This is a genomic window from Nocardia aurea (genome assembly GCF_003123685.1).
Classification (GTDB): Bacteria; Actinomycetota; Actinomycetes; order Mycobacteriales; family Mycobacteriaceae; genus Nocardia; species Nocardia aurea.
Window position 1 is genome coordinate 1 of sequence record NZ_QCYJ01000160.1, and the last position, 57,671, is coordinate 57,671.

The 57,671-nt window shown below is 65.1% G+C and carries 47 protein-coding genes and 2 pseudogenes (1 of these 49 running past the window's edge); 20 read left to right on the forward strand and 29 right to left on the reverse strand.

The features are described 5' to 3' along the window. Positions 1 to 94: 94 nt before the first annotated feature. Positions 95 to 379, forward strand: a pseudogene (locus DAT37_RS46570) (AAA family ATPase); the annotation flags it as partial. 310 nt (positions 380 to 689) lie between these two features. Next, a pseudogene (locus DAT37_RS46575) lies at positions 690 to 980 on the forward strand (DUF4143 domain-containing protein); the annotation flags it as partial. 327 nt (positions 981 to 1,307) lie between these two features. Here the strand turns inward: DAT37_RS46575 and DAT37_RS38900 are convergent. The 5 genes from DAT37_RS38900 to DAT37_RS38920 form a co-directional block, all read right to left on the reverse strand. After that, the gene (locus DAT37_RS38900) at positions 1,308 to 1,544 is read right to left on the reverse strand and encodes a hypothetical protein (RefSeq protein WP_109529963.1); all 237 of its coding nucleotides are present in this window, start codon (positions 1,542 to 1,544) and stop codon (positions 1,308 to 1,310) included. 163 nt (positions 1,545 to 1,707) lie between these two features. Beyond that, positions 1,708 to 1,860: a hypothetical protein gene (locus DAT37_RS44535; protein WP_157978898.1), complete on the reverse strand. Its 153-nt coding sequence runs from the start codon at positions 1,858 to 1,860 to the stop codon at positions 1,708 to 1,710. 71 nt (positions 1,861 to 1,931) lie between these two features. Then, complete coding sequence (locus DAT37_RS38910; RefSeq protein ID WP_109529965.1) at positions 1,932 to 3,173, reverse strand: McrC family protein; 1,242 nt, start codon at positions 3,171 to 3,173, stop codon at positions 1,932 to 1,934. Further along, the gene (locus DAT37_RS38915; protein WP_198654662.1) at positions 3,166 to 5,031 is read right to left on the reverse strand and encodes an McrB family protein; all 1,866 of its coding nucleotides are present in this window, start codon (positions 5,029 to 5,031) and stop codon (positions 3,166 to 3,168) included. The genes DAT37_RS38910 and DAT37_RS38915 overlap by 8 nt, the downstream gene beginning before the upstream one ends. Positions 5,032 to 5,262: 231 nt before the next feature. Continuing rightward, on the reverse strand, positions 5,263 to 5,529 hold the full coding sequence (locus tag DAT37_RS38920) for a hypothetical protein (protein WP_109529967.1): 267 nt from the start codon (positions 5,527 to 5,529) through the stop codon (positions 5,263 to 5,265). Between the two features lie 311 nt (positions 5,530 to 5,840). Here DAT37_RS38920 and DAT37_RS45905 point away from each other — a divergent pair, with 311 nt between their 5' ends. Together DAT37_RS45905 and DAT37_RS45910 are read left to right on the forward strand one after the other, a co-directional pair. After that, on the forward strand, positions 5,841 to 6,164 hold the full coding sequence (locus DAT37_RS45905) for a hypothetical protein (protein WP_232840271.1): 324 nt from the start codon (positions 5,841 to 5,843) through the stop codon (positions 6,162 to 6,164). 107 nt (positions 6,165 to 6,271) lie between these two features. Beyond that, positions 6,272 to 6,553, forward strand: coding sequence for a 3'-5' exonuclease (locus DAT37_RS45910; RefSeq protein ID WP_232840272.1), 282 nt, complete (start codon positions 6,272 to 6,274; stop codon positions 6,551 to 6,553). Between the two features lie 210 nt (positions 6,554 to 6,763). Here the strand turns inward: DAT37_RS45910 and DAT37_RS38930 are convergent, their stop codons facing one another. The 9 genes from DAT37_RS38930 to DAT37_RS46580 all read right to left on the reverse strand — a co-directional run bounded on the left by DAT37_RS38930 (position 6,764) and on the right by DAT37_RS46580 (position 21,154). Beyond that, on the reverse strand, positions 6,764 to 12,115 hold the full coding sequence (locus tag DAT37_RS38930; RefSeq protein WP_109529968.1) for a DEAD/DEAH box helicase: 5,352 nt from the start codon (positions 12,113 to 12,115) through the stop codon (positions 6,764 to 6,766). Positions 12,116 to 12,117: 2 nt separating this feature from the next. Then, positions 12,118 to 13,161, reverse strand: a complete 1,044-nt coding sequence (locus DAT37_RS44540) for a hypothetical protein (protein ID WP_157978899.1) — start codon at positions 13,159 to 13,161, stop codon at positions 12,118 to 12,120. Next, positions 13,158 to 15,245 (reverse strand): hypothetical protein, encoded by a 2,088-nt coding sequence (locus DAT37_RS38935; protein ID WP_157978900.1) that lies wholly within the window; start codon positions 15,243 to 15,245, stop codon positions 13,158 to 13,160. The genes DAT37_RS44540 and DAT37_RS38935 overlap by 4 nt, the downstream gene beginning before the upstream one ends. Further along, entirely contained in the window at positions 15,242 to 16,783 is a 1,542-nt protein-coding gene (locus DAT37_RS44545) for a competence protein CoiA family protein (RefSeq protein WP_198654663.1), read from the reverse strand. Before DAT37_RS44545 ends, DAT37_RS38935 begins: the two co-directional genes overlap by 4 nt. A gap of 968 nt (positions 16,784 to 17,751) precedes the next feature. Then, on the reverse strand, positions 17,752 to 18,336 hold the full coding sequence (locus DAT37_RS38940) for a hypothetical protein (RefSeq protein WP_157978902.1): 585 nt from the start codon (positions 18,334 to 18,336) through the stop codon (positions 17,752 to 17,754). Next, positions 18,333 to 18,980, reverse strand: a complete 648-nt coding sequence (locus tag DAT37_RS38945) for a hypothetical protein (protein ID WP_109529971.1) — start codon at positions 18,978 to 18,980, stop codon at positions 18,333 to 18,335. The genes DAT37_RS38940 and DAT37_RS38945 overlap by 4 nt, the downstream gene beginning before the upstream one ends. A 20-nt stretch (positions 18,981 to 19,000) precedes the next feature. Beyond that, positions 19,001 to 20,263 (reverse strand): hypothetical protein, encoded by a 1,263-nt coding sequence (locus DAT37_RS38950; protein WP_109529972.1) that lies wholly within the window; start codon positions 20,261 to 20,263, stop codon positions 19,001 to 19,003. Then, complete coding sequence (locus DAT37_RS38955; RefSeq protein ID WP_157978903.1) at positions 20,260 to 20,607, reverse strand: hypothetical protein; 348 nt, start codon at positions 20,605 to 20,607, stop codon at positions 20,260 to 20,262. The genes DAT37_RS38950 and DAT37_RS38955 overlap by 4 nt, the downstream gene beginning before the upstream one ends. Before the next feature lie 205 nt (positions 20,608 to 20,812). Beyond that, positions 20,813 to 21,154, reverse strand: a complete 342-nt coding sequence (locus DAT37_RS46580) for a hypothetical protein (RefSeq protein ID WP_157978904.1) — start codon at positions 21,152 to 21,154, stop codon at positions 20,813 to 20,815. 304 nt (positions 21,155 to 21,458) lie between these two features. On the opposite strand from DAT37_RS46580, the gene DAT37_RS38965 reads away from it, so the two are divergent. The 3 genes from DAT37_RS38965 to DAT37_RS38975 all read left to right on the forward strand — a co-directional run bounded on the left by DAT37_RS38965 (position 21,459) and on the right by DAT37_RS38975 (position 25,657). Then, a complete protein-coding gene (locus tag DAT37_RS38965) occupies positions 21,459 to 21,644 on the forward strand; it encodes a hypothetical protein (RefSeq protein WP_109529975.1) in 186 nt (61 codons plus the stop codon). Positions 21,645 to 21,813: 169 nt separating this feature from the next. Beyond that, entirely contained in the window at positions 21,814 to 22,470 is a 657-nt protein-coding gene (locus DAT37_RS38970) for a hypothetical protein (RefSeq protein ID WP_157978905.1), read from the forward strand. Between the two features lie 277 nt (positions 22,471 to 22,747). After that, positions 22,748 to 25,657: a type 1 periplasmic-binding domain-containing protein gene (locus DAT37_RS38975; RefSeq protein WP_198654664.1), complete on the forward strand. Its 2,910-nt coding sequence runs from the start codon at positions 22,748 to 22,750 to the stop codon at positions 25,655 to 25,657. A 434-nt stretch (positions 25,658 to 26,091) separates the two neighbouring features. On the opposite strand, the gene DAT37_RS45115 is transcribed toward DAT37_RS38975, so the two are convergent. Continuing rightward, positions 26,092 to 26,268: a hypothetical protein gene (locus DAT37_RS45115; protein WP_198654665.1), complete on the reverse strand. Its 177-nt coding sequence runs from the start codon at positions 26,266 to 26,268 to the stop codon at positions 26,092 to 26,094. A 272-nt stretch (positions 26,269 to 26,540) separates the two neighbouring features. On the opposite strand from DAT37_RS45115, the gene DAT37_RS38980 reads away from it, so the two are divergent. Both DAT37_RS38980 and argH read left to right on the forward strand, forming a co-directional pair. Then, entirely contained in the window at positions 26,541 to 27,743 is a 1,203-nt protein-coding gene (locus DAT37_RS38980) for an argininosuccinate synthase (protein WP_109529977.1), read from the forward strand. 1,192 nt (positions 27,744 to 28,935) lie between these two features. Beyond that, positions 28,936 to 30,372, forward strand: a complete 1,437-nt coding sequence (argH, locus tag DAT37_RS38995; RefSeq protein WP_109529980.1) for an argininosuccinate lyase — start codon at positions 28,936 to 28,938, stop codon at positions 30,370 to 30,372. 31 nt (positions 30,373 to 30,403) lie between these two features. Here the strand turns inward: argH and DAT37_RS39000 are convergent, their stop codons facing one another. Then, on the reverse strand, positions 30,404 to 31,102 hold the full coding sequence (locus tag DAT37_RS39000) for a hypothetical protein (protein WP_109529981.1): 699 nt from the start codon (positions 31,100 to 31,102) through the stop codon (positions 30,404 to 30,406). 78 nt (positions 31,103 to 31,180) lie between these two features. On the opposite strand from DAT37_RS39000, the gene DAT37_RS39005 reads away from it, so the two are divergent. Further along, a complete protein-coding gene (locus DAT37_RS39005) occupies positions 31,181 to 31,504 on the forward strand; it encodes a DMT family transporter (protein WP_109529982.1) in 324 nt (107 codons plus the stop codon). Between the two features lies 1 nt (position 31,505). Here the strand turns inward: DAT37_RS39005 and DAT37_RS39010 are convergent, their stop codons facing one another. Both DAT37_RS39010 and DAT37_RS39015 read right to left on the reverse strand, forming a co-directional pair. Next, positions 31,506 to 32,492 carry an alpha/beta hydrolase gene (locus tag DAT37_RS39010; protein WP_232840274.1) on the reverse strand — a complete coding sequence of 329 codons (987 nt, stop codon included), beginning with the start codon at positions 32,490 to 32,492 and terminating at the stop codon, positions 31,506 to 31,508. 75 nt (positions 32,493 to 32,567) lie between these two features. Further along, complete coding sequence (locus tag DAT37_RS39015; protein ID WP_232840275.1) at positions 32,568 to 33,383, reverse strand: TetR/AcrR family transcriptional regulator; 816 nt, start codon at positions 33,381 to 33,383, stop codon at positions 32,568 to 32,570. A gap of 128 nt (positions 33,384 to 33,511) precedes the next feature. On the opposite strand from DAT37_RS39015, the gene DAT37_RS39020 reads away from it, so the two are divergent. Then, a complete protein-coding gene (locus DAT37_RS39020; RefSeq protein WP_109529984.1) occupies positions 33,512 to 34,336 on the forward strand; it encodes an SDR family oxidoreductase in 825 nt (274 codons plus the stop codon). A 37-nt stretch (positions 34,337 to 34,373) separates the two neighbouring features. Then, positions 34,374 to 34,826: a pyridoxamine 5'-phosphate oxidase family protein gene (locus DAT37_RS39025; RefSeq protein WP_109529985.1), complete on the forward strand. Its 453-nt coding sequence runs from the start codon at positions 34,374 to 34,376 to the stop codon at positions 34,824 to 34,826. A gap of 11 nt (positions 34,827 to 34,837) precedes the next feature. Here the strand turns inward: DAT37_RS39025 and DAT37_RS39030 are convergent, their stop codons facing one another. Then, positions 34,838 to 36,013, reverse strand: a complete 1,176-nt coding sequence (locus DAT37_RS39030) for a serine hydrolase domain-containing protein (RefSeq protein WP_109529986.1) — start codon at positions 36,011 to 36,013, stop codon at positions 34,838 to 34,840. A 146-nt stretch (positions 36,014 to 36,159) separates the two neighbouring features. Between DAT37_RS39030 and DAT37_RS39035 the strand changes: the two genes are divergently transcribed. From DAT37_RS39035 to DAT37_RS39045, 3 genes are all read left to right on the forward strand, one after another. Next, entirely contained in the window at positions 36,160 to 36,885 is a 726-nt protein-coding gene (locus tag DAT37_RS39035; protein WP_109529987.1) for a GntR family transcriptional regulator, read from the forward strand. Between the two features lie 84 nt (positions 36,886 to 36,969). Beyond that, positions 36,970 to 38,517 (forward strand): NCS1 family nucleobase:cation symporter-1, encoded by a 1,548-nt coding sequence (locus DAT37_RS39040; RefSeq protein ID WP_109530012.1) that lies wholly within the window; start codon positions 36,970 to 36,972, stop codon positions 38,515 to 38,517. Further along, positions 38,517 to 39,248 carry an aspartate/glutamate racemase family protein gene (locus tag DAT37_RS39045; protein ID WP_109529988.1) on the forward strand — a complete coding sequence of 244 codons (732 nt, stop codon included), beginning with the start codon at positions 38,517 to 38,519 and terminating at the stop codon, positions 39,246 to 39,248. The genes DAT37_RS39040 and DAT37_RS39045 overlap by 1 nt, the downstream gene beginning before the upstream one ends. A gap of 3 nt (positions 39,249 to 39,251) precedes the next feature. Here DAT37_RS39045 and DAT37_RS39050 read toward each other — a convergent pair whose 3' ends face one another. The 6 genes from DAT37_RS39050 to DAT37_RS39075 all read right to left on the reverse strand — a co-directional run bounded on the left by DAT37_RS39050 (position 39,252) and on the right by DAT37_RS39075 (position 44,938). Then, a complete protein-coding gene (locus tag DAT37_RS39050) occupies positions 39,252 to 39,602 on the reverse strand; it encodes a hypothetical protein (RefSeq protein WP_109530013.1) in 351 nt (116 codons plus the stop codon). 270 nt (positions 39,603 to 39,872) lie between these two features. Next, positions 39,873 to 40,421, reverse strand: coding sequence for a GrpB family protein (locus DAT37_RS39055; protein WP_109529989.1), 549 nt, complete (start codon positions 40,419 to 40,421; stop codon positions 39,873 to 39,875). A gap of 99 nt (positions 40,422 to 40,520) precedes the next feature. Further along, positions 40,521 to 41,090: an isopentenyl-diphosphate Delta-isomerase gene (gene idi, locus DAT37_RS39060; RefSeq protein ID WP_198654666.1), complete on the reverse strand. Its 570-nt coding sequence runs from the start codon at positions 41,088 to 41,090 to the stop codon at positions 40,521 to 40,523. Then, the gene (locus tag DAT37_RS39065; RefSeq protein WP_109529990.1) at positions 41,087 to 41,959 is read right to left on the reverse strand and encodes a geranyl diphosphate 2-C-methyltransferase; all 873 of its coding nucleotides are present in this window, start codon (positions 41,957 to 41,959) and stop codon (positions 41,087 to 41,089) included. Before DAT37_RS39065 ends, idi begins: the two co-directional genes overlap by 4 nt. A 29-nt stretch (positions 41,960 to 41,988) precedes the next feature. After that, complete coding sequence (locus DAT37_RS46165; protein ID WP_109529991.1) at positions 41,989 to 43,524, reverse strand: family 2 encapsulin nanocompartment cargo protein terpene cyclase; 1,536 nt, start codon at positions 43,522 to 43,524, stop codon at positions 41,989 to 41,991. A 13-nt stretch (positions 43,525 to 43,537) separates the two neighbouring features. After that, positions 43,538 to 44,938: a family 2B encapsulin nanocompartment shell protein gene (locus DAT37_RS39075; RefSeq protein ID WP_109529992.1), complete on the reverse strand. Its 1,401-nt coding sequence runs from the start codon at positions 44,936 to 44,938 to the stop codon at positions 43,538 to 43,540. A gap of 310 nt (positions 44,939 to 45,248) precedes the next feature. On the opposite strand from DAT37_RS39075, the gene DAT37_RS39080 reads away from it, so the two are divergent. After that, complete coding sequence (locus tag DAT37_RS39080) at positions 45,249 to 46,037, forward strand: bestrophin-like domain (protein WP_109529993.1); 789 nt, start codon at positions 45,249 to 45,251, stop codon at positions 46,035 to 46,037. A gap of 4 nt (positions 46,038 to 46,041) precedes the next feature. Here DAT37_RS39080 and DAT37_RS39085 read toward each other — a convergent pair whose 3' ends face one another. Then, positions 46,042 to 48,492: a glycoside hydrolase family 3 protein gene (locus tag DAT37_RS39085; RefSeq protein WP_109529994.1), complete on the reverse strand. Its 2,451-nt coding sequence runs from the start codon at positions 48,490 to 48,492 to the stop codon at positions 46,042 to 46,044. A 287-nt stretch (positions 48,493 to 48,779) separates the two neighbouring features. Here DAT37_RS39085 and DAT37_RS39090 point away from each other — a divergent pair, with 287 nt between their 5' ends. Continuing rightward, the gene (locus DAT37_RS39090; protein WP_109529995.1) at positions 48,780 to 49,670 is read left to right on the forward strand and encodes an SGNH/GDSL hydrolase family protein; all 891 of its coding nucleotides are present in this window, start codon (positions 48,780 to 48,782) and stop codon (positions 49,668 to 49,670) included. A 1-nt stretch (position 49,671) separates the two neighbouring features. Here the strand turns inward: DAT37_RS39090 and DAT37_RS39095 are convergent, their stop codons facing one another. After that, positions 49,672 to 50,280 (reverse strand): TetR/AcrR family transcriptional regulator, encoded by a 609-nt coding sequence (locus tag DAT37_RS39095; RefSeq protein ID WP_232840277.1) that lies wholly within the window; start codon positions 50,278 to 50,280, stop codon positions 49,672 to 49,674. Between the two features lie 74 nt (positions 50,281 to 50,354). On the opposite strand from DAT37_RS39095, the gene DAT37_RS39100 reads away from it, so the two are divergent. Both DAT37_RS39100 and DAT37_RS39105 read left to right on the forward strand, forming a co-directional pair. Further along, complete coding sequence (locus tag DAT37_RS39100) at positions 50,355 to 53,324, forward strand: AMP-binding protein (protein WP_109529996.1); 2,970 nt, start codon at positions 50,355 to 50,357, stop codon at positions 53,322 to 53,324. 92 nt (positions 53,325 to 53,416) lie between these two features. Further along, positions 53,417 to 54,016, forward strand: a complete 600-nt coding sequence (locus DAT37_RS39105; protein ID WP_109529997.1) for a class I SAM-dependent methyltransferase — start codon at positions 53,417 to 53,419, stop codon at positions 54,014 to 54,016. Between the two features lie 4 nt (positions 54,017 to 54,020). On the opposite strand, the gene rffA is transcribed toward DAT37_RS39105, so the two are convergent. Both rffA and DAT37_RS39115 read right to left on the reverse strand, forming a co-directional pair. Then, complete coding sequence (rffA, locus tag DAT37_RS39110) at positions 54,021 to 55,160, reverse strand: dTDP-4-amino-4,6-dideoxygalactose transaminase (protein ID WP_109529998.1); 1,140 nt, start codon at positions 55,158 to 55,160, stop codon at positions 54,021 to 54,023. Next, complete coding sequence (locus DAT37_RS39115; protein ID WP_109529999.1) at positions 55,150 to 56,295, reverse strand: glycosyltransferase family 2 protein; 1,146 nt, start codon at positions 56,293 to 56,295, stop codon at positions 55,150 to 55,152. The genes rffA and DAT37_RS39115 overlap by 11 nt, the downstream gene beginning before the upstream one ends. A gap of 290 nt (positions 56,296 to 56,585) precedes the next feature. On the opposite strand from DAT37_RS39115, the gene DAT37_RS39120 reads away from it, so the two are divergent. Continuing rightward, positions 56,586 to 57,671, forward strand: partial view of a hypothetical protein gene (locus tag DAT37_RS39120; RefSeq protein ID WP_109530016.1) — the start only. It continues 1,116 nt past the right edge of the window; 1,086 of the gene's 2,202 nt are visible here — the first part of the coding sequence; its start codon is at positions 56,586 to 56,588; the stop codon falls past the right edge of the window.

The following is a 57,671-nucleotide window of genomic DNA, read 5'->3' on the forward strand; positions in this document are numbered from 1 at the left end:
AGATTCGACAAACTCGCCGTCCGCTACCTCGCCACGATCCACATCGCGGCCATCAACCAGTGGCTACGCTGACCGACTTTCAAAACACGACCTAGTGCTTGTCAACGGCGCCCGCCAAGGCGGGAAGAGCACCCTCGTCCGCCTTGTCGCCAAGGGCCGCGCGGCCGAGTGGCGCGATCTCGACTCCGCTCTGACCCGCCGATCCGCAGTCGGGGACCCCGACGGTTTCGTCGACCATCCGCAATTGATGGTCATCGACGAAATCCAACGAGTTCCCGACTTGCTGCTGTCGATCAAGTCGCAGGTCGATGCCGACCCTCGGCCAGGGCGCTATCTGTTGACGGGGTCCGCGCGGATTCTGGGTCTGCGGTCACTACCGGACACTCTCGTGGGGCGGATGGAAACGGTCGAACTGTGGCCGTTCTCCCAGGGAGAGATCGATTGCGCACCGGACAGATTCATCGACACGGGTCTTCGAGGTCGGCGAACAGTTCCGCCACAATTCCGGCGTCATCCGAGCCGACTATTCCGAACGCGTCGTTCGAGGCGGTTTTCCGGAGGCGGTAGCGCGCACCAACGACCGCCGCCGCCGGGCCTTCTTCAGTTCCTACGTCGGCGACCTGATCGCGCGAGACGTAGTCCAGCTCGCCGACATCGAGCGGACCGCCGAGATGCGTGCGCTGGTCCAGATGCTCGCCGCCCGGTCGGGCGGTCTGCTGAACTACTCCACACTGGGCAACGATCTCGGGCTGGGAGCATCGACGGCGCAGCGCTATGTGGCGCTGTTGGAGGAGGTCTTTCTGGTGAAACGGATACCGGCATGGTCCCGGAACATCAGCAACCGTGCCTCCCGCACCGCGAAACTGGCATTCGTCGATTCCGGTGTGGCCGCCCACCAAGTGGGCGCCGATGCCCGCAACCTGTTGCGTCCCACCGGACTCTTCGGACCACTGTTGGAGGGTTTCGTGCAGACGGAACTCGCCCGTCAGTTGACCTGGTCGGAGGAAGAAGTCGAGCTGTTCCACTACCGCACCGAGACCAGATCGAGGTGGATGCCGTATTGGAGAATCGCCGAGGCGAAGTCGTCGGTATCGAAGTCAAAGCGGCTTCGACCGTTCGTGCCGACGACTTCCGAGGGCTACGACACCTCGCGAACGTCTCGGCGACGATGTCCGAGTGGGTATCGTGCTGCATACCGGGCAGCAAACTCTCCCTTTCGGCCCGAAGATGATCGCAGTCCCGGTGAGCGCCCTGTGGGAAACCGGGAGTCGTGCGCAGCGCGGCTGAGGCCCCGTGGCAGCGGACTGTCACGCGCATTCGTCACAGATCGCGGTAGCGGGAAGTGCCAGGTAGTGAATCGGGCACAGGGGCGGGGGTTCGCCGCGCCGCACGCATTCGCGAACGACCTCCGCCAGCACCTTGCCGATCCAATTCCGCATCTGCATGCGAGTACGGATGCCAGTGACATCCTGAACGGTCTCGGCGAGTTCGCCGTAGGTGACGAAGTCGTTGTCATGCCCGCGCAGCGACGACCTCGGCGTCAACGTTTGCGGCCCGCGCCTGTCGAGTGAGCTTGGGGATCCGCTCGGGTCGGTGCTGACGTATTGAGCTCGGCCACCAGCTCATCGGGGCACGGCTCGTACAGATCACCCCACCAGAGGCGAGCCTTGTTGTCCCACAAGCGATATCCGCCGGGCGCGCCCCGCACTACATACCGCCGTCGAGCCATGCCGGAATCCTACGGTGTGCGCGGCCCCTGGGCGCGGTGCGCAACAGCAGGGCGACCCAACTGCGGTAGGGCTGCCACTGCTGCACGAGGTCGGCGGCTGTGCGCGCTCTGATCGTGGCGGCTGCGGACATCTGTTCCGGTTTCAGATGATGGTGGGCGAGGTCAGGCCAGAAGAACTGCTCACCGAACCGGCGATCGCTCGTCAGTGCGGTGACCAGAGCATCGACCGCAACCAGGCCGCCGCCTCGGCGGGGGCGGAGTCGGCACCCACACCGAGCACGCGGATCTCGCCGAGTGCTCGCCCCGGGCCGTTGATCCGGAGGATACGATGGGAATGTTCGTCCGGCCGTGGATAGACGATGGCAGCCACAGGCGCAGACGTCGGCGCGTGCCCGGCGATATAGGTCAGTATCTGGTGTACGTCCGCGGCCGAGACCGCTTTCAGCTGATATGCCTTGTATTTCGCGTCGATCGGCATGATGGCGCTGTCTGCCCCGCCCAGCCGGACGAGCACATCGGGCCGAAAGCGTGAGGCGGAAAAGAGATCGCCGTGAACGGTGATGGCTTCACTTCCACTCGGCGGCAGAACGATGCCCGATGGCGGACAAGCATGCTCACACAGTCGACGCACGGCCTTCTCCCACAGGCGAGGTAGATCGAGCAGTAGCGTGCCTGCCTCGAACCCGGTATCGGCGAGCAGATCCGAGACCCCGCCGCCGCGCAGCACCAACGCGGCCCATGTGTGAGCGGCCCGGTATCGCCGGTTTAGGTGCGTATATCGCGCTCGTTCGTGAGCACGAAGGGCCTTCGACGGTGGTCCGGAGAAAGGGAACTCCGCTGCCACGGACCGGATCGTGCGGGCCAACTGCGAGTCGGTGACTGTGGCGGCTGCCGCGCGCAGTGCGTGCCCACAGAGCTGGTTCTCCCAGATGTCGAGATCGCGGTCGAAAGTGCGCATGTGTAGCCGGTCGAGCTGTCCGAAGCGCTGTGTGGCCTGCGCCATGACGTCGAGCCGACCACGCAACACCGGCCCCACATGCTCAGTGCGCACATAGTCGCGGCGCAGACCGTCCCGCAGCAGTGCGCGGCATTCCGCGAGCAGTGCGGCAGCCACCAGATCCACGAATCCATCTGTGGCTGTAGTCCATTCACGGACCGTGGATTCGTGCGGCACGGGAGTGTGCAGGGCGTAGGACAACCACTGGATCAACGAACGACCGGTGAACGCGGTCTTCGGCGTGACGGTCACGCGGACGTGGTCGAGTGTGAGCACTCCGACGATAGCCTCGGGACGGAATCGCCACCCGGTACGGGTGGGCGAGAGCGTGCAATGCCGGTGATTCTGCAACAACGTGAGACGGCGGATGTCGCTGTCGGTCAGCTGGTCGTAATCCAGTGTCACCGAGTCGTATTCGGCGACGACCAGCCGTATCGTGTCAATCACCGCCGCCCGCAGTGTATTCGGCCGCCAATTGGGCGGGCAGGTCGGCAGCGGCGATGTGGGCCGGACGTCCGGTCTTGTGGTCGACGAGGGTGCCCAGGATCTGCCCGAGCAGGTCGGCACGGCCGACACAATAATCCACCAGCAGCGGCACGATGTCGTGATAAAAGGCCGACCAGAGCTCGTCCTCGGTGGCGACCGGCTCGTCCTCGCGCAGCAGGTAGGCGTGGCCGATGCGATGGTCGGAGTCCAGGACGCGGTCGATACGGTCGTTCATCGACGTCAGTAGCATAGCCAGGTCTAACGGTCCGATCTGCCCCGACACGGCTTCCGGATCGGGATCCACCGACAGGAATGCGAATCGGCGACGGATCGCAGCGTCGAGGTGGCTGACGCTGCGATCAGCGGTGTTCATCGTGCCGATGATCCGGATATTCGGTGGCACCGCGAAACGGCGGGCGCTGATCGGAAGGGTGAGTGGAAGTCCGCGTTTGTCTGCTTCGAGCAGGGTCACCAGTTCACCGAAGATTCGTGGCAGATCACCCCGATTGATCTCGTCGACGATCAGGAGGAACGTGGAGTCCGGTGCCTGGCCGGCCGCCGCGCACAGCGAGTGGAACACGCCGTCGGTCAGTTCCAGCCGCAGCCCCTGGCCACCGGCGTCCTGGGCGGGCTTGAACCCCTCGACGAAATCCTCATATCCGTAGGACGGGTGGAAGGTGACCAGCCGTACCCGTCCCGAATCGATCAGTTCCGCGATCGCCGCATTGCGAGGCAGGCCCTCGGTCACCGACCGCGAGTTCATCGCCAAAGCGATATCGAGGGCCAGTCGGGTCTTTCCGGTCCCAGGCGGACCGTGCAGGATCAGTTGCGGTTTGTGTTCGAGGACTGCGATCGCGAGGGCCACCTCTTCGGGCAGCGTCGGCTCCGGGCGGATCGCAGGTCCGGGCGTGCGATCGGCTGTCAGGGAGGCGAACAGCGTGCGGGGAACTTTGGCGAACGTACTGCGCCACGCTCCCTTGACCTCTGGCAGTTCCTGCGCGAAATCGGTGTTCCAATCGACGGAGACCAGATGCTTACCCTCGGGCCGGGCATCATCGAACCGGTAACCGTCGGTGACCGTGCCGATCGCCAGCACCTTGCGCATCCCTCGATTGGCGACGATCCGGTCGCCGGGTTCGAGGTCGCGGAACATTAGCAGCTTGCTCGCCTTGTCCCCGTTCATTCCGGGGCGCTCGGTGTAGATCTGATCCATCACCTCCTTGAGTTCGGCATCGCTGGTGAACTGGCCGAGATCTCCGACCTCGTCCCAGCCCACAGCGATATAGCCACCCGCCAAGCACTCCGGCCAGAATTTCGCATCCTCACCCGGAGCGATCTTCCAGATGGCATGGTCGCGTTCGCGGGGATCGTAATTCGCGTACAGGAACCGCATGACCTCGTGCGGATCCCAGGTCGACAACTCCGCATCGAGCGCGACCAGCTCACGCAGTTGACGGTTGGCACGCCAGGCTGCGACGTTCTTCTCCGGAGTGCCGCCCAACGCGGTGATGAAGGCACGAAGATGTGGTGAGGAGAAGATCGGCAAGAAGTGCTCGGGGAAGTAGGTGGCCAGTGACTTGGTCACCAGTGCTGGACCGGAACGCAGAACATCGAGGTCGTCCAGTTCGTCGAATGCTCCACGTTCGGCTGCGGCGAACGCGGCGATGAACTGGCCGCGCAACTTCCGCCAGGCTTCCTCGACGGGGAGATCCAATAGCGCCTGAGCACGTTTCCACTCACCCGACCGATGCCTGTAGAGCATGTGCTTATTTGCACTGCCACCGCTGATGCTGCCGAGCGGCCGTGTACCGAACTCCATGAGGCGGCAGTAGGTTCCCGTCGCGCCGAGGCCAAGGGCATAGCGTTCGACAGGTAGTGTCGGCCACTCGCTCAATGGGAACAGCTCGAGGACGCTTTTGCGCAGGTCGGATGCTTCGGATACTTCGGCGGTGAGGGCGGAACGGTCGAATGCGGCGATCGCATCATGGAGATCGATGGTCAAGGCGTCCTCGTGGGTGTCAGGGTTGATTGTCGTTGAGTGCTGAGGGTTTCACTGTGTCCGTCGCATGCGATCCAGGTCGTTGGTCAGCTTCCGGGTCATATTGTGCTGTTGCCCATGCCGTTCGGCGACCTCGTCGACTAATTCCCGAAGGGTGGCGATGGCGTCATCCACCTGGCCCATACCCTCCAGCAGCAGACAGATGCGATGGCGTAGCTCCAGAATGCGGCTGTCGAACGGGCCGAAGACTCGGGCTTGGTCGACGACGAGATCCTGGAGTTCGGCCAGTCCCAATTGCGCTTCGCCTGCGAATACCAAACAGTCCGCTTCCTTCTGGCGTAGGTCGAATACGGTTTCGGCGTCACGGCCGTCGCGAACTACTCAGCAAGCCGAGCAGTGCCGTGTCATTTGAGGGAAATACTACGATCTTTTCATTGAACACCGGTCCAGTCGGCACCATCACAGGCATCACGGTCTTGCTCACCCGCGTGATTGCGATGACCGGGTCCAGGTTGAGAGTAGCCTCCACCAGTTTGGGGCCCGTTCCGCGTATTGCCACCAACGGTCCCTCCGAACCTTGCGATTGTTGTTGTCCCGCTCTGGTTTTACCTCGTTCAGGACCTTGTCGATTGCTCAGAGCCTCGGTCGCCGTCGGGAACGACGATCTGTTCCTCGCGGGAGATACCCAGCAGCGCATCTACGACAATCGAGTCACACTGCGCGAACTCGGCATCATCGTCACCGGCCGCTCGACCCGGCTGATCGTGAACTATCGAACCACCGCCGAGATCCTGGCGTGGAGTCTGGGCTTACTGCGCGGAGAACCGATCGACGACATGGACGGCGGTCTGGACGCGATCGCCGATGCCGATCCGATGTTCACGGGCTGCCTCCGACGACCAAAGGATTCGGTACTCAGGACTCGGAGATACGGCACATTCGTGAGACCGTGACGGGCTGGATCGCGCGAGGAGTCGCCGCGCACGAAATCGGGATCGCCACCCGAGCGAAGGCACTCGGCGAGAAGATCCGCAACGACTTGGCGGCGGCTGGAGTGCCGGTGGTCGACCTCGCCTCGACGGCACACGACGAGGGCGTGAATGTGGGAACGATGCATCGTATGAAGGGACTCAAGTTCCGGTGTCTGATCGTCGCGGGCGTCGGAGAACACAGTGTGCCCGCACGCGCGGCGGTCACGCCGATCACCGATGACAAGCACGCGCATGCCCTGGATATGCAGCGCGAGCGGTGCCTGTTGTTCGTCGCATGCACTCGCGCGCGGGAGGAACTACTCGTCAGCTGGAATGGGATGGTCAGCCCGTTTGTGGAACCTATGGTCTGACATGATCGGCTCCAGAGAAAGGGCTGGAACAGCGCCGAGAGTCTCGAGTTCGGCGCTGCCAACGTTCACTTGCACCGATCGTTGGAGATTCGATTCACCAGTCGGTCTCGATACGGTTCGGGCTCGGATCTCACCCTGTAGATGTCATTTCGCCGACCGTTGACCCGGACTCCTCCGCCGCCATGCGGTGGAGGAGTCCCACGTTGTGGATCACGCTAATGGCACCCCGGTGACCATATGACGATGTACTGCAGGTAGATCGCGCACGAGTGCGAAGTCCGGAATCGCTACAGCTCGCTCGCCAGGGCGGGATGCCAGGCGGAGTGAATCTTCGGCACAGGCATGGTCGAGCAGAGCAGGGTATGCACCGGCAACAATCCTGAGGCTGTTGTTGGACACCGATAGGGGCCGAAATTTATCGACCTCGGGATCTACCGTGTATCCTTCCAATTCGAAATACCGCCGCAGTGGGGCGAGTAGTTCCTTCTGTTGGCCTATCGTAGGAAGCTCCGGAACTCTTCCTTCTATCGAATATTCGAATAGTGAGAGTGCGAGATGCCGGTCGAGACGGCCGTGCAAGAAGCGATTCCGATAGTGGCGAAGGCACCGGGTGCAGGATCGGGCGCAATCGGCGGGGCAGTCGGCGAGCACCGATCGGACCTGCTGAATCACTTTCCCGATTTCACGGCCCGCGTCGGCGGAATATCCGGCGCCTCCCGACGCGGTGTCGTAGAGGAATATCTCGGAAATTCGTGTCCCCGGTTCGGGAGAGGTTCGATGCGAGTAGCCTGCGCTGATCTCGTTCGGGTCGATGTTCAGATGGATGGTCGAGCCCAATGCAAAAGCTTCTGCGAGGGTGAGAAGTGCATCGTTCACCCACGGGTGCGTCGGTTCGAGTGAAATGGGCGGTTCGGCAGCCATCTCCAGCAGGAGGGTATCGGTGCGGAAGCGATGAGAAAGGAATACCTGCCTCCGTATATTCCCATTGCAGGTCCGGTTGAGACCTCGGTGTGCCGGGATCAAGAACGGAACCAGATGCTGTCCACCTGGTGGGATGGCCGAGTTGGGCCACGCTGCGCCGCAAACCTCGCAGACGCCGAATCCCTCGTTGTCATCGCCGCGATTCACGACAATCAGTTCGATATCGTGTTCGAAGCAGGTGCGCAGATGGTTGCCGAGGCCGACTTGCCATTGAAGTTTCGAGCGGTCCACGAACTCCGGCATCTGTGCACTGCCGGCATTCGTGTAGATCTGAGTCTCATTACTCTCGTCAACCGACGATGCATCCTCTGGGTAGAAACCATCAGGTGACAAGAGATCCCGGGGAATTAGATCTGCCCGGCAGACCGGGCAAGTGCCGGGCGAATCGGAACGGGGCCCTTTGTCATCGAGTCGAACATAGGGGCATCGAGTGCATCCGACATACTGCTCGAGGTGATCTGCGAAGTGCGGCACTGCCGGTCGCCAGCGGTACTTCTTATCCACTGGAGGGAAGTAGATACCGCCACTGCGGTATGTGCGCTTGTTTACGACGATCGTTCGTCCGGGGGCATATTCGCTCACGGCCTGGATCTTGGCCAATTGTGGACGTTCCTCGGTGATTATCTTACCCTTCTCGTCGCGAGCCTCTATGTAGAAGGAGCACACATCGGTTGGAAATGCATATTTTGGTAACAGGCCTGCATCGAACAGTACGTCGAGAAGATTTATTCGGGTACCACCCTCCTGTGGGATGATTCTCTCCGAATTCCCGACTTTCTCCAGCAATTTTAGAAACTCGTTTGCCGTATCCGTCGTGTACGCGGCAAGTCCGATCGCTCGAGCCGGTCCGAGTAGGTTTTCGGGAAGCCAATTGGTGAGCTGCACGACTGCTGGGGAATCCTGGACGCCGAAGGTATTTTCGGTCCAACTTCTGAATGCCTTGAATGAAAGTGTGGAGTCTTCACTCCTGAAGAAGTCGAGGGCCGAACCCAGAGCCGACATGACATCTCCGGATTTTATGCCCCCATCTTCGGGGTCGATGGTTTCGTGGAAGAACGTCTGCAGCAAGTAGGAGTGTATATGTCGGCGCGCGAGCTTCTGGTTGTCATCTTTGATTCGAAGTGCCGATATCGGGCCACTGATCATTGCGTGAGGATTCTCAAAATAGTAGCTATCGTGTGGCGCTCCGTCCGAGTAGGTGAGAACTGTCGAGACGGCGCTACCTCTTCGCCCGGCCCGGCCCGCGCGCTGCTGATAGTTCTCGCGCATCGGCGGCACCGTGCGCAATGCGACCGCGGTGAGCCCTCCAATGTCGATCCCGACTTCCATTGTCGTGGTGCAGCTCAGGACATCCACCACGGGTGTGCCGTCACCGAGATCGACGTTCTGGAATCGAAGCTCGAACTTCTCCGTCGTAGCGAACGCTACGGATTCGTCGCGTTGGGAAAGCTGGGCCGTGTGCTCTTCTGCGTTGATATGCATCGGAACTCGTCCGCTGAGCACTTCGAGCAAGGGTGCACGCAGGTGATCCTTGGACATCCATGCAGAGCGATGATCGGGATCGCACATCTCAAGCTTGACAGATTTACAGTCATGGTTGATGCACTTGCCGAGAAGGCTCGTCGGAGCAATATGTCCACATTCCGAGCAGCGAACCCAGGTCCTATCGAGTGCGAGATGGATTTGGTATCGGCTCGGGTGCAGCACATCTGTCGATGCGCTATCTGTCCCGGTTACTTGGGAGAGGACGGCGAAAAGCTGCTCACGCAGTACATCGATAGGCTGCTCGCATCGTGTGCCGATTTCATCGAAGAACCTTTTGAATGCATCTGATCTTTGCACTCCCTTGTAGAAAGGCAGCGTGTTTCGACGCAGTGTATTCGGCAATGCTGGATCGAAGGCGCCGTGCTCTATCATTTGTAATGTCCAGGCAGATGCGATCTCATCCACGGATGCCTCGGAAAGGTCAATTCCTTTCTCTGTGAGCTTCTTCAGCAGCAGTCGCCTGGGCTTCGATGACGGCGAAAGTTGCACGGCATGGGCTTCGATGAGGGACTTTGTCGGATGGCACAGCTGTCGAAACACTGCGCTTCGAAAATTGAGCGGAGAATTGGGTTGCCACTCGAACTCGAAAGCTGTCAAGAGGTCGGCGTCATAAGTGTTCGCGAATTCGACAACATCATTCTTCAGTCGGATCTGGTCATCTCCGTCGAAGAAGGAGAGATCGTGTTTGCAGCAGACAGCAACGAATCCGGCGTAGAGCTGGTCCAAGGTCGGTGACTTGCCACTCGCCTCTGCGAGTGCCTGGACAGCTAGCACGAGCGCCTCGCGCATGGTTGAATCCTCGACATCGCGTGGCATGTCTCGCGCAAGACGGGCGGCCTTCTGGCGACCGTCCGAGAACACCAAGATTTTTCGCCCGCCGTTGGGATTTTGTGGTTTCCGCGGCAGAGTGGCAGTTTGAGTCGTGAACTGATGACGGATCAGGCTGGCGAAGGCTGATTCACCTGTCGTGGCCAGACTGGCCAGCGTCGAATACTTCGAACGCTCTGCTGCTTTCAAGCATCGTACGCACCGAGCAAAATGGTCGGAGATACTCTTTTTGCTCGGTATTGACCGGAATAGCACACGTGTGCCCGCAGTTGGCGTACCTGCCACACGACCTGTCTGTACATCCAGGAAGACCGGAGCCACTCGATTGTAGATCGCGGGGTGCGGGTCGCCGAGGTACAATTTCACCTCTTTGAGGTGTTTTTCCCGGGAGATCCGCCCACCTGGCTCATGCCACAGAAAGGCGGACTCTTCGGTCGAGGCGTAGCCGCGAACATACACTGCACCGCATTCTTCGTGCGAGAGGATCTCGTATACGCGGCTACCGCAATAGCATTGGACTCGAGGACTTTCGTAGATCTGTCCGACGATCCGCTCGGCACGGGTGCCTTCAACAGCTGTGCAGTTCTGATCGATGCAGGCGAATATTGCTGGTGCGGCACGGTACATCATGTGGATTCGGGACGGAAGAACCGGTTGCTGATCGCGGCCCGCCTGTGGACGACGTGCAAATGATCCGAGCATCAGCAGACCGTCGATGGCCGACTCCTGGGCGGCATCGTCAGCGCAGTCGAAGATTGCAGCGGCGAGCTCCCGCAGCTCGATGGCGTGACCAGAGCACTTCTGGATGACCATGTTTGCCGGACCGAAACCGGCGAGCGCCGCGCCAACGGACTGTCTCGACATTTGGAGCGTCGCGTCCGCTGGGATCTGCACTACAGAACTGAACTCACCGAGAGCCGCTCTCACCTCCTCCGCTGATTCTGCAAGAGACAGCGATGCACCGTCGACTGTGGCCAGCATCGCCGCTTCGCGTGGCGTAGCTTTCGCACTTCCGGTGACTTTCTCGACGCTGCCGCGGATAACGGTGTACTCCCGCGTCGGTGCCTCAGCTGTCAGTGCACGTGCGAATTCGATCGCGCCGGCATCACCGTCATCCGCTTCGAGGCTTGCGCTTGTGAGAATGCAGCGAATTCGGTCGCGGTCGATGCCGAGACGTGCACCGAGGCGTCGAATCAAAAGACCTACTTCGGCTCCTGTCGCGCCTCTGTACATGTGAGCTTCATCGAGAACGAGGAGGAGCTGGTTCTTCTCGTCGGCCTGGAGCCATGCCCGGGTCTGGTCGAAGATCGGACGTTCGATCGGGCGAAGCAGCATGTACTCCAACATCGAGTAGTTAGTCACCAGAATATCCGGCGCGGTGAGCTGCATTTCGTGGCGGGTGAGCAGCTCCCGATCATCGAGACCCGTCGTGTACTGACCTATACCTGACTTCGCGAATCGGGTCAGGTCCTTCGCCGGCCAGCGGCCACGATCTCTGAGGTCGTTGACGAGTGAGCCCCCTCGACCGTCGAGATCTGTGTAGTACCGCACCAGATCTGCGAGTCGGCGTTTGTCGCGATCCGAGGTGCGTGTGTTCGGATAGGGAGTCCGCCCTGTGTACATGCCGAAGTACGGATGCCTGCCATTGCCACTACGTTCTCGAAAGTACCGCGCAACCCGCTCGTCGCCGAAAAGTCTACGTAGGCGCGATGTCTGGTCACTCACGAGTGCATTCAGGGGATAGAGAAGCAATGCCCGAACCGCGTGTTGCTGGAAGCTCGGTCGCTCGGCCTCACACGCGAGCATGCCGAGGATCGAGTAGAGAAAGGATTCCGTCTTTCCAGAACCGGTACCTGTCGCGACGATGAGATCAGAAGGTTTGTCTGGGTGGAAGAAATTTTCGAGTGCCTGGGTTTGGTGCAGGTACGGAGGGTGGATGCCAACGTTCGGAGTGAATTCGTGCAGTGTTGAGAGAACTTCGCGAACCGGAGTCGGGATGCCGAGTTCGTTGAACTGGGGTCCGTACATGTATGACGGAGTGATCTCGACGTGGGGGGTTTGGGCAATGACACCGGGACGCTCGAGAAACCTCCTACGGCGTTCTGCCAGGTCGGCGTCGTCGATCGGAGAGTCGGCCTCTATCGACCGGAGGAAGCTCTCGCGAATTTGACGCGCGACCTGCGTGGCACCGATATCTGATTCAATCATTGCTACTTCCTCACCATGTGGATACCTAAGTCATCGACGATCTGTCGCACCTGCTCTCGGTACGTCGTAGCCATGAATCTGTACTGGTACTTCTTTGCTGGGACTCGCTTCGTGAGTGCAGTCAATGCGCGGATCTCAGGTGCTGGAACAGGGTTGTGGAGTGTGAGCTCCACACCCGGGCGCCCATAATCGATCCACGTTCCCGTCGTGGGATTTCCGGCATCCATGTCGCATCCGTACATCAATCGGTGTGCATCCCGGCGGTCTATCTCACATGTTCCTCGAATATTTCCGGCTTCGAGCACCGCGAGTCCGTAGATTCGCCAATGATTCAACACAGTCTGCCGATATAGATATGTGCCGGTTGTTTCCCGGCTCGCGTGATGCCAGCGATCTGACTGGAAGCATCCGGGCTGTGCAGTCCGGGGCAGGTAGAACTCGATCGAACTAGTCACTATCCCCTCAGAAGCGGTGATGTTGGTCGAACGGATAAACTGCTGAGTCCAAGTTTGGAGGTCTGTATCGGGGCGGCGTGACCATAGATCGAGGTCTACGATTGGCAAGCCCAAGCGGTCGCTGATTTCGCCCCTAGGAATTTGGCGCGAAATACCCGAGTATGTAATTGCACTAGCTGTCTGCTGGTTCAGTAGTCGGCGAGGGATACCGCTGGCAAAAAGATAAGGGGAATCGTTATCGATCTCGACGAATACGCCAACGACACTCACCCAGTAGCCATTCCCCAGCTCGGCGAGGTCGCCGATGGAATTCAGATCTTTCAATTGCTCCCGAAGTATTTTGCGGCGATCGGTGTCGGAAAGATCTGAATTTACTTGGTTGATCGATCTGTCCATCGATACCGTGCGATCCAGGAGCGTCCGAATGTAGACAGGCTTTTCGGCTTGGGTCGAAGCCCACGCAACGGCGCGGAGAATTTCGTAGCGGCGCTCATCTAGGTCGAAGTCTGATTTCAGTGCCAGGCTTTTCGCCAACTCGTATTCTGCTCCAGCGCGATCGATGACTTCGAGTGTCAGGTGACGTCCAGTCATGCCAGGCGCATCCGGAAGCGCTTGGCGAGATGGTGAAACGCGACCGCTTCTTCCTCTGTCAGGGACATATTCTTGGCCATGCTGGCTACGAATATCTCGTACTCTGCGTCATCGAGAGAAGTTGCTCCGACCGGAAGAAGTATGCATTCGGCGAGCGATCGATGGATCTGCTCCTCGTCTTGGAGTGGACGGAGTGCACCTGCAAATCGTCGCGCAACAGTCTCTATGTCGTGCGAGAACGGCCAGGTCTGCCCGATGTTGTCCAACAGGTGATCCACAATCTCGAGGTCTGCCAGCCCGGTCGGCTTCACAAATCTAACGGACGAGAATTCTTGTCCAACAGGCCACGTGAGAACCCTCGGTACATCCACTGCGATTGCGTATCCCCACAGGTCGGGGCTTATGCGTGCCGAGGTGATGCCTGTCGCTATCGTGCCGGCAAGCCTGAGATTCGAGTGCGGCTGCAGTGCAGCGAACTCGGTATCGTCCCAGCGGTTTTGTAGCCACGGGACGAGATAGGATTCCGTAGGTGCTTGGTTCATACCTTCAAGGAGAACCATGACGTCACCGGCGGCGGCCTCCGTATTGGCGGCCTCGAGGATCCCATGGTGGTGTCGGAATGTCTCAGGTTTTGCCGAGTGCAGCCCCAGAAGGTCTACGGGGTGGAGAAAGTCGTGTGCGACTGGAATGCGGACGATCCGACCGCTGAACATCAGCGTAGCGATCGCTGACAGTGCAGCCGGACCGCCGTTGCCCAGGGTGATCGGTAAGAGTTGCGTACTGAGGGCCGCGAACAGACGTTCCGCGGCACGGGCAGGCATCCCCGAGGACTTCACGGCTGTGATCAGGTGCTTCTTGATCACGCGCTCTTCCGCGGGATGTGATTCGGCAGCCGGCCGGAGATCGACGGAAGTGGGTGCAGGTGAGCGGCGCGACTGACCTGGAGTCCTTTCCATGGTCAGGGCCTGCGCGATGATCGATGATGCGAGACGTTCGCGTGTGCCGCTCACCAGCTCTTCCACGGCAATCGCGACATCGCCCCGCAGTTCCTCATTCCGGGCATTCACGGCTTCCTGTGCTGTGACGAGCTGGTGCTGTGCCCCAGCGATGCGGGCATTGAGCTGGTGAAGTTCAGATTGTGCGGCATGCACATCTTTCCGGAGGCGGGCCAGTACGTCGGCTTCGCGCGCGACCCTAATTTCGATCTCATCGAGCTCAGCGCGCTCAGCGCTGGCCCTCGCTTCCGCGATCGCTCGGTCCATCCGGGCCGCCACATCTGGTAGTCCCGTCAGGGTAGTTGCAATCTGCGATGCGAGGCGGACTTGAGTATCGGCATCGTCACAGGCTTGTAGCGCTCGCTCAAGGCGTTGAGTATCGAGCGAGCCGCCGTCCGTGTCGGGTCTGCCGCCAATCCAATCGCGCAAATTCGTGAGGGTTCGCCTCGCTATTTGAAGGTCCGACATATCCGAATCGAGGCTTGCAAGTGTTGACACCGCCAGGGTCGCGACATCATTCAAGACCTCCTCGACCGGGCGGCAGTCGACGTAGTCGATAACCGGCAGGTTGTCGATGCGGTCGGCAACCAGGTAGCCGTCGAAATAGGTCATGACCAGGTCATTTGATCGGCGCACCTCCAGCTTTGCCATCGATCGGGCGCACAGCTTTCGCTTGGCAACCTGAAGTGGCCCCAGAAGTTGACTGCCTTCGCACAGGACAAAAATTTCGGTAGTACTACTTGCCCATTGGGGGAAGGAAATCTCATCGAGCGCGTTGGCAATACGGTGAGCCGGACCTGAGGTACTTCGATCGATCACCACATTGGCTTGCCGAACCGACTTGAGGTTGAATCTTTGTGGTTGATTTGCTGACACCGGGGGCGCTTCAACGAGTTCGGCAACTATAGGCGCATTTTGGGTTGCCTGAAAATTGACAGGAATTTTCAGTGGAAGGCTTGACTCGAATGCCTCGGGCTCAGTATGCTCCCATATATTTCCCGTGAGAAAGTGTTGCGGCTCCATGCGCTTGTTCGTGCGGTTTTTGACTGTAAGTTTGCCGAGGATATGTGTGCCGGTTGCGATATTCATCGCTGAATTCTCCAATTTTTGGTCGAGTTCCGCCTGTCGCCCAATTTCCAATGGTGTCTAAATCGTGTATCATCGCCTCGGAGGGCCATGTAGGCGAAACTCCATCTTGAGCGATACGGTTCATTGCCAAGAACTTCTCGGACGCGTGGTATTTCGGAATCTAGGGCTGCAATGCCTGTCCTTGGTGTTTTCTGGTCTCCTCGTACGTTCGGAGATAGTTGTCGAGCGTTTTTGATCCGTATGGCTCCGAAGCTGCCTGCATCAACTTCAAGAAAGCTTGCGCTCGAATCGATTTGGTGGAGCCAATCATTGAGAGCTTCCTCGGTTGCATTAGGTAGACGCTGAGTTGTCTTCGTGGGGTACTGAATGGTAGCCGTGAATCGAATTGATATTTCAGTATCAACCGACAGCCTTGGTGTCCCGATGCTTTCTACTTCGACAGCTGTGTAAGGCTTCAGCTTCCGTCCGTCGAGGGCGATGCCCCAAAGTTCTCGTGTACTGAACGGAAGGTGCGATGCTGTTGAATCTTCTCTGGTTATGTGCATTTGGTCACCCGAGCGGGTGCGCAGAATGGCATGCTGCCAACTTCCCGATAGGCGCACGAAGCTGGCGGGGGTGTCGAGTTTGAGTGGCCTGAATTCTAAGTCGGACTGCGCAACTATCGCCGCAGCTGAGAGGGAAGGCTCGATGATTGCACAATCGTCATTTCGGATGCGGTGTGTATGGTCGTCTCGGTAGTCGATCGGTGGAGTCAGGACTATCGATGGACCGCGATTTTCGGCAAGTGTGGTGCCATATTTCTTCAGCCATCGCTGGTATCTGGGATTGGTGGAGGGTGGGGCAAAGAAGTGCCAAGCGGCGTATCCGTCCTGACTGTTGAGTCTGTCGGCTATGACCCAGGTTGGTGGAGGCATGCGCTCCTGGGCAACCAGGATTGCGGATCTGCCGAGGTACAGCGGTCGGCTTTCGTCGCAGAGGACGTAGTCGCCGCCGCGGTCTTGGCCGAAGATTCCGCCCAGTTCCGGGATTTTCTGTACGCTGTTGTTCCAGCGAGAAACATCCCATCGCGGCCATTTTCCTTCTGTGAATGACCGGATAATTTGATCGGCGGGATTCACGGCGATGGTAGATTTTCCGGCACCGGGCCATAATTCTAGGCCATTGATCCGTTGAATAGGTCCATTGCTGGGCTGTAGTGCAATTGTGAGACTTCTCAGCTCCTTGGGATTAGTTGTAGCCATCTCCTTGGCTTGGAGCTCCGGTAATTTGAAATAGAGAGTCCATTTGTTATCGGCTAGGGTAAGGCGGAGCGTGAAACGCTGGTCTCGCGGGAAATGCGACTGAGATGAGATGCCGACACCGGGGTGATAGTCCGGGCATCTCAGTGATGTGTCCTTGTGTCGAAAATATGCTGCATTAATGTCGCCTTGTGCGAGTATTACTTCGGTCCAACAGGTCGGGCATTCGAACGGATGGTGCCTGACTGCATCATCCGCATCGACCAGCGATTCGCTGTGCCAGTCCATTGCGCGCTTCATCGGCCGCCCTTCCGTTCGATTTTGGACTATCAGTTCCAGTTGCTGACGGTGAATGCTCTTTGTAATATTCCGCTGGAAATCAGTGCCGGATATCTATCACTGCTGCGCTGCGCGGAGTGTGATCGCCGCTGTCTCGCCGTAGTTTTCGCGGTGCTGTGCGATCGACAAGCGGTGGTGGGGCTTCGCTTCAGTAGAGAATGGAAGGTCCGGTGCGTGGTGTCACCGCACCCTGGCCAGCTCCCATGATGTGACATCGTCGACTGGCGACGGCCTGGTCGGGCTGTCCGCTCCTCCTGTGGGATCGGGGGCGGGCAAATAAGTGGTTGGAGACAGTGAGCACCTAATCGCCGTCTTGCGAGGCAGGGCTTCTAGCCACAGATGGAAATCATGGTCTTCTGCGACCCTCTCGGCGAGGTTCGCCAGGCGCATCTCCTCGCGGGGCACGACCTCGGATCCGGGCGCGGCACTGAGATCGGCGCGAGGGTGAGCAAGGGTCATCTATGGTGCTCCTGGTTCAGGGAAGTCGAACGAATCAACTTAGTACCGCTGGCGGGCTTCATGTAACATTTTCGCCTGTTCGTCCGTCAGAGCCTCGTGCGAGGCGTCCTTCGCGGTGATGACTGCGCGCTCGTCTTCTTCCTCTATTTGCTGCCGTACCAGCTCTTGCAACTGCTCGGGTGTGGGCATCCGGATTGGCGGCGCCGGCCTTGCGTCCGAGTGCGTTGACTCCCGGCTGATTAGCCGAATCGGCGGCCGACCAGCTATCGAGTACGAAGCCCGAGTACTATCTCACCTGCTCCGAACAACTGGCCGGAGACAGATAGCCCGGTGCGCACGAGACCCGGGGAGATTCAATCACCGTTGTGCGCAAGCCTGTGGGCGCCGCGTCGGCGAGTTGGGCGACAGCGAGGCCATCGACCGGCTGTCCTGAGCGGGATGAATTTAGCTCGCCCCCGACGAGTCGGCGGTCAATCGCTTGAATGTCGACCCGCACCGGGGACACGCGGACCACCGGCGTCCTCACGGAAGGTGAAGCGCGGTGGCTTGTAGACGCGGGATACGTACGCGTAGCGCATATCTCGCCCACCCGGACGCGACACGATCCCGTACCTCGCCGGATCGCCGGCGAACCAGATCTCGCGGGTGGCGTGGTCGACCAGCTTTCCCCGGTCCCACGCCCACGTACTGAGCAGGAGCGTGCCCGCTGTCTCACCCTGCGGGCCGAGCAGGTCGACCCACTCGTAGCGGCCACCGGACAGATACCGGATACGCCACACCGTCCACGGATTTCGCAGGGCCTTGCGGCGGCGTCGATTGATCCAGACGAAACATCCGCCGAACATCGTCCCGAAGATGAAGTACTGCGATGCGACCAGAGCGGCGGCATCGGCGTAATTGTTGATCAATACGACGGTCAGTGGTCCGGTGGCCAGCGCGGTGAGCAGCAACGGCCACCGAATCCACCAGTTGCGGCGCAGCGCTTGTCTGGTCGGCGGGAACTGCCGGGCCGGTCCGGGCGGCGGTGCGATGTCCATCATGGGTGGCCGGTTCACAGTGTGAGACTCGAGGTCGTTGAAGAGGCAACGAATTCGAGGGTCGCCGCCAGTCCGAACAGCATGGGGGCGAATTCCGGCCCTCGGTCGACTTCGGCGGTGGTCACCTCGATCACCGCCACGGTGGTGCCGTCCGGCGAAGCGATCACCGCCTCCATCTGGTGGGTGCGCGCCGCGTCGTCGGATTTCGGCAGCGCGGGCAGGTCAGGAGCGGGGTAGTGGCCGATGCCCTCGCTGAACAGTAGGGGCCGCTCGCCGACATCGACACCTTCTACCCGCCAAGAGATCTCGTCGCGGGTTTTGCGCTGCGCGATGTCGGCCAGGGTGAGGCGAGGATTGCGGGGCGCGCCGGCATCGAGACACGAGATCGTCAGCCAGGACACCACCGGATGCCCGTCGGCGCTTCTGTGCGTGCCGATGCCGCAGTACACGGCATTGCGCTTGGCGAGTGCTTCCAGCATGAATTCGAGTGTGCCGAGGGTTTTCGGCACACTGGCGCGCAGCTCGCCCGCGGTGCGGCGCGACAGCAGTGGTTCGGCGGCCGAGATCGCGGTGGCGATATCGGTCAGCGGGAGTTCGTGATAGCCGGGCGGGATCTCCACTGCCACGGCGTAGCGCGGCGGACGCGCCGGATTGTCGGTCATCGCTCGGTATCCTCGATCATTCAGTCCCCGAAGATGCTTCCCAGAGCCAGACCGGCCACCGATCCGACCGCACCCTCGGTCCGCTTCAGTACCGTGAGCGCCACAGCGGGATCGGCCACGCTGTGCGCGCCCTCGACGCCGGTGAATTGCAGCAGCCGATTGACCCCGTTGGTGACACCGGTATTGGCCATGATGTCCGTCACGCCGCCGACGTTGTGGTCGGTCATGAACTTGTTGACCAGCCCGGGATTGTGGGCTGCCTCCGACCACGCGCGGGCCATGCCCTCGAAACGGCCGACATCGCCCGCCGCGTCGCCGAGCATCGCCACTTTGCCGACCTTGCCGAGTGCGCCGACGCCGGGAATCAGCCCGAGCGCGTCACCCGAGAGTTGCATTCCGGCGCTGAGCTTCTCACTCAGACTGCCGTGCAACAGATCGTCGCGCAGTTCGTCGTCGGTGAGGCTCAGTCCGAGTGCTCCGACCCCGGCCACCAGGGAGACGCCGAGGGCGATGGCGCTGATCGGGGGCGGGGTGATCACCGCCAGCAGACCCGCGATGGCCGCGGTGGTGGAGAGGATGTTGTGGAGGAGTTCGCGATGCTCGTCGATCCAGTCGCCGAGCGCGTTCACCGCGTCGACGATCTTGTCCCAGAGGCTCTCGTCGGGCTTGCTCGGCGCGTTCTCGGCGGCTTCCACGAGAGCGGCGGCGATCCGAGCGGCCAGGGCGTTGTGCACGGCCTCGAGATCGGTCGCGCGCCGGATGATCGCGTCCAGGGTGGTCTGGCAATTCGACACCGCCGTCACCGCCGCGTTCACCCGCGCGATCGCCGCGTCCAGACGGGACTGGGCCGCGCTCAACTCGGCGGCATCGGAGAACTGCGTATTGGCCAGGGCGAGGTCGGGATGCGCGCGCGCCTGTGTGAGTGTGGTGTTCGCGGTGGCGAGTTCGGCACGCGCCGCGGCCGCCTCCTGTTCGAGCCCCTTCGCGGTGCTCTGGAAATCGACCAGGTTCGTATGCCATTCGGTGACGAGATCGACGGCGGATTCCAGCGACTTCTGGGCCAACCGCAGGTCGGTGGACAGTGTGGCGTCGAAATTCGCCCGGAAGGCGTCGCCCGCATCGCCTTTCCACACGTCGCCGCTGTCGAGCAGGCGGTCGAGCAGTGTCTTGGTCTCCGTCACGCCTTGGCGTGCCGCGTCGATACGCAGGCGGAGGTTCGCTACCTCGGCCGTACTGCCGCGCACCGGGTTGAACCCCAGGTTGGGGTAGGGGTTGGCGCTCACCGCTGCACCCCCACGGCATTGTCGGCGGCGGTACCCTGCGCGTCGACCACCTGGGCGGCCTGATTCACCGCGTTCGCGAACGCGGAGTCTGCGGACACGTAGGCGTCATGGCATTTCGAGACGCCCTCGGCGGTGGTGGTCGCGGCGTCGATGATCCGTTCGATGCCGAATTTCCAGCTGCGCTGGAAACTTTCGGCGGCGTCGTTCAGGCCGGTGGTGCCGATATCGCCGTCGCCCGCGTTCTCCAGGGCCTTCATCGCATCGCCGAGTACCTGTTCGGAATTCTTCAGCGACCGCACCGTGCTCGCGAGCACGTCGATATCCACATGAAAGTATCCGGCCATGTCTCCCTCCCCGATCTCTCAGCACCATATAGCCGGTCCGGGAGTCCGGCAAACCTCCCGCTCGGCACCGTCCTTCGGGGCCGGTGCGAATTCCCGGCGCCTGTCACACGATGGTCGACAGCGCGGTCGAGTCGGTGTCGCGCTGCGGTACCAGGTCGGCGACACCGGATTCGGTCGCCACCACCGTTATCCGCTACCCGAGTAGTCAGGCACGTAGGAGCGTGACCTGTCGCCCGGTGGGGGAGGTGGCTTCGTCGAACCGGGTCCGTTCGGTGATCGGGGTGGCGGTGGTGCGGCGGTCGAAGATCACCAGTATCCCGGTGGTCAGGCCCATTCGATCGAGGTAACCGTCGAGTTGGGCCAGTCCTTCCTCCAGCGGGTCCTTGCGTCCGTCGCGCCAGACTTTCAGTTCCAACGATTCGCGCTGTTCGGCGCGGCGACCGTCGGAGTCGGTATACCGCTGCCGGACCAGCAGGTCGCCGTCGCGCCCGCTGCGAGGACCGCATCCGCGCAGCCAAAGGCACCGGCTGCGCAACCTCCCGTGCAAGTCTTTCGACGCTAACCGGATCTGGCGCGCGATCGTCGCGCTCGCCCTCGATCTGACCGCCTGGCGGCAAACGATCGGCATGCACGACCATCCAGCCAGCCGCTGGTAACCGAAAATGCCGCGTCTGCAACTGTTCTCGATCCCAGCCAGAATCGTCCGCCACGCCCGCCGCGTCCACCTACGTCTGTCACGAAATCACCGCCGCACCAGCCTTATGCTGACAGCACTGAACCGCCTACACCCGTGCGGTCGAACGTATCGTGTGTTCCGGTCGAACCTTAGGCATGGGATGTCGGCGGTTCGAATGAGCGAGAGGTACCCGATTCCTTTGTGGAAGAGACTTTCCGAAGCCCAGTACGACAGCGGTATCGCCGCGCAACCGACCCTGAGGGAGACCTACGCCGGCGAGGTGACCCGTTCGGACTTCGTGCGGGAGGGGCTGGCCGCCCATCGACTGTCCTCGGCCAATGATCAACGAGTGCGCCAGTGACTCCAGTCGTTGCTCGACGGGGTGTTATCGGTGTCGAGGATTACGCGATGGAACCTCCGCTGCCCCAGGCCGACAACCTCTCCGATGACCCGCTGAGAGCCGAGGTCGACCAGGCGCTGATCGCGCTCAGCGGTTGTAGTCGCCCGTGACGTCCGGAAGGGGACCTCTCATGACTATTCACCGTCCCGGTGTGCTGGAGGATCTGCCCGCGGCCGAGACACTCTGGGCACGTTGGGCATTGCTCGCGGCCGTCGACGCGCACGCGGCCGACGAGTCGAAGGCCGGTCACCGCACCGGTATCTGGCTCGACGCCGAGGGGCTGCATCTCGACGACTGCGGTTGCACGTGGTGGACCATGTCTCGGATGGGGGACGGCCGTTTCGTGCTCTACGGCGAGGACGAAGCGAGCGGCGTGAAGTTCCACCAGCCGAGGATCGATATGGTCGCGGGCGCGCCGGACTGGCTCCCGTTCGAGGAACTGCGTGACCGGTTGGAGGGGCACGAGCTGGGTTGCGTCTACTGGTACGACAGCGGCGTCTGGGCTCGCGCCTCCTATCCGGATGATCTCCGCGACGACGGTCTGGACTGCGGGATGAGCCGCTTCGTGGATCGGGCGAGCGTGCTCGGCGAGTTGCGTCTCTACCTGATCGAGGGCGACCACGCGCCGAGCGCACACCACGTGCTGTCCGATGCCGAGGCGTATCGGCTGGATGTCCGCGTACTGCTGGATTCCCTGCGCGCCGTCAGGCCGACGGACGAGCCGACGGATCCCGACGCTGTGGCCCGGGTACTCGCCGCGGCGGGCGTAGCCACCCCGACCACGTGAGAAGGCGGTGGCGGAATCGTGCGCGGCCCCGTCCTGCATGGTCGGACGGCCGTGGTCCCCGGAGCGGCGTGGCCGTTTGCCGGTGCCGTCGAACCGCACGGCGGCGACAACGCCCGGGGATGATCCGCTGCCTGCGGCGCGATGATTTCGGTGCGGCATACAGGCGTCCGTGAATTCGATCTGATGCCCGGTTCCGCACCGCGCGGTACAGTCGCCCGTTAACGCGGACGCAATTCCATACGCGGCCGTAGTTCTGAGCAAGTGGGGGAGGCCGTCGGTGCCAGAGGCCAACGATATCGGCAAACTGCTCGAATTCGTTCGAGCGCTCAATGTTCCGGATTCGCGCCCGCGGGTGTTTCGCACGCTGATCCGTCGCCGACGGCCGTTGCCGCGTCCTCTCGTCGGCCTGGTCGACGTGCCGCCGTCGAGCGCGCTGCTGGTCGAGATCTACCGCTGGCTCGGTGAATCCGGCGGGCGGCGGGCAAGTCCGCGTGCGCGAGTGGATCTTTCGGCGGCGGGGTTGCCGCCGGACGCGTTGGCTCCGGATCCCAACGCGACCGGACAGGAGATCGAGGGGCATTGCCTGCCGATCCTGCAGCGATTGGTCGAGGGGTTCTCCACCGACGACACCGCGATGGGGCCGATCAGGTTCCCGCGCTACCGCACGGCGGATTGGTTGACCCGACAGCGGGTGACCAGTGACGAGACCGAAGCGGCGGTGGAACTGCGTGCCCGGTTGCCGAGGTTGCTGCGCAGCGGTTCGCCCGCACGGTCGGCGGACGGCGCGAGTGAGGCGGCGGCGGGGGATGTGCTGTCGCGCACGGTGTTCGCGGTGCTGGCGCTGTGGCCGGTGCTGCGGCTGTGGTTGTGGATCAGTGGCGGCCGTATCCCCGGCATGTCGAAGGTGACCCGTTGGTTCATGCGCCAGCGCTATCTCGCACCCGAACTGTCGGACAGTTTCCTGGGTTTCGCGACCCGGCTCACGGCGTCGGGGCGTAGCGACGAGAACGACGAGCAGATCGCCAAACTGCTCGTGCACGCCTTCCTCGAGGATTTGCGCGACGCGTACCGTCGTCCGCTCTGGCGGCCGTCCGGCTGGCGGCGCACCGCCTATCCGGTGGCGCTGCTCGGGCCGGTCGCGCCCGACAGCGCGGGCGCGCGACTTCTCACGCGTATCAACGACATCCGCAACGAGACCGGCTTGTTCGATCCGCTGGTGGTGCTGGCCTGTCTGGAGTCGGCACCGGCCCGGCCGCAAGCCCGTGACCTCGGCCGGATCGGTGATCTGACGAATCTCGACACCCTGGAGAGCCTGGTCGACCGGCCGTCCTCGGATGTGCAACCGGATCCGCTCCAGCGCTGGCTGCGCAATATCGACCACATGCGCACCAATCGGCTGCCCCACGCCTGGTCGCTGCCGCTGCGGGTGCGACTACCCGACCCGCTGAACGGGACCGTGCGTGACCCGCGCTACGCCCACCTCGCGGTGCCGCCGTCGCCGCCACCCGCCGCGCGCCGCGGGGTCGTGACGATGTCGGTTCTGCTGCCGGTCCTTCTGCTGGTGGCCGCCACACTCGTGGTCGTGCCCGCCCTGCGCGGGGTGCCGTGCACGCATTGGCCGTGGACGTCGGGCGTCTCGGTGGAAATGCACGAGGGGGAATGCGTCGGCTACAGCGACAACGCCCGTCAGGTGTTCACCGACGACCCCTATCTGAAAGCGATTCAGCGGGAAGTCTTCCGGCTGAACGGCGAGGCCGAGAGCGCGCGCAGGACCAATCCGCGCAGGCCGCTGATGACGCTGGTCTATTTCGCCGGTCTCAGTTATTCCGACGCCAATGTGCGCTACCCGTCGGCGCAGGTCGAAGAATTGGCGGGGATCGCGGTGCAGCAGCGGCTGGCGCTGAAGAAACGTTCCGAATCCGAGCCGCTGATGCACGTGGTGATCGCCAACGGCGGTACGGAGATGCGGCACGCGCCCCGCGTGGTGGACAAACACCTGCGCGGGCTCTTCGCCCACGACGCGAGTGTGCTCGGCGTCGTCGGGATGGATCGCAGCAGTACCGCGACACGCACGGCCATTACCCGTCTCGGTGATCTCGGCGTGCCGGTGGTCGCGACGACGCTGACAGCGAACGACCTCGCCAATGCCTCGCCCCTCTATTTCCAGGCCACGCCGAGTAACGCCGAACACGCCGAACTCATCGTCGATTACGTCGAGGGCGCGCGATATCCGCGCTCGTCCGACAAGGCGGGGCAGCCCCGCTTCCGGAAAGTGATCCTGTACTACCCGCAGGTTCCCACCGACCTCTACGTGACCACCCTGGTCGACAGCCTGACCGACAAGCTCGCACGGCGAAATATCGAGATCGAACGGCGCACCTGGACCACACAGCACGAACTCAACCGATTCCCCGCGTTCTGCACACCCCAGTTCGATCGGGAGACCCTGCTGTTCTACGCGGGGCGCAACGACGACTTCCCGGCCTTCGCGGGCTCGGTCGCCAACGGCTGCCTCAGCGGTGAGAGTCCCGCGATCCTCGGCAACGACACCCTCACCCGGGTGATCGCCGATCCCGAGGTGAGCAAGGGTCTGCCGCCGGGTCTGACCGTGCGGTATGTCGCCAAGGCCGCACCGGCGATCCTCGGTGGTCGCGCCTGCCTCGAGGGCAGAGCCGAAGTGGGCACCGCGAAGGTGCCCGCCGTCTATGCGGCCCTGTGCGACACGGTGCCCGAACTCATCGCGGACCTGCGCGGATATTCCGACGTCCGGTGGACGGACAGGCCGTCCTGGGTCGGGGATCGCCTCGGACTCGGCTACGACGCCTCGGGTCTCTTCCTCAACACCGTGCGCGTCGCCGAGACCGGCGATCGTCTGCCCAGCCGTTCGGCGGTCGCCATGCAATTGCGGGACACCGCGGTTCAGGGTGTCACCGGGTACATCGACTTCACTTCCGGGCGTGTCGCGAAGACCTCGTCCCTGGCTGTGCTGGTCACCGAAGCGGGCGGCGAGGTTCCCCACCGATGCCTGGTGATGTTCCCGATCACGCCCGGTGAGAAGGGCGCCCCGGGCGGCGATGGGTGCCCGGCCGGAACCGGAAAGACCGCGGCCACCGACACCGGCGGCGCGAAATCGGGGGATGACAGCGATCTCGAGGACTGGGTGAAGCCGTCCAAATCGGTTGGCTGAATTCGAAGTCGGCGAGACATCGGCACGGTGTTCTGGAGTTTGCCCAGATCTCCGAGCGCGGTCAGTTTTGTCGAGTCGTCCATTCCACACAGGAGTCGATAACCGCGAAGGCATTGACCGAACGCGGTGTATTGACTCCGGTCGGACGGACGAGGGCATGCTATTCCGTCGCGGGGGAACACTTTCCGGACGCTGTGCTCGAGATCGCAGAACCTCCAGCGGCTTGGTCGATCCCTATCGTTCGTAGCGGGTGACCGTCAGCGGGGACGCGGTGACCGCTACTCGACGGCGTCCTTGTTGTGTAGGTTCCGGCTTGGGCGGACAAAGTCGACCGCGAGCGGCGGGCTTCTGTCTTTTCCGTCGAAGAATGTCCGTTCAGGCCGGTCCCGTCCGCCGCAGTACACCGTGACCGAGGGGCGTCAGGTCAGGGGCAGTCAGTAGTGACCCGGCGGATACTCGGAGAAGAACTGCTGGAGCAGGGGTGTCGCCAGGTCGAGGCCGAATTTGGTGACGCCGAGGCCGAAGTTGCCGAGGCCGATGACGACGAAACCGAGAAGGTCGCGATTCTGTTCGGCCAGATCCCGGAGGGGTTCGATGATGGTGCTGAACATAGGTCGGTCCTTTCGCATCCGAGCGGATGGATAGGTCCAGACTTCCACAGCGTGGGGGCGCGGCCAAGGCTGGTTTCGGACACAATATGTGCAGGCAGGCAGAGTGGCCACCCCCGGTTATGAATGAGCTTGCATCATCGTGCATAATCATTTGCATGACGGCGCGGGCCGGTCGAAGAGGTCCCGATGTGCCGGGTCCGGGTCGCGCTCACCGCTCGCAGGCGCGGGCCTCATACTGCTGAGACACGAAGAGAACCGAGGAGCACACAGACATGTCCGATCGCGTCGTACTCGCCTACTCCGGTGGGCTTGACACCTCCGTCGCCATCAGCTGGATCGGCAAGGAGACCGGCGCCGAGGTCGTGGCCGTCGCCATCGATCTCGGTCAGGGCGGCGAGGACATGAACGTGGTGCGCCAGCGCGCCATCGACTGCGGTGCGGTCGAGGCCGTCGTGGTCGACGCCCGTGACGAGTTCGCCGAAGAGTACTGCCTGCCCACCATCCAGGCCAACGCCATGTACATGGGCGAATACCCGCTGGTCTCGGCGATCAGCCGGCCGCTGATCGTGAAGCATCTGGTGGAAGCGGCCAAGTTCCACGGCGCCACCACCGTCGCGCACGGCTGCACCGGCAAGGGCAACGACCAGGTCCGCTTCGAGGTCGGCATCGGCGCGCTCGCGCCCGATCTGAACGTCATCGCGCCGGTCCGCGACTACGCGTGGACCAGGGAGAAGGCCATCGCCTTCGCCGAGGAGAACAAACTCCCGATCAACGTCACCAAGAAGTCGCCGTTCTCCATCGACCAGAACGTGTGGGGCCGCGCGGTCGAGACCGGATTCCTCGAGGATCTGTGGAACGCGCCGACCAAGGATGTCTACGACTACACCGCCGACCCGACCGTCAACTTCGAAGCGCCCGACGAACTCATCGTCAGCTTCGACAAGGGCGTGCCGGTCGCCATCGACGGACGCCAGGTCAGCGTGCTCGAAGCCATCGTCGAACTGAACCACCGCGCGGGCCGCCAGGGCGTCGGCCGCCTGGACATGGTCGAGGACCGGCTCGTCGGCATCAAGAGCCGCGAGATCTACGAGGCGCCGGGCGCGATCGCGCTGATCACCGCGCACCAAGCCCTGGAGCACGTCACCATCGAGCGTGAACTGGGCCGCTACAAGCGTCAGGTCGAGCAGCGCTGGAGCGAGCTGGCCTACGACGGCCTGTGGTTCTCCCCGCTCAAGCGCGCGCTGGACGCCTTCGTCCAGGACACCCAGCAGCACGTCTCCGGCGATATCCGGATGGTGCTGCACGGCGGTTCCGTCGTGGTCAACGGGCGTCGCTCGGATCAGTCGCTCTACGACTTCAACCTGGCCACCTACGACGAGGGTGACACTTTCGACCAGTCGCTGGCCAAGGGGTTCGTGCAGATCCACGGTCTGTCCTCCAAGGTCGCCGCGCGCCGGGATCTGAACCAGAAGTAGTCGCATGGGTGCGGCGTCGGTGGAATGAATCCGCCGATGTCCGCGGCGCGCTTCGCCCGGCGGCACCGGGCGGCGCGATTCGCGGTACCGCTGACGGTCTACCAGATGACGTCGGCGGGTCCTTCGGGCGAGAGCGCGGTGACGATCGGCGTACCGCCGGACCGCCGCCTGGACGCTCATCGGTCACGGGAGCGTCGGGCGACCCGATCGAGTGGAGATCCACCGGTTTCGGGTCGACTCGTCGCAGGAGATCGGTTGATCACCGACAGTTCGACTAGCACGGACAGCTCGGCAGGCAACGGACAGTTCGACCAGCGTCGACAGGTCGGTCCGTGTCGACAGATGGCCCAGCACGGACAGTGCGGTCGGCACGGACAGTGTGATCGGCACCGATAAGTCGGCGGGCGCTGACAGTTCGGTCTGTGTCGACGGATCGGCCAGCACCGATAGGTCGGGTTTGCAGCGACGCTCCGGTCGGTGTCGATAGTTCGGCTGGTCACGGACCTTCGGTCAGCACCGACGGATCGGCGGGCACCGACGGACCGGCGGATCTCGGTCGGATCGGCCGGAACGGACGGTCAGGTCGTCAGTCCGGAGGTGCTCGGTCCGGCGGTAACCGTCTGATGAGCTCGACCCGGTCGAGATTCGCGACATGCTCGATCCGGATCCGGAGGTACTTCTCATCGACCGACCGCTGACCACCTGTGCCACCGGTCCTGTCCGACGGCAACTCGAATCGGCACCTGTCAGTCGCCGCCCTTGCAAGGCACAGCGCGGCAGTCGCATGCCCGGACACGGCCTGGCGCTGCTGCGACAGCCGGTGCGCGCTGGACCAAGGGCTTCGCTGTCTACGCGAAACAGCGGCCCGCCTATGCCGGAGCGCGCATCGCGGCTGCTCATCGCTCCGGTCGCCCACGTTCGCACCCACGAGCGACATGAGCGCAACTCGCGTCGTGCGCTGGACCTGCCTCGGGTCGGGGACTGCCCCCTGAGCCCCGCTGGCTTCCGGCAGCGACAGCGCGCCCGTTCGCGAACACTTCGACGCACACCCCAATCCACCCCCGGAGGACACGGCACGCGGACCCTGCGTGCCGGTGACGTTCAGGTCTGCTGGTTCGATGGTCACGACCGCGTGGCCACCGACCAGCCACCCGACAACCGACTTCCCCATCCGACCGAAGGAGAGCCAACGATGACATCGAGCGAGCACTCGTCACACAGCGGCACGAACGAGGGTGCGCTCTGGGGTGGCCGCTTCGCGTCGGGCCCCGCCGCCGCCATGGCCGCGCTGAGCAAGTCGACGCATTTCGACTGGGTGCTCGCCCCCTACGATGTCCGCGCGTCCAAAGCGCACGCGCGTGTGCTGCACAAGGCGGGCCTGCTGTCCGACAGCGACTTGTCCGGGATGCTCGCCGGACTGGATCGCCTTGCGGCGGATGTGGATTCGGGTGCGTTCGGTCCGCTGGAATCCGACGAGGACGTGCACGGCGCGTTGGAACGCGGACTCATCGACCGGGTCGGCACCGAACTCGGCGGCCGGTTGCGGGCGGGACGTTCCCGCAACGACCAGGTCGCCACGCTGTTCCGGATGTGGTTGCGCGACGCGGTCCGTCGCGTCGCCTTCGGACTGCTCGAAGTGGTCGACGCGCTCGTCGCGCAGGCGGCCGCGCATCCCGACGCGGTGATGCCGGGTAAGACGCATCTGCAAGCGGCGCAACCGGTTCTGCTCGCCCACCACCTGCTCGCGCACGCGCATCCGCTGCTGCGCGATATCGACCGGCTGCGCGATTTCGACAAACGCGCCGCCGTCTCGCCCTACGGCTCGGGTGCGCTGGCGGGGTCCTCGCTCGGCCTGGATCCGGAACAGATCGCGGCGGAACTGGATTTCACCGCCGCCGCGGCCAATTCGATCGATGCCACGTCCTCTCGCGATTTCGCGGCGGAGGCGGCCTTCGTGCTGGCCATGATCGGTGTCGATCTGAGCCGGATGGCCGAGGAGGTCGTCATCTGGAGCACACCGGAATTCGGCTACATCACTCTCGCGGACGCGTGGTCCACCGGCTCGTCGATCATGCCGCAGAAGAAGAATCCCGACGTCTCCGAACTCACCAGGGGCAAGGCGGGACGGCTCATCGGCAACCTCGCCGGCCTGCTCGCCACCCTCAAGGCGCAGCCGCTCGCCTACAACCGTGACCTGCAGGAAGACAAGGAACCGCTGTTCGATTCGGTCGCCCAGCTGGAACTGCTGCTGCCCGCCATCGCGGGCCTGGTCGCCACCCTCACCTTCCACACCGACCGCATGGCCGAGCTCGCCCCCGCGGGCTTCACCCTCGCCACCGATATCGCCGAATGGCTGGTGCGCCAGGGTGTTCCGTTCCGTGTCGCGCACGAGGCGGCGGGCGGGTGCGTCCGGGCGGCCGAAGCGCGCGGCGTCGGACTCGACGAACTCACCGACGAGGAATTCACCGCCGTCGACCCCGCCCTCACCCCGCAGGTGCGCGAGGTGCTGACGGTGCAGGGCTCCATCGCCTCGCGCAACGCCCGCGGCGGCACGGCCGGTGTGCAGGTCGTGGCTCAGCTCGACGAGGTGCGGGCGCAGGCGTCGGCATTGCGTGACTGGCTGCGCTGAGATCGGCGACCGCACCGGGATGCCGCACCGTTCAGGTCGACCACGCGTCCGTTCGGCCCAGCAGATTCGCGACCCGTAGCAGCGGGGTGATGTGCTCGGGTATCGCACGGACGCGGTTCAGGTGCCCCACCGAGTAGGTCATCAGATCGTTGCCCGCGACGCTCCACAGGGGCACGGCGCCCGCGATGTGGGCGTCGATCAGGTCCGGCCCGACGAGGTGGCGGACATAGCCCGGGTCGCGGCTCGCGATCCAGAAGCGGTTGTCGAACCAGATATTGCCGGTCGCGGTCGGTTTGTCGCCGAATATCGAGCGGTGCAGGATTCCGAGCGTGCCGCGTTCCACGACCGCGATCGGCGGATGCGGACGGTCCAGATGCACGATCGTCACGACGAAATGGTGCCTCCGGGTGGTCGTGCGTGTCGTCCCGTCGGTCGACCGCTCGTTCGTCGTCGTCCGATAGTGGTAGTCCGCGACCGTGACCCGCCTGCCGTCGAGCACGCGGGTGAGGGCGACGCCGACGCCGCGCGCGTTCGCGCCGGGCATTCGCGCTGTCCACGGCGCGTGGAGTCCCTCGGCGTACTGCCATCCGTTGTTCGCCGCCCACTGCCGCAGTGCGTGACGCCTTCGGTGCTCGGCGTGTACGCCGACGGCGCCGACGACCGCGGGCAGGAAGACGAGCAGCGGCGTGGCGCACAGCGTGCCCATCGCCACGTGCATGGGCAGGTTCACGGACGATCCCCCGAGTTCTCGATCCCGGGGACGACCCGGCCCCCGCGCATCCGATCGTATCCTCGCTAGGGTGCCGTCATGACCTTTCTGTTCCTGGCGCTCGCGATCGTTTCCGAGATCTCCGCGACCATCTCGTTGAAACTGTCCGAGGGGTTCAGCAAGGTGATTCCCTCGATCATCGTGGTGATCGGATACTGTGCCGCGTTCTTCTTCCTCGCCCAGGCGCTCAAACGCGGTATGGCGATCGGCGTCGCCTACGGCATCTGGTCCGCGATCGGTGTGGCGGCGGTCGCTACGATCGGCGCGCTGTTCCTGGACGAGAAGTTGACCCCGGTGCAGGTCGGTGGCGTCGCGCTGGTGATCCTGGGTGTGCTGGCATTGGAACTCGGTGGGGCGCACTGAGTTACGCGCCGCTGCTCCAGCACGCGGTGGTGAAGCGGCGGATCTCCTCGGCGCGGTCGTCGTCCTCCGGTGCCCGGCCGAGGAATCCGCCGTGCCCGGCCGCTTCCCAGACGTGCAGTTCGGCCCGCACGCCCGCCGAACGCATCGCGCGGTGCAGGCGGACGGTGTCCGAGAGCAGCATGTCGCGGGTTCCGGAAAGCAGCAGGGCGGGTGGGAATCCCGCGTGGAATTCGCCGAAAAGCGGTGAGACGTAGGGGTCGCGCAGATCGGCGGCGCCCGCGTAGAGCAGTGTCGACGGCGTGGGGCCGGTGAGGATGTTGTCGAGTCCGCGGTTGGTCTGCCAGGTGTCACCGGATTCGGTGAGATCGGCCGCCGGGGTCGCCAGTACGACACCCGCCGGTAGGGGGAGCCCCTCGTCGCGCGCCCGCAGGATCATCGCCGCGGCCAGATTCGCGCCCGCCGACACGCCACCGACCACGATCTCGCCGGGGTCGCGTTGTTCGAGCAGCGCGCGATAGGCGGCGAGGCAGTCGTCGAGGGGTACCGGGTAGGGGTGGTCCGGCGGCATCCGGTAGTCGACCGACCACGACCGCACGCCCACACGCAGCGCGTTGTCGATCCCGCGCAGACGGCAGATCTCGCCGCCGCCCTGGGTGAACGCGCCGCCGTGGAATTCGAGGTAGACGCGACGGTCGTCGGGGTCGAACGCGTGCGGGGTGATGACGTAGACCCGGGCCCCTCCGGCGGAGATCTCCTCGACCGCGACCTCGCGTGCGGCGTCGGAGGCGGGGGCCATCGCGAGGGCGGTCCGATCCATTTCGGCGATCAGCGTCCGCCAGCCGTCGGCGTCGTCGCGCGCGGGCCATTCCGGTGTGGGCGCGAGCGGGCCGAGCGCGAGGATCGCTCGTGCCTGTTCGCTCACCGAGGAGGGCACCGGGATATCGCGCTCCCGCAATCGCAGGTGTGGCAGTGACCGGCCGATCGTCACGACCGCCTCCTTCGAGAATGAAATTCTGAATCGCGAGAATAGCAATCTTGCCGAGGTGGCGGCAACGGTCGGGCGCTACTCCGCGTCGGGGGCGGGCAGTCGACTGGCGACTCCGTCCAGGAACATCGCGACCCCGTGCGCGAACACGTCGTCCGTGGGTGCGGCGACATACGCGGCGCCCGCGGTGCGCAGGGCGATGTAGCGCTCGGCGGGCAGGCTCGCGAGCAGACGGGCGAAACCGTCGGAGCGGGAGGCCCCGAGTGGGCCGCGCCCCGCGACACTGCGCTGGATATCGACCGCTCCCGCGACGAATTGGATCATCGTGGTGGTGTTGAACGCGGCCTGCTCGGGGGTGCTGCCCGCTTCGAGGAACAATTCCAGCACGGCGTCGACCAGGCGCAGGGTGTTGGGTCCGTACCCGGCGGTGCCGCGACCCACGGCCGGGGGCAGTGGCTGCGACAGGATGACGCGCCGCGTCTCGTGCATCAGCGCCTCGGCGTCGGCGCGCCAGCCGCGGCCGGTGCGCACCAGGCGGATGTCGCCCATGACGTGGTCGGCGATCAACGCGATCAGTTCGTCACGGCCCGCGATGTGGCGATAGAGCGACGCGCTGCTGGTATCGAGACGTTCGGCGACCCGGCGCACGGTCAGCGCGTCGACACCGTCCTCGCGCAGCAGATCCACCGCGGCCGTGACGATCTTGGTGGTCGACAGGCCGCCGTCGCGCGGCCTGCGCCGGTTCTCCGTCGCGGCGCGTTCGAGCCACCACTGCGCCGATCCGGGCTCGGGCGCGTCGGGATCCGGGCAGTCGGGGCGGGTCATGGCGCCGTCGACGGCGCGAGGTCGGGTCGGTAACAGCGCATTCGCCTCTATCCGCTCGTGGGGCAGCACCCCTTGACAGTATGCGATCGGCGCTCGCATACTACCGAATCGGAAATGGGAGCGGTGATCGCATTGCGGTGGCGTCGTCACCCCGGCCGCTTCGCACGACACCGCCCAGCGCGGCACAGGAGAACACAATGACGTTGTTCGACGCCTTCCGATTCGATGGCAAACGGGTGCTCGTGGTCGGCGGCGCGACCGGAATGGGCGCGGCCACAGCCGAACTCGCGCTCGCCGCGGGCGCCGAGGTCATCGTCGCCGACTGTGCGCCCATCACGATGGCCGGAGTGCGGACGATCGCGCTCGACCTGGCCGACGCCGCCACCATCGATGCCGCGCTCGAACAGATCGGCGGGCCGGTGCACGCGCTGGTGGCCGCCGCCGGGGTGGCCGACGGCACCCCCGGAATCGAGCGGATCAACTTCCTCGGCCACCGCTACCTGATCGACCGGTTGCTCGCCGCCGATCTGCTGCCGTCCGGCGCGGCGATCGGATTCATCTCCTCCTCGGCGGGTCTGGGGTGGGAGTCGAATCTGACGCTGTTGCAGGAGTATCTGTCGATCACCGACTTCCACGACGCGGCGCGGTGGGCGGTGGAGCACGGCAAAGCGGACTACATGTTCAGCAAGCAGGCGGTCTGCGCCTACATCGCGACGCAGGCGCTGCCCTTGCGCAGCAGGGGAATCCGGATCAACGCCATCTGCCCCGGCCCGACCGACACCCCGCTGGCCCGCGCCAACGCCGCCAGCTGGCTCGGCTTCGGCGCCGACTTCCGCGCGGTAGCGGGAACCGAACCGGCGCGACCGATCGAGCAGGCCCGCCCGCTGCTGTTCCTGTGCAGCGACGCCGCCTCCGCCGTCAACGGCATCACCCTGACCTCCGACTCCGGATATTTCAGTTCCGGGATGGCCGGATCGTTCCCCGCCGCGACGCCCGTGGTCAACTTCATGCTCGGGCGCTGAGCGCCGCCCACACGGCAACCGAAAGAGGTCGTATTCGATGAAAGAACAACGGCGAGGACGCAAGATCGCCATGACCCCGGCCGAGGTCGACGCCTTCCTCGCCGAGGAACGGACCTGTCGCGTGGCCACGACCGGCGCGGACGGGCCGCACCTGACGCCCCTGTGGTTCGTGTGGGACGGAACGGCGCTATGGCTCAACTCGGTGGTGAAGAGTCAACGCTGGACCGATGTCGTGCGCGATCCCAAGGTCGCCGTGCTCATCGACGCGGGCCGTGAATTCAACGAGTTGCGCGGGGTGGAGATTCGCGGGGTGCTGACCCCGGTCGGCGAGGCGCCTCGGACCGGCGCCCCCGACCCGGATCTGGCGACTCCCGAGCTGTTGTTCGCCCGCAAATACGCGGGTCGCGACGAGATGCACTACGACGGTCGCCATGCCTGGCTGCGCCTGGAACCCACCAAATTCACCAGTTGGGATTTCCGGAAGATGTAGTGCCCCGGCGGCTACCCCTTCTTGGCCAGATTGTGGGCGACCGTGCCCAGCCGTGCCAGCCGCGCGTCGCCGAGCGGGGTCAGTCTGCCGCCGAGCCGATTGGTGACGAATCCGAGCGACATGCCCGTGCTCGGATCGGCGAACGCGCCCGAGCCGCCGAGCCCGAAATGGCCGAACGCCGAAATCGGTTCCGCCTTGGACGGTTTCATCGGCACGCCGTGATATCCGAGACCCCACGGAATGCGGAACGCCAGCACGTAGTCGGGGGTGAACACCTGACGGGTGCTGATCGCTTCGATGGTCTCGGGACGGAGCAGTCGATAGCCGTCGAGCGTGCCGCCGTCGGCGAGCGCGCCGTAGAGGCGGGCCAGCGCGCGGGCGGAGAACACGCCGTTGACGCCGGGCATGACCGAATCGTGCAGGCGCGGGTCGGCGACCAGATCGGCGAAACCCTGCGGGGTGGTCTCGGCGGCGGCAGAGGTGAAACGGCTGCGGCCGAGCAGGTTCGCGCTGGCGTCCCAGCTCATGCCCGCGATGGTGAGACGCGGGAAGTTGGGGGCGATGCGATGGCGCTCGGTTTCCGGCACCCGGAACCAGAGTTCCTCGGCGCCGAGCGGTTCGGCGATCTCGGTGCGCAGGAGTTCGGTGAAATCGGCGCCGCTCACCCGGCGCACGAGTTCGGCGACCAGATGCCCGAAGCTGATGCCGTGATATCCGCTGGTCACCGTATGCCGGGGATCGGGGGTCGCGGCGGCGAGCGCTTCGGTGACCGCGGCGTCGTCGAGGAAGGTCTGCGCCGGTCCCGGCAGCAGACCGCGCAGGCGATGCAGTCCGGCCCGGTGCGTGAGCAGTTCGCGGACGGTGATCCGTTCCTTGCCGGCCGCGGCGAATTCCGGCCAGTACTCGGCCACCGGTGCGTCGTAGTCGAGCAGGCCGCGTTCGGCGAGGCGGTGCAGCAGGGTGGACGCGACACCCTTGCCGGTCGAGTAGGCCATGGCCACGGTGTCGTGCTGCCACGGCTGGTCGGGGGCCGCGTAACCGGCCCAGACGTCGACGACGGGTTCGCCGTGTAGGTAGACCGCGAGGGCGCCGCCGCCGTCGGTGGGGCGGCGGAACAGCCGGTCGAATTCGGCGACGAGGGTCGCGTAGCGGCGGTCGACGAATTGCGTGGTCGGAATCGTGGTCATCGGTGGTGTCCTCCCTTCCGTCATCTCGTACAGCGTAAGACCTGTGGTCGAATCGTCATCTCGCCGCCCGCCGCGAGTGGTTGTGCATTTTCCTGAGCGTCACATCAGGAACCGAGATCGCAACACGTCTGTCCTACGGTGGGTCCATGCCTCCACGGAGACGTTCGGCCCTGCTCGCGAGGTTGGTTGTCGACGAGCCGGGTAGGCCACAGATCATTCTCGGCGAACTGCGCCGGGTGATCCTCGACGGGGCGGTGCCGCCGTGTACGGCGATACCGCTGCGCGAAGTGGCCGAATTATTCGGTGTCAGCCACATTCCCGTGCGCGAGGCGCTCAAAACGCTGATGGGGGAGGGGCTGGTCACCCACGAGCCGCACGGCGGCTACACCGTGGCCCAGCTGACCGCCGCCGAACTTCGCGAAATGTACATCGTGCGTGAGACTTTGGAGAACGCGTCGCTGGCCGCCGCGGTCGCCAACGCCAGCGACGCCGACCGCGAGGAACTACGGGAGATCAACGCGCTGCTGGAACAGGCGATCCGCGACGACGATCCGGCCGCCTACCACCGGCAGTCCCGGCATTTCCATGTGGCGCTGACCCGGCCCTCGCGCATGTTCCGGTTGCTACACATGCTGGAATCGGCGTGGAACGTGACCGAGCCGGTGCAGTCCATGGTGCATATCGGGCGCGCCGACCGGGTGCGCCTGCACACCGATCACGCGCTCATGCTCGATGCCTTCCTCGCCCGCGATATCGACCGGCTGCTGCTCATCGCCGAAGGTCACCACCGCAGGCTGGAGAAGGTGATCGCGACCCTGCCCACCGACACCGGGCTGCTGGCGCCCGCGCAAGATATATCTGTCGTGCAATAGTCGGGCAATAACGGCGCAATTGTCGGGCAATGCGGGATTCCTACCGTCGAACCATCACAGTTTCACCTTCGGATGGGAATCACCATGACCGAAACACTCGCCCCGGCCGGGTCCTCGGCCACCACACCGCGAGATGCTGGACCGGCGACGCAACCCGCAACGGCGACAAAGGATTACGACCCTCGGCTGACCAACGAGGATCTGGCCCCGCTGCGTGAGCAGAAGTGGGGCTCGTACAACATCTTCGCGTTCTGGATGTCGGACGTGCACAGCGTCGGCGGTTACGTCACCGCGGGCAGCCTGTTCGCGCTCGGACTCGCCAGCTGGCAGGTGCTCGTCTCGCTGCTGGTCGGCATCACCATCGTCTACTTCTTCTGCAACCTGGTGGCCAAGCCGAGTCAGGTGACCGGCGTTCCGTATCCGGTCATGTGCCGCAGCGCGTTCGGTGTGCTCGGCGCGAACGTCCCGGCCATCATCCGCGGTCTGATCGCGGTGGCGTGGTACGGCATCCAGACCTTCCTGGCGTCGGCGGCACTGGACGTGGTGCTGATCAAACTGTTTCCCGACCTCGCCCCGTACGCGGTGGTCGACGACTACGGCTTCCTCGGGCTGTCGCTGTTGGGCTGGGGCAGCTATCTGCTGCTGTGGGTGGTGCAGGCGTGTGTGTTCTGGCGCGGTATGGAAGCCATCAGGAAATTCATCGACTTCTGCGGTCCCGCGGTCTACGTGGTGATGTTCCTGCTCTGCGGATACCTGATCGCCAAGGCCGGTTGGAGCGCCATCGACCTCAACCTCGGCGAGGTGACCTACACCGGCTGGGACGCGCTGCCGGTGATGCTCGGCGCGATCGCGCTCGTGGTGTCCTACTTCTCCGGTCCGATGCTGAACTTCGGCGACTTCTCCCGGTACGGAAAGTCCTTCACCGCGGTCAAGCGCGGCAACCTGCTCGGACTCCCGGTCAACTTCCTGCTGTTCTCGCTGCTCGTGGTGATCACCGCGTCGCTGACGGTGCCCGTCTACGGTGAGCTGATCACCGATCCGGTCACCACGGTGGCGCGGATCGACAGCACCTTCGCGATCGTTCTCGGCGCGCTGACCTTCACCATCGCGACCATCGGCATCAATATCGTCGCCAACTTCATCTCGCCCGCCTTCGACTTCTCCAATGTCAGTCCGCAGCGGATCAGCTGGCGGGCGGGCGGCATGATCGCGGCGGCCGGGTCCGTGCTGATCACGCCCTGGAACCTGTACAACAACCCGGATGTCATCCACTACACGCTCGAGGTGCTCGGCGCGTTCATCGGCCCGCTGTTCGGCGTGCTGATCGCCGACTACTACCTGATCAAGAAGCAGCAGGTGCGGGTCGACGATCTGTTCACCATGTCGACCACCGGAAGCTACTGGTACAGCAAGGGTTACAACCCGAACGCGATCATCGCGACAGCCGTCGGCGCCGCCGTCGCGATGTTCCCGGTGCTGGCCAAGGGCGTGACCGGGATGCATACCGCCGCGCAGTACAGCTGGTTCATCGGGTGCGGGCTCGGATTCGTCGTCTACTACCTGCTGGCCGCGCGTACCGCGGCGGCGGGCAAGGTCGTTCCGGAGCCTGCCGCGGGGGAGGTTCCTGCCTGATGCGCATCCGTGTCGTCAACCCGAACACGACGCGGGCGATGACCGACACGATCGAGCAGTGTGCCGGGGCCGTCGTCGGCCCCGGCACACTGCTCGACGCGGTCACCAGCGCGATGGGACCCGCGTCGATCGAAAGCCACTACGACGAGGCCCTCAGCGTACCCGGCATCCTCGATGCCATCGCGCGCGGAGAACGTGACGGTGTCGACGGCTATGTGATCGCCTGCTTCGGCGATCCTGGCCTCGACGCCGCCCGTGAACTCGCGGCGGGACCGGTGATCGGGATCGCGGAGGCCGCCATGCGCGCGGCCTCGCACCTCGGGCGCGGTTTCAGCATCGTCACCACGCTGGATCGCACGATCGGACGGGCGGAGGATCTCGCCGAACACTATGGGATGCGCCGTTTCTGTCGCGGCATCCATGCCTGTGAGATCCCGGTGCTCGCGCTCGACACCGATCCGAACGCGCGCAAGATCGTCACCGAGGCCTGCCGGGAGGCGGTCGAGGCCGACGGCTCCGACGCGATCGTGCTGGGCTGCGCGGGCATGGCCGACCTGTGCGCGCATATACGTGCCGAGATCGGTGTCCCGGTGGTCGACGGGGTCGCCGCCGCCACCCTCACCGTGCAGTCGCTGGTCACCCTCGGTCTCAGGAAATCCGGGCGGGGGGAGTTCGCCGCGCCCCCGTCGAAAACGTATCGCGGCGTTCTCCGCCCCTTCGGTCGTCCCTGACTGTCAGGCGGCGACGGCCGAGGTCAGTTCCTCCAGGGCGAGGTCCGGATCGGCGACATCGACGACGATGCGGGTGAATTCGGTGCCTGCCAGATCGATGCGAATGGCCCGGCCGCCGAATCGGGTGTCCCAGAACTCTTTCCGGCGTCTACCCCGATAGGTGCCCGCCGCGATCACACCCGGGAAGAATGCGCCGGGCGCGCGCACCCACGGCGGGCGCAGATCGACTTCGGCGAGGGCGATCTCGGTGATGTCGGACAGGTCGACGGTCACCTGTTCGCGCAGCGAAAGGATCCGGTCCATCCCGAGTACGTTCACCGTCACCTTGTCCTGCGTGACTTCGACCTCGACCATGGTGCACCTCACTTGCCGCGGGAATTGCGTACCCCTCAACGATCCACCGCGCGCCTGGTGTGACCCTGTGGCAAACCTGTGATTTACCCAAGCTTCCGCGCGAATCGGCGCGACCGGGAACTTCCCGCCGATCCGAACCTGCGAACGGGAGGCGACACTCCGGAAGCAACTACATGTCAGTACGCTGATATGCGCATCAATGAATGTGTGATCGCATCGGGAAGTGGCAAACGCATGCGTGTCACCGAAAAACAAGGCTGGGGAGGCCGGTCAGTCGGGCGCGAGTCCGAGTGCCTTCGCGATGAATCCCGCCTTGGCGTTCGTATAGGCCTCGCGGTCATCTTCGTGTCGGTCGGCCAACCGCCGTTTGAGCTGCTCGTAGTCGTCGGCCAGCGTCCCGTCCCGTCTCAGGGCGTCGCGAAATGCGATCTGTTCGCCCCAGCGCCGGTGACCGGAGGCGACCAGGTGCAGGTGGGCGATTCGGTGCTGCCCGGTTTCGTCCGGTTTGACGAAGAAGCGACGCCACGGCCGACCGTCCAGTTCCGGCGGCACGAAGCACCAGCCGTCGACGGTGAAGCATTGCGCGGCTTCGACAACGACGACATCGAGATCGTTCACCGAGGCCATGAGATCGATGATCGGTTTGGCGGCCAACCCCGGAACCGCTGTCGACCCGACATGTTCGACACCGTCGACCAGCCACGGCGCCAGCAGTTCGATCAACCGCGCGCGCTCGACCCGCGCCCGATCGGCCCATCGAGGATCGAACGGACGCACGCTCACCCGCTCGTACGCCCACGCGGGAACGTCATCACTCATGACGCCACGATCCAGAGGATCGGGGCCGTGCGCCGAACCGGTCGAGAGTCCGCGAATCCACGGGCTCGTCTCGACCGGTTCGGCGTCGGATACGTCGGACTACCCTTCGGTCCGGTGGTACGCCTCGTCGGCGATCTCCAGCACACCCCCGAGCCAGGGGGAGTAGTTCGCGGGATCGTCACAGAGACGCATGCGCAGCGCGTCGGGCTGGACCCACGCGAAATCGGCGACCTCGGCCGGATCGGGACGCGGTCGCGCCGACCCGAGCCTTCCGATGAGGACGTGATCCCATTCGTGCTCGACCCGCCCGCTGTCGGCGTCCTCGGCCTGGTAGCGGAAGACGCCGACCTCGGTGAGGTCGGTGGTCAGGCCCAATTCCTCGGCGAGGCGGTTCGCGGCCGCGTCGGTCACCGATTCGCCCGGAGCCGGGTGGCCGCAGCAGGTATTGGCCCAGACCAGGGGGAATCGGGTCTTGACCGCGGCCCGTTGCTGCAACAGCACGCGGCCCGTGGTGTCGAAGAGCAGCACCGAGAACGCGCGGTGCAGCAGTCCCGGAGGTTGATGCGCCTGCGAGACCGGGCACGCGCCGATCGCGTGGCCCGCGTCATCGACGAGTTCGACGGGCAGGGCCTCGCGATCGGTCAGTGGTTCGGCCAGGGTCTCGGTCACCGCCCCACCTTATCGGCGACGATCAGCAGGTACTGGAAGCTACCTTCCCGGTACGCGGTGAGGAAGGGCTCCTCGATACCGGTCGCGAGCTCGGATTTCGTGCGCAGTTCCCAGTACGGAATCGTCGCCGGGGTGAGATCGACCACGGAGATCGGCGCGAGGCCGTTGCGGGCGAGCGCACGGAAGTATTCGCTGCGCGGATGGATCATGCAGCCGTAGTGCGCGTCGATCCGGCTGACCGAGGACGAACGCCCGCCGGCGACGTCGTTGGAGCAGCCGGTGATGCAGGCGTAGCGTCCCCCGCGTCTCAATAGCCGGGAGAATTCGGCGAACAGGTCGAAAAGATCCACGTACATGGTGGTTTCGTTGGTCCAGATCCCCTGCATCGCGCCGGACTCGAATCCGGTCTCGAGCATATTGCTGAAGTGGAAATTCACCTGGTCGGCGATACCGCGATGCCGCGCTTGCTCATTGGCGAAACCCACCTGGTACTCGGAGATGGTGACGCCGTCCACGCGGCAACCGAACCGCTGATGCGCCATGAAGCTGGTACCGCCGCGGCCGGAACCGCCGTCCATCAGGCGATCACCGGGCCGCACCTCCCCGAGGTGATCGAGCAGCAGGTCGGCCTGGGCCGTCTCGAGCCGATGCAGTTCCTCGACGATGCGTTCCTGCCTGGTGTCCTCGGGACCTTCCAGCACCGAGAGATCGGGGTCACCGATCCCGTAGTGATGGTGGTAGAGGCCGTCCACCTTGCCGAGTTCGGTGTTGACGCGGTCGTCGTTGGGATTGTTGTTCCAATAGTCGGCGACGGATTGCTGATAACTGGTATGCAGTACGGCAGTGGTGTCGGGGCCGAGCATGGTCATTCGCGATCATCCTCTCGTTGCGGTACTGGCTATTTCACATCCTGATAGCGCTTGCTGCCGGTATGCCACGCCCGGCTGCCGCCCATCCAGGCCCACAATCCGGCCAAAAATCTGTGCAATTCGGGCGAACCCGTCGCTGCGAGCGGGGTTGCCTCGCTCTCGAACCGGTGCATCAGTTCGTCGTGCGCGGCGGCGGTTCGCAGCACCGCCTCCCGCCGTGAGCAGTTCTCCTCGGCGGCGAGAACCGTCGGGAGATTGAATTCCCGGTGCTCCGATCGGTCCTCGCGCGCCATCGAATAGAGATCGTTCACCAGCTGACCGGCCAGCGCGGCGGTGGTGACCACCCGCCGCACCACGGGGTCGGTGTATTCCGCCGCCCCGAGTTCGTAGCCGCCGACCACATCGCACAGCGCCATACACGGAAGGAAGCTGTGCGGTTGCCGGTTGGCGAGGTACTCCCATACCGGCGGCATCCGCCCCGTCACCCGCCAGCCGGCCTCCGCGCCGAGTGCGATGAACCAGCCCGCGATCTCGGTGCGCAGCCGCGCCAGTTGGGCGGGCGAGGCGTAGCGCCCCAGATGGTCGAACGAGGTACGGAAGGCCCGCAGGACGGGGTCCGCGCGCATCGCCGCCTCCGATTCCGCGATGTAGCGCACGGGCAGGTGGACGGGATCCATGGCGGCGGCGACGAGTTCGAGCCGCGGGCCGAGTTCGGCGGCGGAGCCCTCCGCTCCTTCCTCACAGTAGTAGTCGTCGACCGACCATTCCGAGACCGCGCATTTGGCCGCCGCGAGCAACCGGTCCGGATCGTCGCAATCCGGATGGGCGAGCATGATCAGTCGGCCGAAATCCGCCTCGCGCAATTCCGCCGTCCGGCCTTCGTACAGACCGATTTCGCGGACCCAGGCGAGGAGTCCGTCGTTCACCAATTCGGCGAGTACCGGATCGTCACGTGTCGGCGGCGGGCAGTACAGCGGGGGGATGTCCCCGGCGGCGGTAGGTGCCACCCGCTGGCCGTGCCCGATCGGTTCCGATGCGCGAGGTACGCGAACGACCGTCGCGGGTGTGACGGGTCCACCGGGAGGCGGGAGGACCGACGGTGGATGAAAACCCGTCGGATCGACCCCCTGTGCCGATCCGACGGGAACTCGGGGGAATGTGCGCGGTATCGGGATAGCGGGATGATCGTCGGAATGTCCAATCGATGGTGAATCGGACCGCGCCGCCGCGGTTTCGGGCCGCCGGGGTGGGGCGGCAGCGGACGAGGCCGGCGACCGGTGGGTCGCCGTGTGACGCGGTGCGATCATCGGTGACGGGGTGGCCGAGGCGGGCAGTCGCAGTGCTGCGGTGCCCGGACCGGCGGGGCCGAGCAGTCCCGAAGCGCGTGACGGGACGGGACCGCCTTCGATGGTCTTCGAAACCGCTTCCGCCACTGCGGATATGGGCCGCGCGTCGCCGAATGGATCGGTGGGAGCGGCGGTATCGGCGAGGGACAGCAGGGCCGCGACGATCGATGCCAGATCGTTCGTTACCGGTGGCGCCGTCGCACGGGAGATGACCGACATGCTCGGCGCCCGGTCAGTCGGCCTGCCGGGCGATCTGGATGTTGTCGAGTATCCCGAGGGCGTCGGGGGTGAGCACCGCGGTCGAGTAGTAGCAGCTGACGAGGTAGGTGATGATCGACTGGTTGTCGATACCCGTGAAGCGGATGTTGAGACTGGGTTCGTACTCGTCGGGAATGCCGGTCTGGTGCAGTCCGATGACGCCCTGGTTCTTCTCGCCGGTACGCAGCGCCAGGATGCTGGTCGTGTTCGTCGGGCTGACGGGAATCTTGTTGCAGGGCAGCAGCGGAATGCCGCGCCAGGCGGGGACCTGGTGTCCGTCGACCACGGTGGGGGTGGGGTAGATGTGCGCCTTGGTGCATTCGCGGGCGAAGGCGGCGATGGCCTTGGGATGGGCCAGCAGCAGAGTGGTGTTGCGGCGCATGGAGATCAGTTCGTCGAGATCGTCGGGGGTGGGCGGTCCGGACTGGGTGTGGATGCGCTGTTTGAGGTCGCAGTTGTGCAACAGCCCGAATTCGGGATTGTTGACGAGATCGTGCTCGCGACGTTCGTAGAGCGCTTCGATGGTGAGGCGCAACTGCTGCTGGGTCTGGTTCATCGGGTCGTTGAACAGGTCGGCGACGCGGGTGTGGATGCGCAGCACCGACTGCGCCAGGCTGAGTTCGTATTCGCGCGGGTTGGTGTCGTAATCGACGTAGGTCGGTTGCAGCACCGGCTCCCCGCTGTGACCGGAGGTGATCTCGATATCGGCCTCGCCCTTGGTGTTCTGCGGCGGCTTCTCCCGGTGGTGTGCGAGGTGCTCGGCGAGCGCGGGGTGCCGGTCGAGCAAGCCGTCCAGGGCGCTGCGCGACAGCGTGAGCAGGGTGGTCTTGGTCAGGGTTTTGAGGGTGTGGGGCCAGATCGTGTCGGGATCGGTGAGGGTGGCATCGCCGTAGTAGTCGCCCGCTGCGAGAACGCGGTGTCGCGTGTGTTCGCCGTATTCGTCGGTGCCGATGGTGGCGATCTTCCCGTGCACGATGAGGATGAGCTGGTTCATCGGGTTGCCGAATTCGGTGACGACGGTGCCGGGCGGCAGATCGTGCTGTTCGAATCGGTCGGCGACCGCGGAGAGGGTGTCGACATCGGTGACGCCGTGCAGTGCGGGGATTTCCGTGAGTTCGAGCGGAATGACGCGGGCGCTCGGCCCGTCGATGACGAATTCCACCTCACCGTTGCCGACGGTGTGGGACAGCCGACGGTTGACGCGGTAGACGCCGCCGTTGACCTGCGTCCACGGCAGCATGCGGGTCAGCCAGCGTGAGCTGATGCCCTGCATCTGGGGTTCGGATTTGGTGGTGGTGGCGAGCTGGTGGGCGGCGGTGGTCGACAGCGACTGCCGCGCAGCGTTTTCCGTATTGACTGGCATTTCGATGGTCATGCGTGGTCCTCACCTCAGAGATGGCCGAAGAGACGTTCGCCGAGATTTTGCGAATCGATGGCTGTTCGGAATTGCGGAGGGGCACGAGCAGGTGGATACAGTCACTCGAACGAATTGACTTACACGACACTGCGTTCCAGACGAGACGATGCTAGGTCGCGGATAGTCGGCGGCGCAGTGGAATTCGCAGAATGGCCGATTCCCGATCATGCGCACGCGACACGCGGCCGATGACGCGGACACGCAGAAGATCGGGTCCTGAACCGAGATTCGCTGCCGGATGTCCACGAGATAGCTATCGTGGATTCCCATGTTCACCTGGATGTACGGGTTGCCCGTCTGGTTGGACTTCCTCATCGTCACCGCGACGGCGGTGCTGGTGGCGTGTACGGGTATCTGGTTGGCGCGCCCGCTCGTGCTCGGGCTCTTCGGCCCCGAGCCGGGGAAGAACGAGACCGTGACGATGGTGCTCACGGTCGGCGGTGTCTTCTACGGTCTGCTTCTCGGTCTCGTCGCGGCGGCCACCTACGAGAACGCGGACGTGGCACAGGGTCTCGTCGCCGACGAGGCCGCGGCGGTGGGCACACTGTATCGCGAGGTCAGCGCCTATCCGGAACCCGAACGCGCGGTGCTGCGCCAGGACCTGATCGACTACACCGACAATATGCTGCTCGTGTGCTTTCCCGCGCTGCGCCGCGGCGAGGAACCCGTGGGCGGGACGGCGTTGGTCACCCGGTTCCAGGAACATCTGCTGGCGTTCCAGCCCGAGACCGCCGCGGAGGGGATCGTGCACGCCGCGACCATCGACCAGTTCGCGCGGTTCGACCAGGAGCGGCGGCATCGGATCAACGCCGCCTCCGGTGGCATCCCCGACGTGCTGTGGGCGGTGATCCTGGTCGGCGGCGTGATCAACCTGGTGTTGCTGTGCCTGTTCAGTCTCGATCGCGGCGCGCACCTCGTCCTCGGTGGCCTGTTCGCGTTCTTCCTCGGCGCGATGATCTTCCTGATCGCGATCCTGGACTTCCCGTTCCGCAGTGAACTCAGCGTCGATCCGGAGCCGTTCGAGAGTATGTACATCAACGTGATGGGCGTGACGTGACCGATCATCCCATCGTGACGTGCATGGCGACCCTGCTGTCGGTGAACGACCGGGCGGCGTCGATCCGGTACTCGCCCGGTATCGCGGTCCAGGCGTTCGACGTCTCGTCCCAGATCTCGAAAGCCCTGGGGGGCAGCGGTATCGAGATGTCGACCGAGGTACCGGCCGCGGCCTCGACGGGTGCGAAACCCGCCAGCCAACGCCGGGGGCGCGGCACCGAATCGTCGCCGGGGGTCAGATAGATCTGCACGATCTCGCGCCCGTGGCGGTCCCCGGTGTTGCGCAGGCGGACGGTGACGGTGTTCGCGTCACCGGAGATCGAGTCGTATTCCCATGTCGTGTAACCCGTTCCGTGGCCGAACGGGTACGCGGGGGCGTTATCGCCGCGATCCCAGGCCCGGTATCCGATGAAAACCCCCTCGCTGTAGGGCAACACGCCCTCGACCGGCGTCACCTCGGTGACCGGCGCGTCGGCCAGGGTCGCCGGCCAGGTGGTCGGGAGGCGTCCGCCGGGCTCCTGGCGGCCGAGCAGCACATCGGCCAGCGCCGCTCCGGCCTCCTGCCCGGGAAACCAGCCGAGCAGGACGGCGGCGACATCGTCGCGCCACGGCATCGCGACCGGTGAACCGGCGTTGACCACGACGATCGTGCGCGGATTTACGGCGGCCACCCTGGCGACGAGTTCGTTCTGGCGACCGGGCAATTCGAGATCGGTACGGTCGAACCCCTCGGATTCGACGCGCTCGGTGGTGGCGACGACGACGATGGCCGCCTCCGCCTCGGCCGCCGCGGCGACGGCCTCGTCGATCATGTCGCCCGGATCGCGTTCCGGTTCGCTGTGCGCCAGGCCGAACACGACGACGGGCAGCGGGATCTCGGCGGATTTCACCGGCGTATAGGTGAGCGAGACCTCGACGGGTGTGCCCGCGGACAGGGCGACCCGGCCGCGCTCGACCGGCGGGGCGAAGAACCCTTCGAGTTGGTCGCCGCTGAACTCCTGGGGTCCCGCGAAGAGGACGGTGCCGTCGACGACCAGTTCGTGCTCGCCCAATCCTTTGGTGCCGAAGGCGTGTTCGCCACCCTCGCGCGGTGTGAACGTGCCCGCGATCTCGACGCTGTGCAGGGCGTCGTAGGTGACACCCTCCGGCACCTCGCCGAGCCAGGTGATGCTGCCGTTCGGCAGGGGATAGGTGCCGATGGTCTCGCCCGCCGCGTCACGGACGACCGCCCGCAGCGCGAATCCGGCCCCCGCCTCGCCCATCTCGTCGCTCGGGTCGGCGCCGACGGCGAAGGTGACGGTGGTATCGGGCAGCGCCGCAGTGAGGCCGTCCAGCGGTGAGACGACCTGTTCGGGATAGACGGTCGCCGAACCGCCGCCGAGGATGCGCGCGTCGATCGCCGCCCTCCCGAGAACCGCGACATGCCGCAAGCCTGCCGCGTCCAGTGGCAGCGCGGGACGGCCGTCGAGTTCGGTATTGCGCACCAGAACGACACCGCGGCAGGCGATCTCGCGGGCCAGCGCGCGTCCGTCGATCGGTGCGGGCAATCGGTCGGCGGGGACGGCGGGCGGCACCGCCGCCAACGCGCCGACCCGGGCGGCCAGTCGCAGGACTCTCCGGACCGCGTCGTCGACGTCGGCCTCGTCGACCCGGCCCGCCCGGACCGCGTCGGCCAGTGGGGCGCCGTAGACGGTGACCGGCCCCGGCATCGCGATATCGAGTCCGCCACGCAGCGCGCCCTCGGTGCTGCGCGCCGCGAGCCAGTCGGAGACGACGCAGCCGTCGAATCCCCACTCACCGCGCAGCACCCCGCCGACGAGTTCGCGGTGTTCGGTCATGGTGGTGCCGTTGACGCTGTTGTAGGCGGCCATGATCGCCCATGGCCGGGCGTCGCGGACGATGGCCTCGAACGGGGCCAGGTAGAGCTCGCGCAACGGGCGCGCCGCGACGGCGTTGTCCACGGTGAACCGGTCGGTCTCGGCGTCGTTGGCGACGAAATGTTTGACGGTCGCCGCGACGCCCCCTTCTTGTACGCCGCGCACAAAGCCGGTGCCGATGACGCCGGTCAGGTACGGGTCCTCGGAGTAGCACTCGAAATGGCGTCCGCCCAGCGGCGAGCGATGCAGGTTGACGGTGGGGGCGAGCAGTACGTCGACGCCTTTGCGCCGGGCTTCCTGGGCGAGCAGCCGCCCGGCCCGCTCGGCCAGGTCGGGGTCCCAGGTCGCGGCGAGCGCGGTCGGCGACGGCAGGGCGATCGACGGGTCGTCACCGGCCCAGCGCACGCCGCGCACGCCGACCGGGCCGTCCGACATGACGATCGATCGCAGACCTACCTGCGGTAACGCGGGCAGCGACCACACGTCGCGGCCCGCGAGGAGCGAGGTCTTGGCGTCGAGATCGAGCTGTTCGACGGCGGCATCGATGGCCGCGTCGTGATCGATATCCGACCTGATCATGCTGTCGGTCGCCTTTCGTCGTTCGTCCGGCCGAGGGGGACGGCTCGGGGGCACGGGCCACCGCGGAACGTGCGATCGCGGCGCGGCGTGGCCATGAGGAGCCTGCCACGCGTACCTAGTGATCGGTAGGTAAAGTTATCAGTTCGTTATCTCGAGTTCGGTTCGGCTCGCGGAAGCACGGTGCGTGTTTGTCCGCCGCGTACATTGACGCCCATCGGCCCGAGCCGCGATTCTCGTTGCGTCTGCCTATCACCAGGTCGGCGAAACCGCACCGCAGAGGATCATTCATGCGCTTCAGCCCTGCCCGTACTCGTCTGCGCCGAGCCGCGAGAGCCGCCCTCGTCGGCATCGCCGCGACCGCCTTCGTCGGCGCGGTGCTCACCCCGGCGACCGCCCGCCCCGGAACCGACGTCTACGTGGCGCTCGGCGATTCGTACGCGGCGGCTTCGGGGGTGCCCAACCAGACCGCGGGTCTGTGCACCCGCTCGGATCAGAACTACCCGAGCGTCGTCGCGGCCACCCTGCGGCCGACGACGGTGCGCGACGTGACCTGTGGCGCGGCGGTCATCAAGGACCTGACCGAGCCGCAGAAGAGTCTGATCACCGGCAGCGCGATCAACGCACCGCAACTCGACGCGCTCAGCGCGGACACCACCCTGGTCACGCTCACCATCGGCGGCAACGATCTCGGCTTCGTCGATATCGTCACCCGCTGCGCCGCCGTCTTCGCCAATGATCCGAAGGGCGCGCCCTGCGCCGCCGCCTTCGGATCGGAACTGACCGAGCGCACCGCGCGGATCGCCCCGCGCATCGGCGAAACCCTGCGTGCCGTCGCACAGCGGTCACCCAAGGCGAAGGTCCTGCTCGTCGGCTACCCGGCGACCCTGCCGGAGGAGGACACCGGCTGCGGCACCGATCAGCTCATCGCCGTCGGTGACATCGCCTTCGTCCGTTCGACGATGCGCGAATTCGCCGTCATGCTCGCCGCGCAGGCCGCGGCCAACGGCGCGACCTACGTCGACACCTATCCCACCACCATCGGCCACGACATGTGCAAGCCGCCCGCCGACCGCTGGGTGGAGGGGCTCATCCCGTTCCAGCCCGCCGTGCCGGTGCATCCGAACGCGCACGGCGAGCGGGCGATGGCGGGAGCCGTACTCGCCGCGCTCGGACTCTGAGCTAGCGACTCGCCTGCTCGGTCGTGCCGAGCAGGTCGAGGAACGCCCGGAAGGCGGCGGTCATGTCGACCGCCTCCGGGTCGAGCAACCACTGGATCTGCAAGCCGTCGAGCACGGCGATGAGCAGTGGCGCCGCCTGGTCCGGGGTGAGTCCGCCCGGCAGGCGCTCGCCGAATTCGGCGGCCAGAATCTCGGCGAACACCGCCCGCGCGTTGCTGTAGCGCTGCCGGAAGAACTCCTGCGCCGGATGGTCGGCCCCGGTGACGCTCTCCCCGACCAGCGCGGTGAAGGTCTGCACGAGACCGCGCCTGGACGCGTTGTAATCCACCAGTTGCTCGAGGTGGCGCAGCCGCCAGTCACCGCGCCGCTGCGTCGGAACGGCGGCGGTATCCCAACGATCGCGCGCCTCCAATACCGCGACCAGCAGTAACTCCTTGCTGGGGAAGTAGTGCAGCAGTCCGGGCTGGGTCAGCCCGACACGCTCGGCGACCGCGGCCAGCGACGCGCCCCGATACCCGCGCTCGGCGATCACGTCCATCGCCGCGCGCAGGATCGCTTCCCGACGTTCCTCGGCCTGAGCGGCCCGGCCGCCCCGCTGTCGCGCAGTCACAGCTGGAGCCTATCGGTGCACGGATCCGGTCACAGCCGACCCATAATGGACAGACGATGTGGAAAGCTCGTGTAATGGCTAGGCCAGGAGCGATCGTGAAGTTGAGTGCGAAGGATTTGGTGAGCTCGGTTCAGCGGCTGATGTCGACCGCGCAGAACGGGCTGGAGGTGATCCGCTTCGGCGGATTGACCACCGATGTGGAGTCGTCCCCCTTCGAGGTGGTCGAGCGCAGACGCATGTACCGGCTGCGCCACTATTTCCCCGACGACGCCACCCCAGGCCGTCCGGTCGCGCTGCTTGTGCCCCCGCTCATGGTCAACGCCGACATCTGGGATGTGAACGCCGAGGACGGCGCGGTCGGCATCCTGAATCGAGGCGGCATCGATTGCTGGGTCGTCGATTTCGGCTCGCCCGCGACCGAGGAGGGCGGCTGGAAACGCGATCTCGCCGATCACGTGCTCGCGGTGAACAGCGCCGTCGACACCGTCAGCGAGGCCACCGGCGCGCCGGTGCATCTGATGGGGTACTCCCAGGGCGGCATGTTCGCCTATCAGACCGCGGCGTACCGATACGGCAAGAGCGTGGCAAGCATCGTGACCTTCGGCAGTCCCGTCGACATCGTCGCGGGCATGCCGTTCGGACTGCCGTACGGGCTGGTCTCCGATGTCGCGGATTTCGTCGCCGATCACGTCGTGACCAGACTGCCCATCACCGATTCGATGGTCCGTTTCGGCTTCCAGATGCTGGATCCGGTCAAGACCGCGAAATCCCGGATCGATTTCCTGCGCCAGCTGCACGACCGGGAAGCGTTGCTGCCCAAGGAACGTCAGCGTCGATTCCTCAACAACGACGGCTGGGTCGGCTACGCGGGGCCCGCCGCCGCCGATCTGCTCAAGCAGTTCGTGGTGCACAACCGTCTGATGTCGGGCGGTTTCGTGATCCGTGACCACCCGGTGTCGCTGGCGGAGCTGAAATGCCCGATCCTGGCCTTCCTCGGCGAGGTGGACGATATCGGTCAGCCCGCGGCGGTGCGCGGCATCCTGCGCGCCGCGCCGAACGCCGAAGTGTACGAAGCCGGTTTGGTGGCAGGACATTTCGGTCTGGTGGCGGGTAGCACGGCGACCAACCGCACTTGGCCGCTGGTGCGGCAGTGGATCGACTGGATGGACAACGACACGCCGCTGCCGCCCGAGATCTCGCGCATGACCGAACATGTCGAGACCAACGCGCCGCGTTCGGCGGCGACGCGGGTGCTGCACAACGCCGCGGCGCTGGTCGAAGCCGGGGCGGGCATGGGCAAGGCGCTGGAGAATATCGCGGCCAGTACCGTGCGCGGTTCGGTCGAACTGGCGGGCGAGGCCGCGCGAGCGCTGCCCCGGCTGACGCGACTCGGCATGATCCAGCCGAACACCCGGATCTCGTTGGGCCGCTTGATCGCCGAGCAGGCCCGCCGTGCCCCGCTGCGCGAATGCTTCCTTTTCGACGATCGGGTGCACACCAACGCCGCCGTCGACGCCCGCATCGACAATGTGGTGCGCGGACTGATCTCGGTCGGCATCCGGCCCGCCGAACGCGTGGCCGTGGTGATGGAGACCAGGCCGAGCGCGCTGGCCACGGTGGCGGCGCTCTCGCGCCTCGGCGCGGTGGCCGTCCTGCTCGCGCCGGGCAGCGAACTGGTCGGCGCGATGGAGCGCACCGGTGTCAGGACGGTCGTCACCGACCCCGAGAACGTGTGCCAGTCCGTCGAGACCGGGCGGCGGGTGCTCGTACTCGGCGGCGGCAGCGCGCGCACCCTCGATATCCCGTCGTGCGCGAATGTCGTCGATCTCGAACAGATCGATCCGAGTGAGGTGCGGCTACCGGCCTGGTACAGCCCGGACCCCGGACTGGCCCGCGAATTGGCTTTCGTCCTCGTCACCGGAACCGGTGACCGGCTGGAGCTGAAGTACATCACCAACCACCGGTGGGCGCTGTCGGCCTTCGGTACCGCGACCTCCGCCGACCTGGATCGCAGCGATACCGTCTACTGCCTCGCGCCGTTGCACCATTCCTCGGGTCTGCTGGTCAGCCTCGGCGGCGCCATCGCGGGCGGCAGTCGGATCGCGCTGGCCCGCTCGCTGGTTCCGGAGCGTTTCGCCGAGGAGGTGCACCGCTACGGCGTCACCGTCGTCACCTACACCTGGACGATGCTGCGGGAAATCCTCGACGCCGAGGTGTTCCCCGCGGGTCACGCGCATCCGATCCGATTGTTCATCGGTTCTGGCATGCCCGCCGGACTGTGGCGGCGCACGACCGAGAAATTCGCCCCGGCGCGGGTGCTGGAGTTCTACGCCTCCATCGAGGGAGATGTGGTGCTGGCCAACGTGACCGGCGCCAAGGCCGGATGCAAGGGCAGGCCGGTACCGGGTACCGCCAGGGTCGAACTGGTCGCCTACGACCCGATCGCCGAACGTATTCTCACCGACGAATCCGGATTCGCCCGCCGCTGCGCCGACAACGAGGTGGGCCTGCTGCTCGGCAAGGCTTCGGAGGGGTTGGACATCTCCGACGGCGGCCTGCGCGGGGTTTTCGTCGCGGGTGATTCCTGGATGCCGACCGAGAACCTGTTCCGTCGTGACGGCGACGGCGACTACTGGCTGATCGACCGCACCGACACCGTGATCAAGACCGCGCGCGGTCCGGTCTACACCCAGCCGATCGTCGACGCGCTCAACGATGTCACCGCCGTCGATCTGGAGGTCGCCTACGGGCTGGCGTCCAGCGAGGGCACGATCGCGGTGGCGGCGCTGAGCGTGCGCGCGGGCCATCGGCTGTCGCCGGGCGACGTCACCGAGGCGGTTCGCGCGCTCGAACCCGGTCGGCGTCCCGATCTGGTCCACGTCGTCGAGGAGATCCCGCGCAGTTCCACCTACCGTCCGTCGACCCGTGCCGTACAGGCGGCGGGCCGCCCGCGAGCGGGACAGGACACCTGGCGGTACGACCGGTCGAGCGAGACCTACGAAATCCTCACCGAGGACGCGGCACGAACACTGTTCGGCGACTGACGTTATCGAAACGTGTTGTCGAACAAGGGGTTCACCTGGGCGTGAATTTTCCACCGTGTGCCGAACCGATTCAGCACGTAGCATCCGAGGGTGTGAGCTCGAGCGTCATCTACCGTAATCGGACAACCTACGAACTACTGATGCGGGGACTCTACGGTCGCCATTACGGAGCTCGGTACCGGGCCATCGCGGAACTCGTTCCGGACGGAGCGTCCGTGGTGGACGTCTGCTGTGGGCCCGCGACGCTGTACAGCCACTACCTGCGTGACAAGGGTGTCGACTACACCGGCCTGGATCTGAACGAGGGTTTCATCGCCCGGCTCAACGAGACGGGCGGCACCGGGCGGGTGTGGAATATGCATTCCGACGACGCACTGCCCGCGGCCGACTACGTGGTCATGCAGGCGAGCCTCTACCACTTCCTGCCCGATCCGGCCCCCGTCGTCGACCGTATGCTCGGCGCGGCGCGCAAACAGGTGATCGTCGCGGAGCCGGTCCGCAATATGGCCACCAGTGACAATCGGGTCCTCGCCGCGGCCGCGCGCCGCTTCACCGACGCGGGTGACGGCGCGCAGGAACACCGGTTCGTCGAGTCGAGCCTGGACGGATTCTTCCTGGCCTACGAGTCGCGCGTGGCGGAGCGGACGCTGATCGCAGGCGGTCGCGAGAAGCTCTACGTGCTGACGGCCTAGCGCTTTAGACCGTGAAGGCGGTGACCGCGTCGACCACGCGGTCCACCTGCTCGTCGCTCAGCGCGGGCCACAGCGGCAGCCGGACGACCGTGCCCGAGAATTCCGCGCTGTTCGCGCAGGGCACGGGTGTACGGCCGAGTTTCAGTCCCGCCGGACTCGAATCGAGCGGCACATAGTGGAACGGCGCCGAGATCCCGCGCGCGCCCAGATGCGCGATCAGGTCGTCACGACGCTGCTCGGTGGGTGTGCGCAGGTAGAACAGGTGCGCGGTGTGCTCGCGATCGGCCGGAACCCACATCAACCTGACGTCGTTGCGCGCGGCCCATTCCGGCAGCGCGGCCGCGTAGGCGTCCCACACCCGGTGCCGTCCGGCCTGGATGGTGTCGAATTCGTCGAGCTGGGCGTCCAGGACGGCGGCGTTCAGTTCGCTCGGCAGATAGCTCGAGCCGATGTCCTGCCAGGAGTACTTGTCCACCGCGCCGCGCAGGAAGCGGGCCCGGTCGGTGCCCTTCTCCCGGATGATCTCCGCGCGTGCCATCAGGATCTCGTCGGTGAGCAGCAGCGCGCCGCCCTCACCGCAGTGCACGTTCTTGGTGTCGTGGAAGCTCAGCGAGCCCATCGTGCCGATGGTGCCCAGTCGCCTGCCGCGCCACGCGCCGCCGAGTCCGTGCGCGTTGTCCTCGATGATCGCGAAACCGTGTGTGCTCGCCAGTTCGAGCAGCCCGGCCATATCGGCGCCCACACCGCCGTAGTGGATGACGACGACGGCCTTGGTCCGCTCGGTGATCACCGCGGCGACCGCTTCGGGGGAGAGGTTGCCGGTGGCGAGATCGATATCGGCGAAGACGCAGGTCGCCCCGCGCAGAGCCATGGAGGTCGCGGTGGAGGTGAACGCGAAACTCGGCACGATCACTTCGTCGTCGGGCCCGAGTTCGAGCAGCAGTCCGGCCATTTCCAGCGCGGACGTGCACGAGGTGGTCAGCAGCGCGTGCGGCGCCCCGGTGATGGTCTTGAGCTTGGCCGTGGCAGCGGCCGTGAACTGCCCGTCACCGTGACTGTGGTCGGAGGCGAGTACGGCCTCCAGATTCGCGAGTTCCCGGCGGGCCCGGAACGGTCGGCTGAAGATGACGCGATCAGTGCTCAACCCGGTCGGTCCCCCTGCTGGCGGCGGTGTTCGACAGTTCCCGCGCTCCCGCGGTGTCCGTGGATTCCGGCATGGATACGGAGGCTACCGGTTCGGTCGCGCGCACCGGTCGCGGCGTCGGCGTCTCGACGGTCAGGTAGAGCGGTTTGCCGACGAGGATATGCAGTGCGACCCCGAGATACTCGGCGATCAGACCGAGGGAGAACAGCACCGCGCCCGAACACAGCAGCAGCACGACGATGGTCGACGCCCAGCCTTCGGGAGCCCAGTCGTCGGCGGTCAGCGCTTCGAACACCACCACCCCGGCCATGACCACACCGCCGAGCGCCAGGGTCACCCCGAGCATGCTGACCAGGCGCAGGCCGCGGGTGCCGCTGCACAGCACCATCTTCCAGAACAGGGAGAACAGCCGTCGGTAGTTGTAGCCGGATTCCTCGCGGCCCTCGGCGCGCAGTGCCACCGGAACCTGCGCGACCCTGCCGACCACCCAGGTCAGCGCGACGTCGAGGTAGACGCCGTTGGAGGCGACCTCGGCCAGTTGACGGCCGATATCGCCGCGGATCAGGCGGTAACTCTCGAACCGGGTGGAATCGGGGAAGGCGAACACCGTGGCCAGCACCAGTTTGGCGCCGCGCGAGGTGAGGTTGCGCAGGAATCCGTGCGGCCGGGTATTGCTCGGCTTCGAGTACACCAGATCGGCGCGTTCGGACAGCGCCGCGTCCAGGAATGTGCCGATGAACGCCGGGTCGTGCTGGCCGTCCTCGTCCATGGTGACGATCCAGTCGCCCGCGGCGACCGTCATCCCGGCGATGGTGGCGGCGTCCTGGCCGAAATTGCGACTGAGCCAGACCGTGCGCACGAACTTGTGGCTCTGTTCCAGCTCCTGCAACACCACGTCGGAGCGGTCGGGGCCGTTGTCGTGTACCAGGATGATCTCGTCGACGACGAACGGCGTGCCCGCCGGTGTCAGGCCGGGTTCGGTCAGCCGATGCAGTTCGGCGACCAGTTGGCCGATCGTGTCCTCGCCGCGATAGACCGGGACGACGACCGAAACCGTATGCGGCCGGTCGGTGCCGGGACGACCGCTCGACGCCGGTTCGGCGGAGCGGTGCGGGCGTGTGGGGGGAATCGGCATCAGCTGGATCGACTTTCGATGACGGTGCGTGCCGGAATTCTCCGCGCAACAGCGGAGCCCGAGCCGCCGTGAACTCTAGCACGGCCGTTGCCGCGTGATCCGGGCCTGATCATCACACCATCATGGTGGCGTCCAGGGGCGATGCCAAGCTGTGCCGCCCCCTGTAGGGTTTGGAACTCGTGACCGATAGTGCAGTAACGAAGGCGGCGCACGAACGACCCGACCGGGTCGACGGGGATGCCGCCTCCGGCCCCGATCCGATTGTCGTGGAACGTGATTCGCGCCGCGACGTGCTGCGGTGGGGCTTCGTCACCACCTTCGGCGTGATCGCGGGATATCTCGCGGTGCTCCTGGCCAACGCCAGGCATTACTTCACCGACGACACCGAATCCCAGTACACGTCGCTGTGGGTCGGGCTCGGCCGTTCGCTGCGCGACGGGAACTTCCCACTCATGGTGCCCGAGCAGTGGATGGCCGGTAACAACACCATGGACGACGCCGGGTTGTTCAACCCGCCGCAGCTGCTGATCGATCTGATCGCGCCGTCGGTGGACAACGTGGCGCTGTACGCGACCGTGGTCAAACTGATCTTCGCGATCATCGCCGCGCTCGGCGTCTACCGGATCGGACTCGCCTACGGCGGCAGACCGGCCTGGTCCGCGGTCGCGGGTATCGCGTTTCCGCTGTCGGGTTTCTTCCTGTTCTTCGACCAGGCCAGCTGGATGACCGCGCTGACCGGCACCGCGTGGCTCGTCCACGCGTGGGCCTCGGCGGTGCGCTACACCCGCGGCACCTCCGGCCCGATCCCGGTCTTCGTCTTCCTCTACCTGACGATTTCGACGCAGTACATCTTCCCCGCCGTCGAGGCCGCGCTGATGCTGCTCGCCGTCGCCGTCGGCGAACTGATCTACCAGCGCAGATGGCAGCCGGTGCTGCGCCTGACACTCGCCTCGGGCTGTGCCGGACTCGCGGGCCTGCTCACCTTCCTGCCCAGCATGCTCTCGGCGAAGGTGACCTGGCGCGGCACCGCGCAGATCATCAACGACCAGTTCCTGACCGTGCCGTGGTCGGAATCGCTCAACGCGAGCCTGCCCAGTTCACTGCCCGCCTTCACCTCGTGGTGGGGCTACGTGCAGCCGATGCCGGTCACCTATATCGCGTGGTTCCTGATCCCGGCCCTCGCCTTCGTCGACTGGGAACGGGCGCGCGGGGCGTGGCGCGAGCTGAGCGCGGTCGGGCTGTTCGCCATCATGATGCTGATGTGGACCGCGGGCCCGGGATCGGTGGGTCCGCTGCGCTGGCCGGTTCGCGTGCTGCCGATGCTCGCCATCGGTCTGCTGGTACTGGTCTGCGTGCTGCTCGGACGTTTCGGGACC

What these genes read in the sequence shown, in the direction of transcription:
- DAT37_RS44535 (WP_157978898.1), bottom strand. Translation starts at nt 1,860, where the DNA reads ATGTCCGCAGCCGCCACGATCAGAGCGCGCACAGCCGCCGACCTCGTG.
- DAT37_RS38915 (WP_198654662.1), bottom strand. Translation starts at nt 5,031, where the DNA reads ATGGAGTTCGGTACACGGCCGCTCGGCAGCATCAGCGGTGGCAGTGCA.
- DAT37_RS38930 (WP_109529968.1), bottom strand. Translation starts at nt 12,115, where the DNA reads ATGATTGAATCAGATATCGGTGCCACGCAGGTCGCGCGTCAAATTCGC.
- DAT37_RS44540 (WP_157978899.1), bottom strand. Translation starts at nt 13,161, where the DNA reads ATGACTGGACGTCACCTGACACTCGAAGTCATCGATCGCGCTGGAGCA.
- DAT37_RS38935 (WP_157978900.1), bottom strand. Translation starts at nt 15,245, where the DNA reads ATGAATATCGCAACCGGCACACATATCCTCGGCAAACTTACAGTCAAA.
- DAT37_RS44545 (WP_198654663.1), bottom strand. Translation starts at nt 16,783, where the DNA reads ATGAAGCGCGCAATGGACTGGCACAGCGAATCGCTGGTCGATGCGGAT.
- DAT37_RS38945 (WP_109529971.1), bottom strand. Translation starts at nt 18,980, where the DNA reads ATGACCGACAATCCGGCGCGTCCGCCGCGCTACGCCGTGGCAGTGGAG.
- DAT37_RS38955 (WP_157978903.1), bottom strand. Translation starts at nt 20,607, where the DNA reads ATGGCCGGATACTTTCATGTGGATATCGACGTGCTCGCGAGCACGGTG.
- DAT37_RS38965 (WP_109529975.1), top strand. Translation starts at nt 21,459, where the DNA reads ATGAGCGAGAGGTACCCGATTCCTTTGTGGAAGAGACTTTCCGAAGCC.
- DAT37_RS38970 (WP_157978905.1), top strand. Translation starts at nt 21,814, where the DNA reads ATGACTATTCACCGTCCCGGTGTGCTGGAGGATCTGCCCGCGGCCGAG.
- DAT37_RS45115 (WP_198654665.1), bottom strand. Translation starts at nt 26,268, where the DNA reads ATGTTCAGCACCATCATCGAACCCCTCCGGGATCTGGCCGAACAGAAT.
- DAT37_RS38980 (WP_109529977.1), top strand. Translation starts at nt 26,541, where the DNA reads ATGTCCGATCGCGTCGTACTCGCCTACTCCGGTGGGCTTGACACCTCC.
- argH (WP_109529980.1), top strand. Translation starts at nt 28,936, where the DNA reads ATGACATCGAGCGAGCACTCGTCACACAGCGGCACGAACGAGGGTGCG.
- DAT37_RS39005 (WP_109529982.1), top strand. Translation starts at nt 31,181, where the DNA reads ATGACCTTTCTGTTCCTGGCGCTCGCGATCGTTTCCGAGATCTCCGCG.
- DAT37_RS39020 (WP_109529984.1), top strand. Translation starts at nt 33,512, where the DNA reads ATGACGTTGTTCGACGCCTTCCGATTCGATGGCAAACGGGTGCTCGTG.
- DAT37_RS39025 (WP_109529985.1), top strand. Translation starts at nt 34,374, where the DNA reads ATGAAAGAACAACGGCGAGGACGCAAGATCGCCATGACCCCGGCCGAG.
- DAT37_RS39030 (WP_109529986.1), bottom strand. Translation starts at nt 36,013, where the DNA reads ATGACCACGATTCCGACCACGCAATTCGTCGACCGCCGCTACGCGACC.
- DAT37_RS39035 (WP_109529987.1), top strand. Translation starts at nt 36,160, where the DNA reads ATGCCTCCACGGAGACGTTCGGCCCTGCTCGCGAGGTTGGTTGTCGAC.
- DAT37_RS39040 (WP_109530012.1), top strand. Translation starts at nt 36,970, where the DNA reads ATGACCGAAACACTCGCCCCGGCCGGGTCCTCGGCCACCACACCGCGA.
- DAT37_RS39045 (WP_109529988.1), top strand. Translation starts at nt 38,517, where the DNA reads ATGCGCATCCGTGTCGTCAACCCGAACACGACGCGGGCGATGACCGAC.
- DAT37_RS39050 (WP_109530013.1), bottom strand. Translation starts at nt 39,602, where the DNA reads ATGGTCGAGGTCGAAGTCACGCAGGACAAGGTGACGGTGAACGTACTC.
- DAT37_RS39055 (WP_109529989.1), bottom strand. Translation starts at nt 40,421, where the DNA reads ATGAGTGATGACGTTCCCGCGTGGGCGTACGAGCGGGTGAGCGTGCGT.
- DAT37_RS39065 (WP_109529990.1), bottom strand. Translation starts at nt 41,959, where the DNA reads ATGACCATGCTCGGCCCCGACACCACTGCCGTACTGCATACCAGTTAT.
- DAT37_RS46165 (WP_109529991.1), bottom strand. Translation starts at nt 43,524, where the DNA reads ATGTCGGTCATCTCCCGTGCGACGGCGCCACCGGTAACGAACGATCTG.
- DAT37_RS39075 (WP_109529992.1), bottom strand. Translation starts at nt 44,938, where the DNA reads ATGACCATCGAAATGCCAGTCAATACGGAAAACGCTGCGCGGCAGTCG.
- DAT37_RS39080 (WP_109529993.1), top strand. Translation starts at nt 45,249, where the DNA reads ATGTTCACCTGGATGTACGGGTTGCCCGTCTGGTTGGACTTCCTCATC.
- DAT37_RS39085 (WP_109529994.1), bottom strand. Translation starts at nt 48,492, where the DNA reads ATGATCAGGTCGGATATCGATCACGACGCGGCCATCGATGCCGCCGTC.
- DAT37_RS39090 (WP_109529995.1), top strand. Translation starts at nt 48,780, where the DNA reads ATGCGCTTCAGCCCTGCCCGTACTCGTCTGCGCCGAGCCGCGAGAGCC.
- DAT37_RS39100 (WP_109529996.1), top strand. Translation starts at nt 50,355, where the DNA reads ATGGCTAGGCCAGGAGCGATCGTGAAGTTGAGTGCGAAGGATTTGGTG.
- DAT37_RS39115 (WP_109529999.1), bottom strand. Translation starts at nt 56,295, where the DNA reads ATGCCGATTCCCCCCACACGCCCGCACCGCTCCGCCGAACCGGCGTCG.